Source organism: Bacillus zhangzhouensis, from assembly GCF_000715205.1.
In the GTDB taxonomy this organism is placed as follows: domain Bacteria; phylum Bacillota; class Bacilli; order Bacillales; family Bacillaceae; genus Bacillus; species Bacillus zhangzhouensis.
Genome location: NZ_JOTP01000008.1, coordinates 1 through 56709, shown reverse-complemented (window position 1 = coordinate 56709; position 56709 = coordinate 1). Strand labels below are relative to the sequence as shown.

The 56709-nt window shown below is 41.3% G+C and carries 70 protein-coding genes, 1 pseudogene, 1 riboswitch and 1 other annotated feature (1 of these 73 only partly in view); of the genes and pseudogenes, 63 read left to right on the top strand and 8 right to left on the bottom strand.

Features of this window, described 5'->3' with window-relative positions:
* On the top strand, positions 1–653 hold the 3' portion of the coding sequence (locus tag BA70_RS08850; protein ID WP_034320910.1) for a methyl-accepting chemotaxis protein. It extends 268 nt beyond the left edge of the window; 653 of the gene's 921 nt are visible here — the last part of the coding sequence; its start codon lies beyond the left edge, outside the window; the stop codon is at positions 651–653.
* 55 nt (positions 654–708) lie between these two features.
* Here the strand turns inward: BA70_RS08850 and BA70_RS08845 are convergent, their stop codons facing one another.
* Entirely contained in the window at positions 709–1488 is a 780-nt protein-coding gene (locus BA70_RS08845) for an HAD family hydrolase (RefSeq protein ID WP_034320908.1), read from the bottom strand.
* Positions 1489–1665: 177 nt separating this feature from the next.
* Between BA70_RS08845 and BA70_RS08840 the strand changes: the two genes are divergently transcribed.
* From BA70_RS08840 to BA70_RS08805, 8 genes are all read left to right on the top strand, one after another.
* Positions 1666–3423 (top strand): sensor histidine kinase, encoded by a 1758-nt coding sequence (locus tag BA70_RS08840; protein ID WP_034320905.1) that lies wholly within the window; start codon positions 1666–1668, stop codon positions 3421–3423.
* A complete protein-coding gene (locus tag BA70_RS08835; protein ID WP_034320902.1) occupies positions 3420–4157 on the top strand; it encodes a LytR/AlgR family response regulator transcription factor in 738 nt (245 codons plus the stop codon). The genes BA70_RS08840 and BA70_RS08835 overlap by 4 nt, the downstream gene beginning before the upstream one ends.
* Before the next feature lie 137 nt (positions 4158–4294).
* Complete coding sequence (gene lrgA, locus BA70_RS08830; RefSeq protein ID WP_034320899.1) at positions 4295–4738, top strand: antiholin-like murein hydrolase modulator LrgA; 444 nt, start codon at positions 4295–4297, stop codon at positions 4736–4738.
* 14 nt (positions 4739–4752) lie between these two features.
* Positions 4753–5448: an antiholin-like protein LrgB gene (lrgB, locus tag BA70_RS08825; RefSeq protein ID WP_189318028.1), complete on the top strand. Its 696-nt coding sequence runs from the start codon at positions 4753–4755 to the stop codon at positions 5446–5448.
* Between the two features lie 128 nt (positions 5449–5576).
* Positions 5577–5708, top strand: a sequence feature (ribosomal protein L20 leader region).
* 71 nt (positions 5709–5779) lie between these two features.
* Positions 5780–6295 carry a translation initiation factor IF-3 gene (gene infC / locus BA70_RS08820; protein ID WP_034320896.1) on the top strand — a complete coding sequence of 172 codons (516 nt, stop codon included), beginning with the start codon at positions 5780–5782 and terminating at the stop codon, positions 6293–6295.
* Positions 6296–6319: 24 nt separating this feature from the next.
* A complete protein-coding gene (gene rpmI, locus BA70_RS08815; RefSeq protein WP_003216324.1) occupies positions 6320–6520 on the top strand; it encodes a 50S ribosomal protein L35 in 201 nt (66 codons plus the stop codon).
* Between the two features lie 31 nt (positions 6521–6551).
* The gene (gene rplT / locus BA70_RS08810) at positions 6552–6911 is read left to right on the top strand and encodes a 50S ribosomal protein L20 (protein ID WP_003216409.1); all 360 of its coding nucleotides are present in this window, start codon (positions 6552–6554) and stop codon (positions 6909–6911) included.
* Between the two features lie 63 nt (positions 6912–6974).
* Positions 6975–7241, top strand: a complete 267-nt coding sequence (locus BA70_RS08805; RefSeq protein WP_034320893.1) for a DUF1294 domain-containing protein — start codon at positions 6975–6977, stop codon at positions 7239–7241.
* Positions 7242–7258: 17 nt separating this feature from the next.
* On the opposite strand, the gene BA70_RS08800 is transcribed toward BA70_RS08805, so the two are convergent.
* On the bottom strand, positions 7259–7663 hold the full coding sequence (locus tag BA70_RS08800; protein ID WP_034320890.1) for a hypothetical protein: 405 nt from the start codon (positions 7661–7663) through the stop codon (positions 7259–7261).
* Between the two features lie 179 nt (positions 7664–7842).
* Between BA70_RS08800 and BA70_RS08795 the strand changes: the two genes are divergently transcribed.
* Together BA70_RS08795 and cstA are read left to right on the top strand one after the other, a co-directional pair.
* Entirely contained in the window at positions 7843–8931 is a 1089-nt protein-coding gene (locus BA70_RS08795; RefSeq protein WP_034320889.1) for a M42 family metallopeptidase, read from the top strand.
* Between the two features lie 352 nt (positions 8932–9283).
* Positions 9284–11080: a carbon starvation protein CstA gene (cstA, locus tag BA70_RS08790; RefSeq protein ID WP_034320887.1), complete on the top strand. Its 1797-nt coding sequence runs from the start codon at positions 9284–9286 to the stop codon at positions 11078–11080.
* A 48-nt stretch (positions 11081–11128) separates the two neighbouring features.
* Here the strand turns inward: cstA and sspI are convergent, their stop codons facing one another.
* Complete coding sequence (sspI, locus tag BA70_RS08785; protein WP_024425725.1) at positions 11129–11350, bottom strand: small acid-soluble spore protein SspI; 222 nt, start codon at positions 11348–11350, stop codon at positions 11129–11131.
* A gap of 114 nt (positions 11351–11464) precedes the next feature.
* On the opposite strand from sspI, the gene BA70_RS08780 reads away from it, so the two are divergent.
* From BA70_RS08780 to pheT, 3 genes are all read left to right on the top strand, one after another.
* Positions 11465–12208: a TrmH family RNA methyltransferase gene (locus BA70_RS08780; protein WP_034320884.1), complete on the top strand. Its 744-nt coding sequence runs from the start codon at positions 11465–11467 to the stop codon at positions 12206–12208.
* 372 nt (positions 12209–12580) lie between these two features.
* Positions 12581–13615: a phenylalanine--tRNA ligase subunit alpha gene (gene pheS, locus BA70_RS08775; RefSeq protein ID WP_034320883.1), complete on the top strand. Its 1035-nt coding sequence runs from the start codon at positions 12581–12583 to the stop codon at positions 13613–13615.
* Between the two features lie 15 nt (positions 13616–13630).
* Positions 13631–16045, top strand: coding sequence for a phenylalanine--tRNA ligase subunit beta (gene pheT / locus BA70_RS08770; RefSeq protein WP_034320880.1), 2415 nt, complete (start codon positions 13631–13633; stop codon positions 16043–16045).
* 42 nt (positions 16046–16087) lie between these two features.
* Here pheT and rnhC read toward each other — a convergent pair whose 3' ends face one another.
* Positions 16088–17011, bottom strand: a complete 924-nt coding sequence (rnhC, locus tag BA70_RS08765; protein WP_034320879.1) for a ribonuclease HIII — start codon at positions 17009–17011, stop codon at positions 16088–16090.
* 134 nt (positions 17012–17145) lie between these two features.
* Here rnhC and zapA point away from each other — a divergent pair, with 134 nt between their 5' ends.
* The 15 genes from zapA to BA70_RS08690 all read left to right on the top strand — a co-directional run bounded on the left by zapA (position 17146) and on the right by BA70_RS08690 (position 34029).
* The gene (gene zapA, locus BA70_RS08760; RefSeq protein WP_034320877.1) at positions 17146–17403 is read left to right on the top strand and encodes a cell division protein ZapA; all 258 of its coding nucleotides are present in this window, start codon (positions 17146–17148) and stop codon (positions 17401–17403) included.
* A 7-nt stretch (positions 17404–17410) separates the two neighbouring features.
* Positions 17411–17944, top strand: coding sequence for a CvpA family protein (locus tag BA70_RS08755; protein WP_034320874.1), 534 nt, complete (start codon positions 17411–17413; stop codon positions 17942–17944).
* Positions 17945–18058: 114 nt separating this feature from the next.
* On the top strand, positions 18059–19771 hold the full coding sequence (gene polX / locus BA70_RS08750; RefSeq protein ID WP_034320872.1) for a DNA polymerase/3'-5' exonuclease PolX: 1713 nt from the start codon (positions 18059–18061) through the stop codon (positions 19769–19771).
* Positions 19772–19792: 21 nt separating this feature from the next.
* Positions 19793–22150, top strand: coding sequence for an endonuclease MutS2 (locus tag BA70_RS08745; protein WP_034321105.1), 2358 nt, complete (start codon positions 19793–19795; stop codon positions 22148–22150).
* Positions 22151–22164: 14 nt separating this feature from the next.
* Entirely contained in the window at positions 22165–22569 is a 405-nt protein-coding gene (locus BA70_RS08740) for a DUF350 domain-containing protein (RefSeq protein WP_007501637.1), read from the top strand.
* A 163-nt stretch (positions 22570–22732) separates the two neighbouring features.
* Entirely contained in the window at positions 22733–23188 is a 456-nt protein-coding gene (locus BA70_RS08735; protein ID WP_034321102.1) for an Imm63 family immunity protein, read from the top strand.
* A 101-nt stretch (positions 23189–23289) separates the two neighbouring features.
* Positions 23290–25008, top strand: a complete 1719-nt coding sequence (locus tag BA70_RS08730; protein ID WP_034320870.1) for an AMP-binding protein — start codon at positions 23290–23292, stop codon at positions 25006–25008.
* Positions 25009–25173: 165 nt separating this feature from the next.
* On the top strand, positions 25174–25758 hold the full coding sequence (locus BA70_RS08725; protein WP_034321098.1) for a TetR/AcrR family transcriptional regulator: 585 nt from the start codon (positions 25174–25176) through the stop codon (positions 25756–25758).
* 25 nt (positions 25759–25783) lie between these two features.
* Complete coding sequence (locus BA70_RS08720; protein WP_034320867.1) at positions 25784–26563, top strand: enoyl-CoA hydratase; 780 nt, start codon at positions 25784–25786, stop codon at positions 26561–26563.
* A 31-nt stretch (positions 26564–26594) separates the two neighbouring features.
* On the top strand, positions 26595–27368 hold the full coding sequence (locus tag BA70_RS08715; protein ID WP_034320864.1) for an electron transfer flavoprotein subunit beta/FixA family protein: 774 nt from the start codon (positions 26595–26597) through the stop codon (positions 27366–27368).
* 44 nt (positions 27369–27412) lie between these two features.
* Entirely contained in the window at positions 27413–28390 is a 978-nt protein-coding gene (locus BA70_RS08710) for an electron transfer flavoprotein subunit alpha/FixB family protein (protein WP_034320861.1), read from the top strand.
* A 75-nt stretch (positions 28391–28465) separates the two neighbouring features.
* Positions 28466–29944 (top strand): alpha-N-arabinofuranosidase, encoded by a 1479-nt coding sequence (locus tag BA70_RS08705; protein ID WP_034320858.1) that lies wholly within the window; start codon positions 28466–28468, stop codon positions 29942–29944.
* Between the two features lie 246 nt (positions 29945–30190).
* The gene (trxA, locus tag BA70_RS08700; protein WP_034320855.1) at positions 30191–30505 is read left to right on the top strand and encodes a thioredoxin; all 315 of its coding nucleotides are present in this window, start codon (positions 30191–30193) and stop codon (positions 30503–30505) included.
* A 139-nt stretch (positions 30506–30644) separates the two neighbouring features.
* Positions 30645–32417, top strand: coding sequence for an excinuclease ABC subunit UvrC (gene uvrC, locus BA70_RS08695; protein ID WP_034320852.1), 1773 nt, complete (start codon positions 30645–30647; stop codon positions 32415–32417).
* A 61-nt stretch (positions 32418–32478) separates the two neighbouring features.
* A riboswitch (Lysine riboswitch) is annotated at positions 32479–32656 on the top strand.
* A 137-nt stretch (positions 32657–32793) separates the two neighbouring features.
* The gene (locus tag BA70_RS08690; protein ID WP_034320851.1) at positions 32794–34029 is read left to right on the top strand and encodes an aspartate kinase; all 1236 of its coding nucleotides are present in this window, start codon (positions 32794–32796) and stop codon (positions 34027–34029) included.
* 170 nt (positions 34030–34199) lie between these two features.
* Here the strand turns inward: BA70_RS08690 and BA70_RS08685 are convergent, their stop codons facing one another.
* Complete coding sequence (locus BA70_RS08685) at positions 34200–34643, bottom strand: YslB family protein (protein ID WP_003216293.1); 444 nt, start codon at positions 34641–34643, stop codon at positions 34200–34202.
* Positions 34644–34924: 281 nt separating this feature from the next.
* Here BA70_RS08685 and BA70_RS08680 point away from each other — a divergent pair, with 281 nt between their 5' ends.
* The 5 genes from BA70_RS08680 (at position 34925) to BA70_RS08660 (ending at position 39469) form a co-directional block, all read left to right on the top strand.
* The gene (locus tag BA70_RS08680; protein ID WP_034320848.1) at positions 34925–35533 is read left to right on the top strand and encodes a succinate dehydrogenase cytochrome b558 subunit; all 609 of its coding nucleotides are present in this window, start codon (positions 34925–34927) and stop codon (positions 35531–35533) included.
* A 37-nt stretch (positions 35534–35570) separates the two neighbouring features.
* Complete coding sequence (gene sdhA, locus BA70_RS08675; RefSeq protein ID WP_034320846.1) at positions 35571–37331, top strand: succinate dehydrogenase flavoprotein subunit; 1761 nt, start codon at positions 35571–35573, stop codon at positions 37329–37331.
* A gap of 1 nt (position 37332) precedes the next feature.
* Positions 37333–38097, top strand: a complete 765-nt coding sequence (gene sdhB / locus BA70_RS08670; protein ID WP_034320843.1) for a succinate dehydrogenase iron-sulfur subunit — start codon at positions 37333–37335, stop codon at positions 38095–38097.
* Positions 38098–38216: 119 nt separating this feature from the next.
* Entirely contained in the window at positions 38217–38675 is a 459-nt protein-coding gene (locus BA70_RS08665; RefSeq protein WP_034320841.1) for an acyl-CoA thioesterase, read from the top strand.
* 74 nt (positions 38676–38749) lie between these two features.
* Entirely contained in the window at positions 38750–39469 is a 720-nt protein-coding gene (locus BA70_RS08660; RefSeq protein WP_034320839.1) for a biotin--[acetyl-CoA-carboxylase] ligase, read from the top strand.
* Positions 39470–39496: 27 nt separating this feature from the next.
* On the opposite strand, the gene BA70_RS08655 is transcribed toward BA70_RS08660, so the two are convergent.
* A complete protein-coding gene (locus tag BA70_RS08655) occupies positions 39497–40627 on the bottom strand; it encodes a 2-methylaconitate cis-trans isomerase PrpF family protein (protein WP_034320835.1) in 1131 nt (376 codons plus the stop codon).
* A gap of 136 nt (positions 40628–40763) precedes the next feature.
* On the opposite strand from BA70_RS08655, the gene BA70_RS08650 reads away from it, so the two are divergent.
* The 3 genes from BA70_RS08650 to BA70_RS19090 all read left to right on the top strand — a co-directional run bounded on the left by BA70_RS08650 (position 40764) and on the right by BA70_RS19090 (position 43553).
* Positions 40764–41624 carry a LysR family transcriptional regulator gene (locus tag BA70_RS08650; RefSeq protein ID WP_034320832.1) on the top strand — a complete coding sequence of 287 codons (861 nt, stop codon included), beginning with the start codon at positions 40764–40766 and terminating at the stop codon, positions 41622–41624.
* A gap of 153 nt (positions 41625–41777) precedes the next feature.
* Positions 41778–43094, top strand: coding sequence for a CitMHS family transporter (locus tag BA70_RS08645; RefSeq protein WP_034320829.1), 1317 nt, complete (start codon positions 41778–41780; stop codon positions 43092–43094).
* 207 nt (positions 43095–43301) lie between these two features.
* Positions 43302–43553 (top strand): helix-turn-helix domain-containing protein, encoded by a 252-nt coding sequence (locus BA70_RS19090; protein WP_051691132.1) that lies wholly within the window; start codon positions 43302–43304, stop codon positions 43551–43553.
* A 2-nt stretch (positions 43554–43555) separates the two neighbouring features.
* Here BA70_RS19090 and BA70_RS08635 read toward each other — a convergent pair whose 3' ends face one another.
* Positions 43556–43990: a helix-turn-helix domain-containing protein gene (locus BA70_RS08635; RefSeq protein WP_034320826.1), complete on the bottom strand. Its 435-nt coding sequence runs from the start codon at positions 43988–43990 to the stop codon at positions 43556–43558.
* A 277-nt stretch (positions 43991–44267) separates the two neighbouring features.
* On the opposite strand from BA70_RS08635, the gene BA70_RS08630 reads away from it, so the two are divergent.
* Together BA70_RS08630 and BA70_RS20815 are read left to right on the top strand one after the other, a co-directional pair.
* A complete protein-coding gene (locus tag BA70_RS08630; RefSeq protein ID WP_034321092.1) occupies positions 44268–45362 on the top strand; it encodes an AimR family lysis-lysogeny pheromone receptor in 1095 nt (364 codons plus the stop codon).
* A 20-nt stretch (positions 45363–45382) separates the two neighbouring features.
* Entirely contained in the window at positions 45383–45508 is a 126-nt protein-coding gene (locus BA70_RS20815; protein WP_275574580.1) for a hypothetical protein, read from the top strand.
* Positions 45509–45705: 197 nt separating this feature from the next.
* Here the strand turns inward: BA70_RS20815 and BA70_RS08625 are convergent, their stop codons facing one another.
* A complete protein-coding gene (locus tag BA70_RS08625) occupies positions 45706–46104 on the bottom strand; it encodes a helix-turn-helix domain-containing protein (RefSeq protein WP_034320823.1) in 399 nt (132 codons plus the stop codon).
* A gap of 156 nt (positions 46105–46260) precedes the next feature.
* Here BA70_RS08625 and BA70_RS08620 point away from each other — a divergent pair, with 156 nt between their 5' ends.
* The 24 genes and pseudogenes from BA70_RS08620 to BA70_RS08530 form a co-directional block, all read left to right on the top strand.
* Complete coding sequence (locus BA70_RS08620; RefSeq protein ID WP_034320821.1) at positions 46261–46464, top strand: helix-turn-helix domain-containing protein; 204 nt, start codon at positions 46261–46263, stop codon at positions 46462–46464.
* A 98-nt stretch (positions 46465–46562) separates the two neighbouring features.
* Positions 46563–46715, top strand: coding sequence for a hypothetical protein (locus BA70_RS20310; protein WP_167331431.1), 153 nt, complete (start codon positions 46563–46565; stop codon positions 46713–46715).
* A gap of 80 nt (positions 46716–46795) precedes the next feature.
* Positions 46796–47656: a phage replisome organizer N-terminal domain-containing protein gene (locus BA70_RS08615; RefSeq protein ID WP_034320819.1), complete on the top strand. Its 861-nt coding sequence runs from the start codon at positions 46796–46798 to the stop codon at positions 47654–47656.
* Entirely contained in the window at positions 47595–48461 is an 867-nt protein-coding gene (locus BA70_RS08610) for a P-loop NTPase family protein (RefSeq protein WP_239646650.1), read from the top strand. Before BA70_RS08615 ends, BA70_RS08610 begins: the two co-directional genes overlap by 62 nt.
* 108 nt (positions 48462–48569) lie before the next feature.
* A complete protein-coding gene (locus tag BA70_RS20305) occupies positions 48570–48725 on the top strand; it encodes a DUF6906 family protein (RefSeq protein ID WP_167331430.1) in 156 nt (51 codons plus the stop codon).
* Positions 48722–49249 (top strand): DUF952 domain-containing protein, encoded by a 528-nt coding sequence (locus BA70_RS08605; RefSeq protein WP_034320814.1) that lies wholly within the window; start codon positions 48722–48724, stop codon positions 49247–49249. The genes BA70_RS20305 and BA70_RS08605 overlap by 4 nt, the downstream gene beginning before the upstream one ends.
* Positions 49250–49357: 108 nt before the next feature.
* Positions 49358–49498, top strand: coding sequence for a BH0509 family protein (locus BA70_RS19945; protein ID WP_149865354.1), 141 nt, complete (start codon positions 49358–49360; stop codon positions 49496–49498).
* 15 nt (positions 49499–49513) lie between these two features.
* Positions 49514–49687: a hypothetical protein gene (locus BA70_RS20300; protein WP_167331429.1), complete on the top strand. Its 174-nt coding sequence runs from the start codon at positions 49514–49516 to the stop codon at positions 49685–49687.
* Between the two features lie 69 nt (positions 49688–49756).
* The gene (locus BA70_RS08600) at positions 49757–49966 is read left to right on the top strand and encodes an XtrA/YqaO family protein (RefSeq protein WP_034320811.1); all 210 of its coding nucleotides are present in this window, start codon (positions 49757–49759) and stop codon (positions 49964–49966) included.
* Positions 49967–50000: 34 nt separating this feature from the next.
* A complete protein-coding gene (locus BA70_RS08595) occupies positions 50001–50252 on the top strand; it encodes a hypothetical protein (protein WP_034320808.1) in 252 nt (83 codons plus the stop codon).
* The gene (locus BA70_RS08590) at positions 50249–50500 is read left to right on the top strand and encodes a hypothetical protein (RefSeq protein ID WP_034320805.1); all 252 of its coding nucleotides are present in this window, start codon (positions 50249–50251) and stop codon (positions 50498–50500) included. The genes BA70_RS08595 and BA70_RS08590 overlap by 4 nt, the downstream gene beginning before the upstream one ends.
* Before the next feature lie 14 nt (positions 50501–50514).
* A pseudogene (locus tag BA70_RS20975) lies at positions 50515–51500 on the top strand (DNA-methyltransferase).
* A gap of 29 nt (positions 51501–51529) precedes the next feature.
* Positions 51530–52270, top strand: a complete 741-nt coding sequence (locus tag BA70_RS08580) for a hypothetical protein (protein WP_034320804.1) — start codon at positions 51530–51532, stop codon at positions 52268–52270.
* Between the two features lie 10 nt (positions 52271–52280).
* On the top strand, positions 52281–52457 hold the full coding sequence (locus BA70_RS20165; RefSeq protein WP_160171272.1) for a hypothetical protein: 177 nt from the start codon (positions 52281–52283) through the stop codon (positions 52455–52457).
* A complete protein-coding gene (locus tag BA70_RS19440; RefSeq protein WP_078061681.1) occupies positions 52454–52930 on the top strand; it encodes a hypothetical protein in 477 nt (158 codons plus the stop codon). The genes BA70_RS20165 and BA70_RS19440 overlap by 4 nt, the downstream gene beginning before the upstream one ends.
* 17 nt (positions 52931–52947) lie before the next feature.
* A complete protein-coding gene (locus BA70_RS08565) occupies positions 52948–53214 on the top strand; it encodes a hypothetical protein (protein ID WP_149865353.1) in 267 nt (88 codons plus the stop codon).
* Positions 53215–53233: 19 nt separating this feature from the next.
* Positions 53234–53644: a hypothetical protein gene (locus BA70_RS08560; RefSeq protein ID WP_034320798.1), complete on the top strand. Its 411-nt coding sequence runs from the start codon at positions 53234–53236 to the stop codon at positions 53642–53644.
* Positions 53641–54006 (top strand): hypothetical protein, encoded by a 366-nt coding sequence (locus BA70_RS08555; protein WP_034320795.1) that lies wholly within the window; start codon positions 53641–53643, stop codon positions 54004–54006. The genes BA70_RS08560 and BA70_RS08555 overlap by 4 nt, the downstream gene beginning before the upstream one ends.
* Entirely contained in the window at positions 54003–54242 is a 240-nt protein-coding gene (locus BA70_RS08550; RefSeq protein WP_034320792.1) for a hypothetical protein, read from the top strand. The genes BA70_RS08555 and BA70_RS08550 overlap by 4 nt, the downstream gene beginning before the upstream one ends.
* A gap of 89 nt (positions 54243–54331) precedes the next feature.
* Entirely contained in the window at positions 54332–54454 is a 123-nt protein-coding gene (locus tag BA70_RS20810; RefSeq protein ID WP_260857579.1) for a hypothetical protein, read from the top strand.
* 14 nt (positions 54455–54468) lie between these two features.
* Positions 54469–54951, top strand: coding sequence for an ArpU family phage packaging/lysis transcriptional regulator (locus tag BA70_RS08545; protein ID WP_051691130.1), 483 nt, complete (start codon positions 54469–54471; stop codon positions 54949–54951).
* Positions 54948–55490, top strand: a complete 543-nt coding sequence (locus tag BA70_RS08540; protein ID WP_034320789.1) for a site-specific integrase — start codon at positions 54948–54950, stop codon at positions 55488–55490. The genes BA70_RS08545 and BA70_RS08540 overlap by 4 nt, the downstream gene beginning before the upstream one ends.
* 215 nt (positions 55491–55705) lie before the next feature.
* Positions 55706–56284 (top strand): DUF4145 domain-containing protein, encoded by a 579-nt coding sequence (locus BA70_RS08535; protein ID WP_051691129.1) that lies wholly within the window; start codon positions 55706–55708, stop codon positions 56282–56284.
* Between the two features lie 134 nt (positions 56285–56418).
* The coding region (locus tag BA70_RS08530) for a hypothetical protein (protein ID WP_078061686.1) at positions 56419–56709 on the top strand (291 nt) is incomplete at its 3' end.

The window sequence follows — 56709 nt, the reverse complement described above, 5'->3', positions numbered from 1 at the left end:
AAGTGCAGCGGATCACCAAGTACGGTGACAGCTTATGGCTTGAAGCGACGTATACACCTGTTCGTAATGAAGAGGGGAACGTAGTGGCTGTCGTGAAAGTGGCAACAGATATTACAGAGAGAGAAAATACAATGAAGCAGGTCGTAGAAGATTTGAAGGTGATGTCTGCAAAATTAATGGAACGAGCAGAAATTGGCATTCAGCATAGTCAAAGTGTCAATGCATCCTTTGACCATATCGCCAATGAAACAGATCAAAACATGAGCTTACTAGAGGGGTTATCAGAGCAGGTAGAGTCCATCAGCTCAATTGCTACGACCATTAACAGCATTGCCTCACAAACGCAGCTGCTCGCATTAAATGCGGCGATAGAAGCTGCACATGCGGGTTCCTATGGAAATGGTTTTAGTGTCGTAGCGACAGAAATTCGAAAGCTTGCGACAGATTCAAAACAAGCGATCGTAAAGGTGGATCAATATGTGAAGGCGATTCATGCAGAAGTAGAAAAGGTCAGCAGCGGAACGAGCCGGGCGAAGACAAGTGTGTTTTCAAACCGGGATCTTGTGAAGCAGGCAAGCGAAGAATTCATCAATGTGGGAGAAGCTGCCCGCAGCTTAGACAGGCAAGCGCAAAGCCTAGCAGCAATTGTTTAGCTGAGGATACAAAAACACCCTATCTCGAAAGGAGAAGGGTGTTTTCTCTTTGGTTCTACTTTAATATATCAAACAATTCATGTAAGTCTTTGATTTCATAATCTGGTGTCACATCTGTTTCATTTTTCTTGCCATGGCGATTAATCCAAACGGTTTGGATGCCAACGCGAGATGCCCCGAGAATATCTGTTTTAGGATTATCTCCAACCATGATGACATCGTCTTTTGTTACGTTTAATAGCTGGAGGCAGTGCTCAAAGATGCCAGGGTCAGGCTTGCCTTTCCCGTAATCTCCTGAAATCACAATCTCATGAAAATAAGGCGCAAGCTCCGGTACACCTGCAAGCTTTTCCTTTTGAAGACTAGGGTCTCCGTTTGTTAAAAGGAGTAATTCGTAGCTGCCTTTCAGGCGGTCTAAAACAGGATACGTTTCTTCATAGACATACGGGCGTTTTCTGCGTTCTGCTGCAAAAAAATCAGCCAAGTATTGTCCAAATGCCTCATCGTCAATTCCCGCTGTCTTTAAGCCGTTTGTCCAAGCGTTTTTTCGATACTCTGGTGCAAGAGCGTTCAGCTTTTGAAAGCCTTCGCTAATCGGTTCACTAAAATTTGACCACAGTCCTTCGAAAGGATTAATTCCGATCATGACAGTATAGTCATATGTTTCATAAGAAGAGTACAGCTTTCTTGCTTCTTCACGTACAATCTGTTCAAATGCTTCTGGATCAAGTCCATATTTCTTTTCTGCTTCCCGGCATGTTTCCTGAAAAGTTGTGTGAATGCTTTTTTCATCCCAAAGCAAAGTATCATCTAAATCGAAAAATACGGCTTTCATGATCTTCTCCCTTGTTATGTATGTAGTTACCTTCAATTGCATCTGACAGGCTCATGTTCATTTTACAATAGAAGGTGAAGGCAATAAAGAAAAGATTTGAGAGATCTTTGATCATTGACCGCACATGATAGAATAGAAAGACAATAGATATCACATACATCAATTGAGGTGGCCAGTTTGCTTCATTTAATTATTATGATGATCGAGCGTGTGGGGATCATCGTTATTTTAGGGTTCGTGCTTGCCCATGTGAAGGGCTTTCGCAATCTGTTGCTTTACAACCAAGGATTTCGGAAAAAGGCAACCCTTGTCTTTGTTTTTGCTTCTTTTAGTATGATCAGCAATTACACAGGGATCGAAATCCAGCAGCAGATGATCATGAATCATGAGTTTTCATATCATCTTGGCTCGTCAAGCTCTATCGCCAATACAAGAATCATGGGGATTGAAATGGGCGGCTTGATAGGGGGGCCTTTTGTTGGCATTGGTGCAGGGCTTTTAGCTGGGATCCATCGCTATTCACTAGGAGGGAGCACGGCGCTTAGCTGTGCGATTTCTTCGATTTTAGCCGGTGTGATTGCAGGCTATGTCGGCAGCAGATTTAAGCGGAAGAATCGAATGGTGACACCTCGCCAAGCAGCATTGTTTGGTGTTGCGATGGAATCATTACAGATGATCATTATTCTTTTGTTTGCCAAGCCATTTGCTGATGCTTGGGGGCTTGTGAGCATTATTGCGCTGCCGATGATCTTTGTGAATGGAATCGGAAGCTTTATCTTTTTATCTATTTTGCAGTCAGTGATTCGACAAGAAGAGCAGGCTAAGGCGATGCAGACACATCGTGTATTTTCTATCGCAGATCAAACGCTTCCTTTTTTCCGGCAAGGATTAAATGAACAGTCCTGTAAAAGTGTGGCGGAGATCATTCATCGATTAACAGAAACAGATGCCGTCTCCTTAACAGATACAGAAAAGATTTTAGCACATGTCGGAGATGGAACGGATCATCATATTCCATCTAAAAGCCTGATTACAGGGCTGTCTAAGCAAGTATTGATGAGTGGAAAGATTATGAAGGCGCATTCGAAAGACGAAATTAATTGTTCAGTCGCCCATTGCCCTCTTGAAGCGGCGATTGTGCTCCCACTCACGTCAAATGCTCAAACGATCGGAACGTTAAAAATGTATTTCAATTCGCCGGTCGGATTAAGCAGGGTGGAAGAGGAGCTTGCAGAAGGTTTAGCGATGCTGTTTTCCACACAGCTTGAGCTTGGGGAGGCAGAGACCCAGAGCCGTCTGTTAAAAGATGCAGAGATCAAAGCACTTCAAGCACAGGTAAATCCACACTTTTTATTTAACGCCATTAATACAATCTCTGTTTTATGCAGAACCAATGTGGAGATGGCAAGAAAGCTGCTATTGCAGCTGAGTATTTATTTTCGTTCAAACTTGCAAGGCGCCCGCCAGCTGCTGATCCCAATGCATAAAGAGATTCAGCATGTAGAGGCTTATTTGTCACTTGAACAAGCAAGGTTTCCAAATAAGTACCATGTGACCTTTCAAATTGAAAAAGAGCTGGAGCAGGTGATGATCCCGCCCTTTGTGCTTCAAGTCCTTGTTGAAAATGCGGTGAGACATGCTTTTCCTAAACATCAAACGAATTGTGAAGTCATCGTATCCGCTTTGATGAAAAAGGGGCATGTATATGTGAAAGTAACAGATAATGGACAGGGGATTGAGGATGACAAGATGGCTCAGCTATTAAAGGCGCCTGTAGAATCAAAAGAAGGAACGGGTACGGCACTTTATAATTTAGACCAGCGATTAAGAGGGATTTTTGGCAGACAAGCCGCTTTAACCATTCATAGTGACAAAGGCACTGACATCTCATTTCACATTCCAATGGACTATGTAAAAAAGGATGATTCTCGTTGATGAAGGTATTAATCGTAGATGATGAAGTTTTAGCAAGAGACGAATTAAAATACTTATTACGAAGAACGAAAGAGGATGTTCAAATAGAGGAAGCAGAAAATATAGAATCTGCTTTTGACCGGATGGTAGATCATAAGCCTGATTTGCTTTTTTTAGATATCGACTTATCTGGTGAGAACGGATTTGATGTAGCAAAGCGGCTCAACCGGATGTCTGATCCGCCAGCGATTGTATTTGCTACAGCCTTTGATCAATATGCGCTGAAGGCGTTTGAGGTGAGTGCGCTTGATTACTTAACAAAGCCATTTGATGAAGAGCGGCTTCAGCAAACCATCAAAAAGTTTAAAAAGTGGAAATCCGTTGAGACACAAGAGCACCAGCTATCAGAAGAGAAGCTTCCCCACCAGCAAAAATTAGCCATCTCAGTCGATGACTCCATTGTCATCCTGCAAGTCGAAGAGATTATGTATGTAGGGCTCAGTGAGGGAAAAAAAGTTGTGAAAACAAAGGATCACATGTATGAAGTAACCGAACCGCTTGTAGTGATTGAAAAGAAGCTGCCTGAAGCTTACTTTATGAGGGTCCATCGAAGCTATATTGTCAACACATCTCATATGAAAGAAGTACAGCCGTGGTTTAATTCGACGTATAATCTTCATATGACAGACGGGTCTATCATTCCTGTCAGCCGCACATATGCGAAAGAACTAAAGAAGTCGCTCCTGCTAGAGTAGGACGGCTTTTTTTGTTTGTATTTCAATACTCGTTTTTTGCATTTCAGTCATTGAATCCGGTGAGTTTCATTGTAAACGCTTCATTCATTTATTTCATGCCATATACTGTGGGCAGTCGAAGAAAGAGGTGAAAGGGCATGAGTGCCACAAAAGTATATGGATTTCTATCTCAAGCATTTATCTTTGCAACCGTAATGTTCGTTTCTAATCTCATTTCAATGTATTTACCGATTCCGATGCCCGCATCCGTTATTGGATTGGTTCTATTATTTGTTTTATTAACAACAAAAATCGTGAAACTTGAGCAGGTGGAGCAATTAGGCACATCCTTGACAGGACTCATTAGCTTTCTATTTGTTCCCTCTGGTATCTCGGTCATTCAATCACTTGGTGTCATGCAAGAAGTAGGCGTGCAAGTAGTGGGTGTAATTATCATTGCAACCATTATGTTACTTGCAACGACAGGGCTATTTTCACAGCTTCTAATGCAATTATCAGAAAGACCGCAGAAACGTAAAGAGACACAGGAGACCAAATCGACTCCTTCTCATTCAAATAAACCAGCTTCAAGTACGCATTAAAGGAGAGGTATAAGATGGGTACAAGTACTATGAGTCCGTATTTTGGAATTGTCGTCTCATTAGTCGCCTTTGGGATCGGCACATTCTTATTTAAAAAGTCTAAAGGTTTCTTCTTATTCACCCCACTTTTTGTTGCCATGGTGTTAGGCATTTTGTTTTTGAAAATTGGTGGCTTTTCCTATGAAGACTATAATGAGGGTGGCCGGATCATTAAGTTTTTCTTAGAGCCTGCGACAATTGCTTTTGCTATCCCGCTTTATAAGCAAAGAGCGCTCCTTAAGAAATATTGGTGGCAAATTTTATCCGCTATTTTTGTAGGTTCACTCTGTTCCATTACGATTGTGTATGTCGTAGCAAAAGGGATTCATCTTGATGCCGCTGTCATGAAAAGCATGCTTCCACAGGCAGCAACGACAGCGATTGCCCTTCCGATTGCCAAGGATATTGGCGGAATCGCGGATATTACAGCCTTTGCGGTCATATTTAACGCAGTGATTGTCTATGCGCTTGGTGCCTTCTTCTTGAAAATGTTTCGAATTAAAAATCCAGTGGCAAAAGGTCTTGCACTTGGCACATCAGGACATGCGCTTGGCGTTTCTGTTGGGATTGAGATGGGAGAAGTAGAAGCGGCAATGGCTAGTATCGCCGTTGTGGTCGTAGGGGTTGTGACCGTCATCGTCATCCCAATCTTTATGCAATTCATTCTTTGATGACGTGATTGTTTGAAAAAGTCTTGCCCTAATCGTTTCATCATGCTAAAATGAAAAAGTTGTTTCAAGAGTTCGGTTACTTGACGGACAAATGAAAATTGTGTAGAATAGTTAACGAATTGAATAGATATCACAAGCAGAAGCACCCGCTTCTCACCTGATTGACACATGTTTGTAGTTGACAGGTTGACCGTACATTTATTTTTTCATGCAAATGTTCGTAGTGTGGGTGTTTTATATGCCCACACTTTTTGTTTGCCTGTAAAACATACAACGAAATGGTCAAAATGAATTGTGAACTCAATTCAAAATCTCATGGAGGTGGCTCACTATTAGCAAAGATCAATTAGTTAATGAAGGTATTCGTGCGCGTGAAGTTCGTTTAATCGGACAAAATGGCGATCAGCTTGGGATTAAATCCCGACAGGAAGCTCTGGAGATAGCTGCTAAAGCCAATCTTGACCTTGTGTTAGTTGCTGCAAATGCAAAACCACCTGTTTGCCGAATCATGGACTACGGTAAGTTCCGATTCGAACAGCAGAAGAAGGATAAAGAGGCACGTAAGAATCAAAAAATCATTAGCTTAAAAGAAGTTCGGTTGAGCCCGACAATCGATGAACATGATTTTAACACGAAGCTCCGTAATGCAATCAAATTCCTTGAAAAGGGAGATAAAGTGAAAGCTTCTATCCGCTTTAAAGGCCGTGCGATTACGCATAAAGAAATCGGACAGCGCGTGTTAGACCGTTTCTCTGAAGCTTGCGCTGAAGTAGCAACAGTAGAAACAAAACCTAAGATGGACGGACGCAGCATGTTCCTTATGCTTGCACCAAAAGTCGAAAAGTAAAGTAACAGAGGGAGGAAATATCCAATGCCAAAAATGAAAACTCACCGCGGATCTGCTAAACGTTTCAAAAAAACAGGTTCTGGTAAACTTAAACGTTCTCATGCGTATACAAGTCACTTGTTCGCTAACAAATCTACTAAGCAAAAACGTAAATTGCGTAAGAGCGCAATCGTAAGTGCTGGAGATTTCAAACGTATCAAACAACAACTTGCAAACATTAAGTAATTTGGAATAGGAATCATAGGAGGGAATTACAATGCCAAGAGTAAAAGGCGGAACTGTGTCGCGTCAGCGTCGTAAAAAGGTTCTTAAATTAGCAAAAGGTTATTTCGGTTCAAAACATAGATTATACAAAGTAGCAAACCAACAGGTCATGAAATCTGGAAACTACGCTTTCCGTGACCGTCGTCAGAAAAAACGTGACTTCCGTAAACTATGGATCACTCGTATCAATGCTGCAGCTCGTATGAACGGTCTTTCTTACAGCCGTTTAATGCATGGCTTAAAGCTTTCTGGTATCGAAGTAAACCGCAAAATGCTTGCTGACCTTGCTGTGAATGACCTAAGCGCATTCAATCAGCTTGCTGATGCTGCAAAAGCACAACTAGACAAGTAAGTCATATAAAAGATCATTCCGTCGAGGGGTGATCTTTTTTTCTCATCATGTGAGGTGAAAAGAATGAACATCGGTCTGATCCTGCTGCTCATCTTAGTGAATGGCTATGGTTTTTTTCTTATGGGAGAGGATAAACGCCGGGCTAAAGCGCATAAATGGAGAATTTCAGAGGCGCATCTATGGAGTGCTGCGGTGCTTTTTGGCGCTGCTGGATCATTTCTTGGGATGCAGTATTTCCGGCATAAAACAAAACATACTGCCTTTCAAATTGGTATGCCTGCTTTAATTGTTTTACAGTTGCTCATATTAGGATATGTCCATCTCATCTAAAAAGGGAGCAGACGCCATCATGACGGCGTGCCTGCTCCTTTTTTTTGTTTGATTTTTTTGATGGGCTGATCCCAATCGATTTTTGTTTGAGGATACCGTTCGATGATGTTTTCCTCAAGCTTTTTAAAGTCTTCTAATGTAAATTCATTTAGCTTTTCAGGTGACTCCGTCCAAACGTAAATGGAGTGGACAAACAGAGGATGATCCTTAGAAGGAACATGCTTTTCTCCTTCAAACAAGACACCTTTATAGACGAAATTAAAATTTTTGCGCGCATTTTGCTGTTCGTCCATAAAATAAAAGCCTTCTTTTAATTGCGCTTGTTTCAGCTTTCTTCTCGGATTTGAGAAGAATTTTACCGCCATGTAGAAAATGTAGACAAGCAGTGCAACAAGAGCGAGTCTAATGAGGATTACAAACATGACAGGATGCACCTCCAATACCGTTATCTGATGTACTACGAATGAAAAGGCCAAAAGGTTTCAACTTTTTTTAAAAAAATATTTCGTTAAACGAAAAAATATTCATAAAAAGATCGTATTGAACGAAAGAGGTTTTGTATAATAAGAATGCACCATGAAGATAAAGGAGGATAAACGGAATGACAAAACTAGATCAAACATTAACTATGCTGAAAGACCTAACGGATGCAAAAGGGATTCCAGGTAATGAACGTGATGTCAAAAAAGTCATGCAGACATACATAGAATCATATGCAGATGAAGTCTCGACAGACCGCCTTGGCAGCTTGATCGCTAAGAAGGAAGGAAACGCAAATGGCCCTAAAATTATGCTGGCCGGTCACTTAGATGAAGTAGGATTCATGGTGACAAAAATTGATGACAAAGGCTATATTCGTTTTCAAACGGTCGGTGGCTGGTGGTCGCAGGTCATGCTGGCACAGCGTGTGACCATTGTGACGAAAAAAGGGGAAATCACAGGTGTGATAGGCTCTAAACCACCACACATCTTATCGCCAGAAGCCCGCAAAAAAACAATTGAAATCACAGATATGTTTATTGATATTGGAGCTTCAAGCAAAGAACAGGCGATGGAGTGGGGCGTGCTGCCTGGAGATCAAATTGTTCCTTACTTTGAGTTTACGGTCATGAATGATGAAAAAATGCTTCTGGCAAAAGCATGGGACAACCGTATCGGCTGTGCAGTGGCGATTGATGTCATGAAGAATTTACATGATGCTCAGCATGAAAATATCGCTTACAGTGTCGCAACTGTTCAAGAGGAAGTAGGCTTACGTGGAGCCAAAACAGCAGCTGCCACGATCCAGCCTGATATTGGATTTGCCATTGATGTCGGTGTAGCAGGAGATACGCCAGGCATCACTGAAAAAGAAGCAACAAGCAAACTTGGCAAAGGACCAACAATCGTTGTATTTGATGCTTCTATGGTTTCTCATAAAGGACTTCGCGATTTTGTTGTCCAGACAGCGGATGAATTGAACATCCCTTATCAATATGATTCAGTGCCTGGCGGGGGTACAGATGCTGGTGGTATCCATTTAACAGGTCATGGTGTTCCATCTCTATCAATCGGGATACCAAGTAGATATATTCATACCCATGCAGCGATGATTCATCGGGATGATTATGAAAATGCAGTGAAGCTTTTAACAGAAGTGATCAAAAGACTCGATCAAAAAACTGTCGAGCAGATTACGTACGGTTCTTAATAGGAAGGCCTTTCCTCAGCATTGGGGAAAGGCTTTTTTTGTTCCATGGAATTTCCCAGGAAATGAACCTCGTTGTTCAAGCAGCGTCAAAAGAACTGTTTTTGACAAATGAAGAGACATTTTTCTAGTGAATAAGGCACATGTGATCCAGCCTTTATTTTTGTAAGATGAAATCAATAAAAAGGACAGAGCCTAGAGACTGCCCTGCCAAAAGAGAGTTTATGGAAATAGGTGAAGCTAACTTAAGAATAAACATATTATTCATATTTGTCAACTTGGTTTTAAAAGAAAGAAAAATCAATCAATTTATGTTATATTTGTAACAAATTGTTTATGCGAAGGGGATGGTTAAATGAATGCGGTTACAATTGTCATAGGATCGATGTGTATTTTAGCGATTGCGTATCGTCTTTATGGCACATTTATGATGGTCAAGGTATTAAAAGTCACAGATGATCATCCTACACCGGCTCACACACTAGAGGATGGGAAAGATTATGTGCCGACAAATAAATGGGTCACATTTGGACATCATTTTGCTGCGATTGCAGCTGCTGGCCCACTAGTTGGTCCAATTTTAGCCGCACAATTTGGGTATTTACCTGGTCTCCTTTGGCTTTTAATTGGAGCGGTGATTGGCGGAGCTGTACATGATCTTGTCGTGTTATTTGCTTCGATGCGAAAAAAGGGAAAATCATTATCAGAGGTAGCGAAGGAAGAACTAGGACCTGTTGCAGGATTTTGTACTGGGCTTGCCATGCTGTTTATCATTACGATCACAATGGCAGGACTGTCTATGGTTGTGCTTCATGCTTTAGAACGAAATCCTTGGGGGACATTTGCAGTCGGAATCACCATTCCAATTGCGATGGGGGTCGGTCTTTATTATAAAAAGACAGGCAATTTAAAGCTGGCCACATCTGCGGGGTTTATGTTACTGATGATTGGTGTATTCCTTGGACCAAATATTCAAGGAACGGCACTTGGTCATTTTTTAACACTTGATACAAAAACGCTGGCTCTCGCCTTGCCGATTTATGCATTCTTTGCTGCGGCTCTGCCAGTTTGGCTGCTATTGGCACCAAGAGACTACTTAAGTAGTTTTATGAAAATTGGTGTTTTCATCGCTCTGATTGCTGGGATCTTTGTGGTGAATCCGTCCATTCAATTTCCGGCGTTTACAGAGTTTGTGAATGGAGGAGGGCCTGTTTTAGCTGGTCCTGTCTGGCCCTTTATTTCAATTACAATTGCTTGCGGTGCCATATCCGGTTTCCACGCATTTGTTGGCTCAGGAACAACGCCAAAGATGCTGGATCGCTGGAGTGATATGAAGCCTGTAGCGTTTGGTGCAATGCTAGTGGAATGCTTGGTTGGGATCATGGCGTTAATTGCCGCCACAGCTCTTCATCCAGGAGATTATTTTGCGATTAACAGTACACCAGAAGTGTTCCGAACGCTCGGTATGAGTGTCGAGAACCTTCCGCAGCTTAGTAAGGAAATTGGTCTTGATTTAGAGGGGAGAACGGGTGGAGCCGTTACATTAGCAGTGGGGATGGCGTATATCTTTACGGGGATTCCATTCTTTAGCCATTTGGCGTCTTATTTCTTTCAATTCGTCATCATGTTTGAAGCGGTCTTTATTTTAACAGCTATTGATGCTGGAACGCGTGTGGCGCGATATTTGATTCAAGACTTCTTTGGAGAAGCGTATAAACCGCTTAAACGAAATGACTGGGTACCTGGGTCTGTGTTTGCAAGTGCGCTTGCCTGTTTTATGTGGGGATACTTGCTTTACTCTGGAGACATTGGGTCCATTTGGGCGCTGTTTGGGGTTTCAAACCAATTAATGGCCTCGGTAGGCTTAATCATTGGTGCAACTGTTGTGTTAAAAATTGCAGATAAAAGGCGATATATGCTGACTTGTTTAATTCCGCTCGCTTACTTATATGTCACCGTGAATTATGCGGGCTACTGGATGGTGGTCAATGTATACCTGAATCCTGAGGCGTCTGGCTACAGTGTGCTTAATGCGGTCTTGTCGATCATTATGCTGATCTTGGGATTTGTGATTATTGTGTTTGCTATTAAAAAATGGGTCGAGATCTGGCGTGATCCAGCGCTTCGGATGGAGACACCTATCACTGGATAAACGAACAAAAGCCGGTTTGCTGTCATACATAAGCAAACCGGCTTCTTTTTATTGTTGCTGCTGAGGCTTTAAGCCCTGCTCTAATGTTTCAAGAATTTCATTTTTTTCGTTTTCTGATGCTTCTTGCCATAACACCTCGAACAACACGCCAAGGCCTGGCAGCATTTTTTCCTCGCCGCTTTGAATCGCATCTAAAATCGTATGTTCAAGCTGCTCTTGATTATGTCCAGTGATGTTTTGAATGACTGCGCCTCTTAAATTAAAATCCATTGTCCACACTCCTTTTTTTGATGGTAATAGCCCTATTCTGTCTCAAAGACAGGTTTATTATGTAGTGTGCATGAGATATAATAAATTCATGATATTTAAAGGAGTTAAAATCGCTTGAAATATATAGAATCAGCTAAAAACGCAAGTATTAAACAATGGAAAAAGCTGCATACAAAAAAAGAACGAACGAAAACGGGGCTATTTCTCGTTGAGGGGAAACATTTAGTAGAAGAAGCATTAAAGAGCGGGATTGTGAAGGAGTTAATGGTCACATCACCTGACATGCTTCCGTCTGACATCAAGCCTGACATGGGGCTCTATGAACTGAGTGAAGAGGCTTTTTCTGCAATGACAGAAACCGAAACGCCTCAGCACATCGCAGCGGTTTGTACACTTCCTGTATTTGAAGAAAAGAAGTATGAGCGAATTTTACTTTTAGATGCCGTGCAGGACCCGGGAAATTTGGGCACTCTTATTCGGACAGCAGATGCCGCTGGTCTGGATGCTGTGATTTTAGGTGAGGGGACCGTCGATGCTTTTAACGGAAAAACGCTCCGTTCAGCACAGGGCTCTCATTTCCATCTGCCCATCTTAAAGCAAACACTTCAACAGGCGATTTCAGCATTCAAGGAGCAAGGCATACCCGTATACGGAAGTGCCTTAAAGGATGCGAAAGAGTATAGAAGCGTAACGGCAGAAGGCCCGTTTGCATTGATTGTAGGAAACGAAGGAGCAGGGATTGATCCAGACATTCTGCAAATGACAGACCAGAATTTATATGTTCCAATGTATGGAAAAGCAGAATCATTAAATGTTGCTGTTGCAGCAGCGGTTCTTGTCTATCATTTGCGCGGATAGTGTTGCATCATGCGCTCATTTTCACTATAATGAAACTAATATTTTAAAAACCATGATAGAGGAAGATTGTTTCAATGAGCGGCCTTATAGGGAGAATGCATCGTAGACTGAAAGTGCATTTAAGGAATGCTGAAACAGGAATTCACCTCTGGAGTTGTCACCGGGACCGCAAGCTTTGCGTAAAGGTGAACCGGATTCGTTTGATTCCGTTATGTCAATGAAGCTTATTCGCACATGTGTGCTTAACAAGGGTGGTACCGCGACCACAACTCGTCCCTTCTTTTTTTGAGGGGCGGGTTTTTTTATTGTCTTCAAACGATCAAACAGCCGTTTATCCAGACGGTTTTGTATATCAAAAGGAGGATTACACTCATGCAAGAAACGTTAAAACAGCTTGAAACAGAGGCGATAGCGAAGGTAGAAGCAGCTAGCTCGCTCAAAGAGGTCAATGACATTCGTGTACAATATTTAGGAAAAAAAGGGCCGATTACAGAAGTCCTTCGCGGAATGGGCAAGCTCTCCGCTGAAGAAAGACCAAAAATGGGTGCGCTCGCAAACGAAGTGAGAGAGCAGATTGCTAATGCCATTGCAGAAAAAAATGAACAGCTGGAAGCAGAAGAAGTGAAGAAGAAACTGGCTTCTCAAACCATTGATGTCACATTGCCAGCAAGTCCAATTAAAATTGGGGCAAGACACCCATTAACGATTGTTGTAGAAGATATTGAAGATTTATTTATTGGAATGGGCTATACCGTTGAGGAAGGTCCTGAGGTGGAAACGGATTACTATAACTTTGAAGCGTTAAATCTTCCAAAAGAGCATCCAGCACGTGATATGCAGGATAGCTTCTATATTACCGAAGATACATTGATGAGAACACAAACGTCACCAGTTCAAGCGCGTACACTTGAGAAATATAAAGGCCAAGGCCCTGTGAAGATCATCTGCCCTGGTAAGGTATATAGACGTGACAGCGATGACGCAACCCATTCACATCAATTCATGCAGATTGAAGGACTTGTGGTAGATCACAATATTAGCATGAGTGATCTAAAAGGAACGCTAGAGACGGTCGCAAGAAAAATGTTTGGTGAAGATCGTGAAATTAGACTGCGTCCAAGCTTTTTCCCATTCACAGAACCATCAGTAGAAGTAGATGTGTCTTGCTTTAAATGCGGCGGGAAAGGCTGTTCTGTATGTAAAGGAACAGGCTGGATTGAGATTTTAGGTGCAGGAATGGTTCACCCAAATGTACTGAAAATGAGCGGATTTGATCCAGATACTTACCAAGGCTTTGCTTTTGGAATGGGCGTTGAACGTATTGCGATGCTGAAATACGGCATTGATGATATCCGCCATTTCTACACAAACGATATTAGATTCACAAAGCAATTCAAGCAGGACTAAGAGGAGGAAATCAGCATGTTTGTTTCATATAAATGGTTAGAAGACTATGTCGATTTAGAAGGCATTCAGCCAGATGAATTAGCAGAAAAAATCACAAGAAGCGGTATTGAAGTGGAAGCCGTTGAGTATAAAGGTGAAGGCATCAAAGGTGTTGTCGTTGGACATGTCATTGAGCGTGAGCAGCACCCGAATGCAGATAAATTAAACAAATGTCTTGTTGATATCGGAGAAGACGCACCTGTGCAAATTATTTGTGGGGCTCCGAATGTGGAGAAAGGACAGCATGTCGCAGTCGCAACAGTTGGAGCAGTCCTTCCAGGGAATTTTAAAATTAAAAAAGCAAAACTGCGCGGCGAAGAGTCTCATGGCATGATTTGTTCTCTGCAAGAATTAGGAGTAGAGAGTAAACTCGTACCAAAGGAATATGCAGAAGGTATCTTTGTTTTTTCGAATGATGTAAAACCAGGAGATAATGCACTTCAGGCGCTTCAGTTAGATGATGCGGTACTAGAGCTCGGCTTAACACCAAACCGTGCCGATGCCCTCAATATGTTAGGTGTGGCTTATGAAGTTGCAGCCATTTTAGGAAAAGAAGTCAAACTTCCTGATACAACACATGAATCGTCTTCGGAGAAAGCGGCAGACTACATTTCGGTCAAAATTGAGGATCAAGAAGCGAACCCTCTTTACGCAGCCAAGATCATTAAAGGTGTAAAAGTTGGGCCTGCACCGCTTTGGATGCAAACAAGATTGATGAATGCAGGCATCCGCCCAATCAATAACGTCGTGGATATTACGAATTTTGTGCTGCTTGAATACGGTCAGCCGCTTCATGCATTTGATTATGACCGCTTTGGTTCAAAGCAGGTGGTCGTACGGAAAGCGGCTGAAAACGAAATGATTCAAACACTGGATGATCAAGAGCGCACATTGTCATCAAAGCATCTGGTCATTACAAATGGTACGAAAGCACACGCTGTAGCAGGAGTTATGGGTGGTCTTGAATCAGAGGTGCGTGATGAAACGACTACAATTCTTTTAGAAGCGGCATATTTTAACGGTCAAACAGTTCGTCAAGCATCTAGAGACTTAGGGCTTCGCAGTGAATCAAGCACACGATTTGAAAAAGGACTCGATCCGCAGCGTGTGAAACCAGCAGCAGAAAGAGCAGCGCAATTGATCAGCGTCTATGCAGGCGGTGAAGTGCTAAGCGGCATTGTTGAGGAAAATCATATTGAAGCAAGTATGAATGTCATCCATGTATCAACTGAGCGTGTAAACAAAGTACTCGGAATGAGTATTTCAAAAGAAGATATGATTCATATTTTCAATAAACTAGGCTTTACAGTGGGTCAATCAAATGACGTTCTCGTCGTGACAGTTCCTTCTCGCAGAATGGATATTACGATTGAAGAAGACCTCATTGAAGAAGTAGCGAGATTATACGGCTATGATAATATTCCTTCTACACTGCCTGCGACAGCTGGTACAGTTGGCGGTCTCACGCCATACCAAGTGAAACGTAGAAAGGTGAGACGTTTCTTAGAGGGTGCAGGGCTTTCTCAAGCGATTACGTATTCATTGACGAATCAGCATAAGTCCACAGCCTTTGCATTGCATCCGGCTTATAAAACGAGACTTTCACTGCCGATGAGTGAGGAACGCAGTGTGCTAAGACAAAGTCTATTGCCAAACTTACTTGATTCTGTTGCGTATAACTTGGCAAGACAGGCTGATTCCTTTGGATTTTATGAAACGGGTTCTGTTTTCTTAGCAGAAGCTGAAGGTGCAAAGCCGGTGGAGAAAGAGCATGTGGCTGGTGCACTGACAGGCTTATGGCATAAAAACCTTTGGCAGGGCGAGAAAAAAGCCGTTGATTTTTATGTAGCGAAGGGAATTGCAGAAGGTCTGTTTGAAAAGCTTGGTGTATCAGAGCAAATCACATATGTTCAAGCAGAGCGTGAAGGTCTTCACCCAGGACGTACAGCAGATGTTCACTTAAATGGAAAGGTGATTGGCTTTGTTGCCGCACTTCATCCAGTCATTGAAAAGGAATTAGATTTAAAAGAAACATATGTATTCGAATTTGATTTAACAGATGTGATGACATCTGAAACAGAGGATATGAAATATACAGCGATTCCGAGATTCCCTGCTGTGACAAGAGATATTGCGCTTGTTGTAGATCAGCATATTTCAAGCGGACAGCTGGAGCGAGTCATCTATGAAGCAGGTGGCCGTTTATTGACAGACCTTTCCGTTTTTGACGTGTATGAGGGTGAACATATGGAAGAAGGCAAGAAATCTGTTGCGTTCTCTCTCCAATATTTAAACCCGGAACAAACGTTGACAGAGGAAGAAGTTACGGCTGTTCATACAAACGTATTGAAGGCATTAGAAGATACGTATCAAGCCGTCTTGCGCGGATAAAGAAAAGAGCTATGGCCTAAAAAGGCTATAGCTCTTTTTTGATTATAACCATTTTTTCGCTTTTTGAGTGTTGGCAAAATGCAGCTTTGTAAATTGGCGTAAAGCGTCTTCGCCGTGCAGCTTGATGAGCTTTGCGGCTGCCTTGTCAACATGAGGACCGGCTCCTTTTGGAATGTCAAAGCCAGCTGCTTTTGATAATTTATCCATCTCAATTAAAAAGGCGTACCTTGCGATAATGGAAGCCGCAGCAACTGACAAGTGGATGCCTTCCGCTTTTGTACTAAAGTACGTACGCTCTCGGATGATCTTTTTTCCTGCAAGGTGCTTGAAATAAATACCGGGTTCTGCAAATTGGTCAATGAGAATCGCTTCTGGCTGTTTCCCATCCAGTTTCTCTAACACAGAGGTGATCACTTGATTATGAAGCAGTGCCTTCATTTTCCCTTGGCTCATGCCCTTTTCCTGCATGGTATTGTACTTTTCATTACGGAGCACGAGAAGGCTGAATGGAATGGTTTTGATGAGATCTTTGGCAATGTTGATAATCTGCGGATCCTTTAGTCCTTTTGAGTCTTTAACCCCAAGCTCTTTCATCAGAGTAAGCTTGCTGGAATCAACGTAGGCCGCACAGACCGTCATCGGTCCAAAATAATCACCTGTACCCACCTCATCTGAACCGATAACCGACATGGAAGCAATGCCAGACGGCGGGCTGTATTTTGTGACAGCAGGTGCTTTTTTACTTTTTGTATCAGCTGCTTTTATATGGCTGAACTGACTTGCTTCAGCTTCTGCCTTTTGTCCTTGGAACAGCACTTTTCCAGATTGATATGCTGTAATCGTACAGCCAGGAACCTTTGCTTGAAACAGAGCGCCTGGCGGCAAAGTGTCAGTTAAATGTTGAGCATATACGCTCTTCATCTTCTTCATGTCTTCTGATGTTGCTTTTAAGACGGATTGGGGCACAGTGGATAACTCCTTTTTACCTTGATATCATTGATTTCTAAAGTGTACCATAACAGGGAAGGGCTCGTCTTTCCATTCAATGTCTAAACATGTTATGATAGAGACTAGGATTCTCGTGGAATGGAGGAGAAACGTTGTCTGACGGCGGTAAAACGAAAACAACAGTTGAAATTTATGGACAGTCCTATACGATCATCGGTCAAGAAACAAAGATGCATATGCGACATGTTGCTTCAATTGTTGATGATAAAATGAGAGAAATAAATGAAAAAAACCCATACCTTGATATAAACAGATTAGCTGTACTGACAGCAGTCAATGTCGTCCACGACTACTTGAAATTAAAAGAGCAATACGAAAAACTAGAGGTTCAACTTAAAGAAAAGGAATGAAATTACCGTGATCGATATCATCATTTTGTTTTTGCTTCTTATGGGAACGCTTGTCGGTCTAAAACGCGGGTTTATTCTTCAATTTATTAAATTGATTAGCTTTGTTGTTTCTATTTTAGTGGCTTCCATGTTTTATCAGTCACTTGCACCACAGCTTACGTGGATTCCAGCACCTAATTTCAGTGGTGGTCAAGCGCAGCTTGCTTTCTTTAGTGGGAATCTAGAAACAGCTTATTATAATACCATTGCGTTTATCATTCTGTTTATCTTGACCAAAATCCTGCTCGCCATTATTGGCGGATTGCTCACAACCATTGCAAGTATACCTGTAATTAAACAGGTCAACAAACTGCTTGGCGGTGTTTTAGGATTTCTCGAAACATATCTATTTGTGTTTATTCTATTGTTTGTCGCTGCATTACTTCCAGTGGATGCGCTGCAAACAATGCTGAGCAAATCAATGTTAGCAGAAGTGATCGTAGGCAACACCCCTTATCTGTCCAGTCTTGTCAAAGACCTATGGACGACGTATGGAGTTTAAAAACTTCTCCTTTCTTGGAGAAGTTTTTTCTCATTCCATGACAGAAAGTTGTAGGATGAAGGAAAAGTTTGTATATTTATAAAGGAAGATGCCAAAGCGGCTGGAGGATGAGAGATGAATAAAAAAGATATTATCAAACTTCTTGAAACAATTGCTGTATATATGGAGCTAAAAGGAGATAATCCTTTTAAAATATCTGCCTTTCGTAAAGCAGCAGCGGCACTTGAACAAGATGACCGCAGCCTTTCTCAAATAGATGATCTATTAGCATTACCCGGCATTGGGAAAGGGACCTTTGCTGTCATCACAGAGTATATCGAAAAAGGACAATCAGAAACACTCGAACAATTAAAAAAGGAAGTGCCTGAAGGACTTGTCCCGCTCTTGAAATTGCCAGGATTAGGCGGGAAGAAAATTGCTAAGCTTTACCAAGAACTTGGTGTAAGCGATGCACAGTCTCTAAAAGAAGCGTGTGAAGCTGAGAAAGTTCAAGCGCTCGCTGGCTTCGGCAAAAAAACAGAAGAAAAAATTCTTGCAGCCCTTGAGGAAGCGGGAAAGCAGCCTGAACGACTGCCAATTGGCTTTGCATTAGATGTCGCAGAGCGGATTGATCATGCGCTGGAACAGATGGAGGGAATCATCCGTTTTTCAAGAGCTGGCAGTTTAAGACGTGCACGTGAAACGGTCAAAGATTTAGATTATATCATTGCAACAGATCAACCAGAACAGGTCAGAGAGCAGCTCGTTGCACTTGATGATGTAAAAGACATCATTGCAAGCGGAGATACGAAGGTATCTGTGATACTTGCGCTTGATTTTGAGATCAGTGTGGACTTCCGTCTTGTCACAATAGAGCAATTTGCTACAACGCTGCATCATTTCACTGGCTCAAAAGATCATAATATTAGAATGCGGCAGCTTGCGAAGGAACGCGGGGAGCGTATTAGTGAGTATGGTGTTGAAACGATTGAAACAGGCGAAGTGAAAACGTTCAAAGACGAAAGTGCTTTTTATGCCCATTTTCAACTTCCGCTCATTCCGCCAGAAATTCGTGAAACCGGAGCAGAGATTGATACGTATAAAGAAAGTATGCAATTTGTAGAATTGAATGATATCAAAGGCGACCTTCATATGCACTCGACATGGAGTGACGGAGCATTCTCTATTCGTGAAATGGCAGAGGCATGTATCGCAAAAGGCTATGAATATATGGCCCTCACAGACCATTCTCAATACTTAAAAGTGGCAAACGGCTTAACAAAAGAACGGTTGCGTCTGCAAGCAAAAGAAATTGACAAGCTCAACCAGGAATTCGAGCATTTTCACATTTTCAAAGGGGTCGAAATGGACATTCTGCCGGATGGATCGTTAGATTATGATGATGACTTTTTAGCAGACATGGATTTTGTAATTGCCTCTATCCATTCTAGCTTCTCTCAGCCTGAGGAAGTCATCATGAAGCGGCTTGAAAACGCCTTGCAAAATCAACATGTGGATTTAATTGCACATCCAACAGGCCGTTTGATCGGGAGACGCGACGGCTATGCCTTAAATATTGATCAGCTCATAGAGCTTGCGAAGAAAACGGGGACTGCACTAGAGCTTAACAGCAACCCATCAAGACTTGATTTGAAAACAGAGCATTTAATGAAAGCAAACGAAGCGGGAGTGAACATCATCATCAACACAGATGCGCACAACATCGCCATGTTGGATCATATGGAAGTCGGTGTAACAGCTGCAAGAAAAGGCTGGACACCAAAAGCAAATGTCGTGAATACTTTTTCTCTTAACGAGATGAAAAAGTTTTTAACGCGTGACAGGTAGTCGTTAGGAGGCTGTACAATGCTGCAACAAAAAGTGTTAGCATCATTAGAATTTCATAAAGTAAAAGAAAAAGTGATGTCCTATACCGCATCCACTTTAGGAAAAGAAAGAGCGCAGGATTTAACGCCGCTCACGGATATAGAAACCATTCAGCATTTGCTGGAAGAGGTAGCAGAAGCACAAGATGTGATCCGTTTAAAGGGGTCTGCGCCGTTTGGCGGGTTAACGGATATTAGACGCGCAGTCAAACGGGCAGAAATCGGCAGTACATTAAATCCTTCTGAGCTGATGGAAATTGCAGGACTATTGTATGCTGTGAAGAATATGAAGCACTTTCTCACGTCCATGTATGAAGATGGTGTAGACATACCACGCCTTCATACATATGCAGAAACGCTTATTTTACTTCCAGAAGTCAGAAAAGAAATCGAGAGTTGTATTGGTGATAATGGAGAAGTGCTTGATCATGCAACTCCTGCACTTCGTTCGTTACGCATCCAATTACGCTCACTAGAATCAAAAGTACGTGATAAATTAGAATCGATGATTCGTTCACAATCTGCTTCAAAAATGCTTTCAGACACGATTGTGACCATTCGTAATGATCGTTTTGTGATTCCGGTGAAACAAGAGTACCGCTCGAACTATGGTGGAATTGTTCACGATCAGTCTTCTTCCGGGGCAACACTTTTTATTGAGCCTCAAGTGGTTGTTGATCTAAATAACACCTTGCAGCAAACTCGTTTAAAAGAAAAGCAAGAAGTCGAAAAGATCCTGCAAATGCTGACAGAGAGCGTGTCAGAGCATATTCACGAACTGATTCATAATGTAAAGGAACTTCAGACGTTAGACTTTATCTTTGCCAAAGCCAAATATGCAAAGACAGAAAAAGCAACAAAGCCTTCTGTAAACGATCAAGGAGAAATTTATTTAAAACGAGCAAGGCATCCCCTGTTGCCTCGGGATCAGGTCGTGGCAAATGACATTGAGCTTGGTAAGGATTTTTCAACGATCGTGATCACTGGACCAAATACAGGTGGTAAGACAGTCACCTTAAAAACACTAGGGCTGCTGACACTCATGACGCAAGCGGGTCTTCATATTCCAGTTGAAGAAGGATCGGAAGTGGCTGTATTCGACCAAGTGTTTGCTGATATTGGAGACGAACAGTCCATTGAACAAAGCTTGAGTACGTTCTCATCACATATGGTCAATATTGTGGATATTTTAAAGAATTTAACCTCGAATTCACTTGTGTTATTTGATGAATTAGGGGCAGGCACAGACCCTGCTGAAGGTGCAGCACTTGCGATGAGTATCTTAGATGAAGTTCATCAAACAAATGCGCGCGTCATCGCAACGACTCACTATCCTGAGCTCAAGGCATACGGGTATAACCGAGAAGGTGTCACAAATGCGAGCGTAGAGTTTGATATTGAAACCTTATCCCCAACGTATCGTTTGCTCATCGGTGTACCTGGACGAAGTAATGCGTTTGAAATTTCCAAACGTCTTGGTTTGCCTGACCATCTGATTGACCGGGCAAAAGCGGATATGCATGCAGAGCATAATGAAGTAGACCAAATGATTGCTTCATTAGAAGACAGTAAGAAACACGCAGAAGAAGAACTGCATGAGACAGAAGCCTATAGAAAAGAAGCTGAGAAGCTTCATAAGGAACTACAAAGACAAATTCTGGAATGGAATGAGCGAAAAGACAAGCTATTTGAAGAGGCCGAACAAAAAGCGAAAGAAAAAATCGAACAAGCAGCCAAAGAAGCAGAAGACATCATTCAAGAGCTGCGGTCCATTAAAAGTGAGCATCGCTCGTTCAAAGAACATGAACTCATCGATGCGAAAAAGCGTCTTGAAGAAGCTGTTCCTGAGTTTGACCGGAAGAAAAAACCAGAGCCAGCGAAAAAAGCAGAAAGACAACTAAAACCAGGCGATGAAGTCAAAGTGCTCACATTCGGACAAAAAGGAACACTGCTCGAACAAACGGGTGACAAAGAATGGGGTGTCCAAATGGGCATTCTGAAAATGAAAGTAAATGAAAAAGACATGGAATTTATCAAATCAGCACCCGAATTTAAGCAAGAGAAAGCCATTACGGCGGTCAAAGGGAAAGATTATCATGTATCGCTTGAGCTTGATTTAAGAGGAGAGCGTTATGAGAATGCTTTAAGCAGGGTCGAGAAATATTTAGATGATGCTGTATTAGCTGGCTATCCGCGCGTGTCGATTATCCATGGGAAAGGAACTGGTGCCCTAAGAAAAGGGGTCCAGGAATTATTAAAACAGCACAGAAGTGTGAAAAATGCTCGTTTTGGAGAACAGGGCGAGGGAGGATCAGGTGTCACCATCGTCGAATTAAAGTAAAAAGGAGAAAACGCATGAAAGCCTTTTGGGAAAATGAACTTGTGGAAATCGCCGCTTATTACAGCGTGGCCGTCCTATGTCTTGTCTTATTTCTAACCATTTTTGAACTCGTGACCTCCTATAAAAACTGGGAAGAGATCCAGCGGGGGAACTTAGCGGTTGCCATGGCAACCGGCGGGAAGATCTTTGGGATTGCGAATGTGTTTCAGCATTCCATCGCACAGCACAACTCCCTTCTTCAAATGGTTGGATGGGGCGTATATGGCTTTGTGATGCTGCTTGTCAGCTATTTTATTTTTGAATTTTTAACACCAAGATTTAAAGTAGACAAAGAGATTGAGAATGATAATAGAGCGGTCGGGTTTATTTCACTCATTATTTCAGTTGGGCTGTCTTACGTAGTAGCAGCCGGCATTTAAGGAGACGACATGGAAAAGCTAGCAAAAGTATTAATCGTAGTTGCCTGCACTTTTGCGGTCATTGGCGCCGTTTACATGTTCCTGTGAAATGAAGAATACAATATTAGAAAGCTGTCAGGGAACCCCTTGACAGCTTTTATCTCATCAAAGGCGGCGAATCATGATGAAGCAAATTCAGCAAAAAGACGAACTGATGAAGCGAATTGGTACTTTTCTCCAAAAGACATCACTTCCTCGAGACATATATGAACCGTATATCGCACGTCCATTTCAAACGACTGGGTTTTTTGATGATTTGAGTCCTTATATCGAGATCGTTCAAAATGGCTATATCCTCATTCAATATGAACGAGGAGTGCAAGTGCTTCATAAAAGAACAACAGAGGCGGATGAAGTTATTTACTGGATTTTAGAAGATACCATCTTTCTCACTGTTTACCTAGACATGATGAAAAAGTATCAAGTCGACAACATTCATACACATTTACCTAGTGACCCTAGTATCCATAAACAGATCGTAGACAGAGTCAATGAGTCGTTCCGTGCGATCGGAGGATTATATGAAAAGTGGCATCACGAAGGAAAAAGAGCAACTATAGAAACACAGGCGAAAAAATGAAGGTGTGTAATTGAACCAAGCTCTATTTGAAAAAAGCAAACTGCCTTAAGGAAAAGTTTGTTATAATACAATAGTACGAAAGTTCAGGAAGGAGGGTTTTTATGCAGTCAGATAAACGATGGCTTCTGCATTACCCGAATCAAATTCCCCACGAACTCACCATCCCAAATGAAACGTTACAATCTTACTTATTCAGCTCCGCAGAGGCAGCACCTGAGCATACAGCCATTCATTTTTTAGGAAAAAATATCACCTATGAACAGTTACAAGAAGACGCACTTAAACTAGCCAATCATCTGATGAAAATTGGCGTAAAAAAAGGCGACCGAGTAGCTATTATGCTACCAAACTGTCCTCAATCGGTCATTTCTTATTATGCTGTTTTGATCGCAGGCGGCATTGTTGTTCAAACGAACCCGCTTTATACAGAGAAAGAACTCGAGTATCAAATGGAGGACAGCGGCTCCAAAGTGCTAATCACACTCGATCTATTGTATCCAAAGGCCTATAAAATGAAAGCGCTGACAAGTATGGAGCACTTGATCATCACCAAACTACAAGATTATTTGCCATTCCCGAAAAACATTCTGTTCCCCATTGTCCAAAGAAGAAAAAACAAAATGGTCATCCAAGTCGAGAAAAGTGATACCATTCATCACTTCTCGCAGGTGATGAAAGAATCGTCAGGAGAACAGATTCCACAGCGAGCCTTTCAACCGAAAGAGGATGTCGCTGTTTTGCAGTATACAGGCGGAACGACCGGTTTACCAAAAGGGGTCATGCTCACACATGAAAATATATTAGCCAATACAGAAATGTGTGCATCCTGGATGTATAAAACGAACCGCGGAAAAGAACGGATTCTAGGCATCATTCCGTTTTTTCATGTGTACGGAATGACCACCGTATTGAACCTTGCAGTCAAAGAAGGTCATCAAATGATTCTTCTTCCTCGTTTTGATGTGGCTGATACCCTCAAAACCATTGAAAAACAGAAGCCGACGTTGTTTCCAGGAGCACCAACGATGTATATCGCCTTGCTGCATCACCCGAATATTGAAACGTATGACCTGTCGTCCATTAAGGCTTGTTTAAGCGGCTCTGCCGCTCTTCCTGTTGAAGTCAAACAAAGCTTTGAAAAATTAACAGGAGGACGGTTAGTGGAGGGATATGGTCTTTCAGAAACCTCACCAGTTACCCATGCCAACTTCTTATGGGGAGCGAATAAAACTGGCAGTATTGGCTGTCCTTGGCCCAATACAGATGCTGGCATTTATTGCGAGGAAACTGGGGGACTCAAAGAGCCATATGAGCATGGAGAAATTATTGTCAAAGGGCCGCAAATCATGAAAGGGTACTGGAATCAGCCAGAGGAGACAGCGGCTGTGTTACGAGATGACTGGTTTTTCACCGGAGATATTGGGTATATGGATGAAGACGGTTTCTTCTATATAGTAGACCGGAAAAAAGATGTCATCATCGCGAGCGGCTATAATATTTATCCAAGAGAGGTCGAAGAAGCCCTTTATGAGCATGAGCTTGTACAAGAAGTCGTCGTGGCAGGTATTCCAGATCCGTACAGGGGAGAAACAGTGAAAGCATTTGTTGTCCCGAAAAAGGATGCCTATTTAACAGAGGATGAGCTCGATCGTTTTGTCAGAACGAGAATTGCCTCATTTAAAGTGCCGCGTGTCTATGAATTTAAAGAGTCACTGCCTAAAACGGCCGTAGGGAAAATCTTGCGCAGAGTGTTAATTGAAGAAGAAAAAAGAAAGCAATCATCTTCTTCTGAAGCGCCTGTTGACCAATCTAAAAAATAACCTGTATCATCCGGTCTATTGGCCGGATGATTTGAATTGTGACTGTCTGCTCTGGTATGCTAAAGGTTGAAAAGAAAGTAGAAGGGCACTTGACAAATCACTCGTTTCTTTTTAACATGAAGATATGAATGAATGCTCATTCAATTCAGAAAGGGACGAAGCACATTGAAGCAGAAAAGACCGAAGTACATGCAAATTATTGATGCAGCAGTTGTGGTGATTGCAGAGAACGGCTATCATCAATCACAAGTTTCAAAGATTGCCAAACAAGCAGGGGTAGCAGACGGAACGATTTATCTCTATTTTAAAAACAAAGAGGATATTCTGATCTCATTATTCAAAGAAAAAATGGGACAATTCATCGAACGGATGGAAACAGATATTCAAAAGAAACCGTCTGCCAAAGAAAAACTTCTTCTACTGATTCAGGAACACTTTCGCCTGCTTTCGCAAGATCATCATTTGGCCCTTGTGACGCAGCTTGAACTCAGACAGTCAAACCTTGAACTGCGGCAAAAAATCAATGAGGTGCTGAAAGGGTATTTAAATATGCTTGACTCGATTTTAACAGAGGGAAAGCAAACGGGAGAATTCAGACAAGATCTAGATGTCCGCTTAGCGAGACAAATGGTATTTGGGACGATTGATGAAACCGCTACAACATGGGTCATGAATGATCAAAAGTATGATCTGACTGCACTTGCAGAAAACGTACATGATCTTCTCTTAAACGGAATACATCAATCTTAAAGACAATTGAAAAAGGATGATTGACATGGAAAAGATACTCAGCTTACACCAAGAAGAACAAATAGCGCTCATCACGATTCAACATCCACCTGCAAACGCCTTATCTTCTCAACTGCTCACTGAGCTCAATGACATGTTTGACCAGCTCGAACAAAACGAAGAAGTGAGAGCCATTGTGATCCATGGAGAAGGCAGATTTTTTTCAGCAGGTGCCGATATTAAAGAATTTACGACCTTGCAGAAAGAGTCTGATTATGCGAGTCTTGCAGACCGAGGACAGCAAGTGTTTGAACGAATTGAACAATGTCCAAAACCAGTCATTGCCTCCATTCACGGAGCAGCATTAGGCGGCGGTCTTGAGCTGGCGATGTCCTGTGATATTCGAATCGCAACAAAAGATGCGAAGCTTGGGCTGCCGGAACTAAACCTTGGCATCATTCCAGGATTCGGCGGAACGCAGCGCCTGCCTCGGTATGTTGGGTCTGCTAAAGCACTTGAAATGATGGGAACAGCTGAGCCGATTACAGGTGAAGAAGCACTTGCCTGCGGGCTTGTTTCAAAGCTGGCAGAAACAGAGGAAGAAGCGCTGAATGCAGCCAAAACACTAGCGGCGAAATTTGCAGCGAAAAGCCCTAAAACGCTCGAGTATGTGCTTGAGTTATTGAATGCGTCAAAAGTGTACTCATATGATGGTGGAATGAAGCTGGAAGCCAAAAAGTTTGGTGAGGTATTCCAATCAAATGACGCCAAAGAAGGCATCCAAGCCTTTATCGAAAAGCGCAAACCGAATTTTAAAGGGGAATAAGGGATTAGTACGACACAAGGGGGAGAAATGAATGAATATATTTGTTTTGATGAAGCGTACGTTTGACACGGAAGAGAAGATTTCCATTCAGTCTGGTGCAATTCAAGAAGATGGGGCAGAGTTCATTATTAATCCTTATGACGAGTACGCAATAGAAGAAGCGATTCAGCTTCGGGATGAGCACGGGGGAGAAGTGACTGTCGTGACAGTTGGCAGTGAGGATGCGGAGAAACAGCTAAGAACAGCACTTGCTATGGGCTGCGACCAAGCTGTTTTATTAAATGTTGAAGATGACTTGGAGGAGTGGGATCAATATTCCGCTTCTACCATTCTATATCACTATTTCAAGGATAAAGAGGCTTCCTTGATCTTAGCAGGAAATGTGGCGATTGACGGCGGGTCTGGACAAGTTGCCCCGCGCCTTGCTGAATTACTTGGATTTTCATATGTCACAACGATTACAAGCATTCAAATTGATGGCGATTCTGCTTCAATTGAACGGGATGCAGAGGGTGACGTGGAAGTGATTTCCGCCGAGCTCCCGCTGGTCGTCACAGCGCAGCAAGGTCTTAATGAGCCTCGTTATCCATCATTACCAGGCATTATGAAGGCAAAGAAAAAGCCTTTAGAAGAATTAGAACTAGATGATTTAGATCTCGATGAAGACGATGTGCCATATAAAATCAAAACGATTGAACGTTTCTTACCGGAGAAAAAAGAGGGTGGCAAGGTGCTGAGCGGTGAGCTTCAGGATCAAGTCAAAGAACTGACAGATCTACTAAGAAATGAAGCAAAAGTCATCTAAACATCCACTTTACGATATCACGAGAACAAGGGGGAGCTTAAAAGATGAGTAAAAAAGTTGTTGTACTTGGAGAAAGTCGTGACGGTAAATTAAGAAATGTGACATTTGAAGCAATTGCTGCCGCTCATCAAGTGGCTGATGGCGGTGAGGTCATTGGCGTGTTAATAGGGGATCACGTCAAAGAAAAAGCAGATGAACTGCTTTACTATGGAGCGGATCATGTCATGATTGTGGAGCATCCGCACCTTTCATATTATACATCTGATGGTTTTGCGCAGGCGCTTCAAGCCATATTAGATCAGGTCAATCCGGATGCAGTGCTCTTTGGCCATACGTCTATTGGAAAAGACTTGTCACCAAAAATAGCAGCACGCCTGCAGACAGGATTGATTTCAGACGCGATCGATGTAAGCGTTACCGGAGAACATCTCGTTTTCACTAGACCGATTTACTCTGGAAAAGCCTTCGAAAAAGTCATCTCGACGGATCGTCTACTTTTGGCCACCATTCGACCAAACAACGTGGCACCGCTTGAGCGGGATGCGTCACGAGGCGGAGAAGTCACTCCAATTTCTGTCGATATTCAGAACCTGCGAACGATCGTGAAGGAAGTCATTAAAAAAACGTCAGAAGGTGTAGACTTATCCGAAGCAAAAATCATTGTCGCTGGAGGGCGAGGGGTCAAGAGCAAAGAAGGCTTTGAACCGCTGAAAGAACTCGCCCAAACGCTGGGCGCAGCAGTCGGTGCCTCGCGTGGAGCTTGCGATGCAGATTACTGTGATTATGCCCTGCAAATTGGTCAAACTGGTAAGGTCGTCACACCTGATCTTTATATTGCCTGCGGGATTTCAGGCGCGATTCAGCATTTAGCCGGAATGTCTAACAGTAAAGTCATTGTTGCGATTAACAAAGATCCAGAAGCTGAGATCTTCAAAATCGCCGATTACGGAATCGTTGGTGACTTGTTCGAAGTGGTCCCGCTTTTGAATGAAGAGTTAAAAAAGATGAATATCCACTCGTAACGCTCATACACTCAGAATGCCTAGGTATTCTGGGTTTTTTTGTATGTCATTATGAAACAAAGGAGCGGTTGACAAGTGAAGGGGACAGTAAAAGTCAATGACGTGATCGGACGCATTTCAAAACACATCTATGGACACTTTCAAGAGCACTTAGGAAGAGGGATTTATGACGGGATTTGGGTAGGAGAAGACTCATCAATTGAACATATTGAAGGGATTCGAACCGATGTGCTAAAGGCGCTTCAAGCATTACATATCCCGGTGCTTAGGTGGCCGGGCGGCTGTTTTGCAGACGAGTATCATTGGGCAAATGGCGTTGGTGATCTGAGTGAACGAAAGCCCATGGTGAACACTCATTGGGGAGGTACCGTTGAATCAAATGCGTTTGGTACACATGAATTTATGCGATTGTGTGAGTTACTTGAATGTGAGCCTTATATTTGCGGCAATGTTGGAAGCGGGACTGTTCAAGAATTAGCGGAATGGGTAGAATACATTACATTTCCTAAGGGGACTCCTATGTCCGATTGGCGTATTCAAAATGGAAAAAAAGAGCCTTGGAAGCTGACTTATGTTGGCGTAGGCAATGAAAGCTGGGGATGCGGCGGGAATATGACGCCTGAATACTATGCAGACCTATATAAACGCTACCAAACGTATGTGAGAGAGTTTGCTGGTAACCGTATTTACAAAATCGCTTGCGGCGCGAACTCAAATGACGTGAATTGGACAAAAGTATTAATGGAACGGGCTGCACCATGGATGGATGGGCTCAGTTTGCATTACTATACCGTTCCTGGTACATGGGAGAAGAAAGGGTCTGCGACTGATTTTAATGAGGATGAATGGTTTACAACGTTGAAAAAGGCCTATGAGATGGAGCGTCTTGTCATGGATCATGGGATGGTCATGGATCGCTATGATCCAGACAAGCGAATTGGGATGATTATTGATGAATGGGGGACATGGTATGACCCAGAGCCAGGGACAAATCCAGGGTTTTTATATCAGCAAAACACACTGAGAGACGCCCTTGTCTGTGCCCTGCATTTTCATATATTTCACCGTCATTGCCAGCGGATTCACATGGCGAATATTGCCCAAACGGTCAATGTCCTGCAAGCGATGGTGTTAACGAAGGACGAAAAGATGATTCTGACCCCTACCTATCATGTATTTCACATGTTTCAAGTGCATCAAGAGGAAGAAGCACTTGAAGTGGAGTTTAATTCACCACCGTATGAACACCGAGGTGAAAGAATTCCTCAGGTCAGTGTGTCAGCCTCGCGTTCATCTGACAAGATGCATATTAGTTTTTGTCATCTGAATCCATATGAAAAAGCAGAGGTATCCCTTGCAATAGAGGGGATTGATCCACAAACCACTGCCACTGGCCGCGTGCTGACAGCTGATCGGATGAATGCGCACAATACATTTGATGATCCTCATTCCGTTCAGCCTGCGGATTTCCATCAATTCACGGCAAAATCCGGCGAATTAACCATAGATCTCCCGCCTATGTCGGTTGTGATGATGACTGTCGATCTGACTTGATCGCATATTTCGATGTTTGATGAGAAGAATGTTGGGGCATCATACATTGTAAATGAAGCGGAAAGGGAGTTATGTCATATGCTTAGAACCATTCTGATGATCATCGGTGCGATTGTTGTTATTGGTGCGATTATACGGTTTGTTTTTTAATTCATTTCATAAAAAAAGATTCGTAAGCATTTCATTCGCAAGTCACATTGGTAGATGCTATACTAAAAATCATAATTTACATTGGAGGAATGAATAATGGCAATCGTAAAAGCTACTGACGCAACATTTTCACAAGAAACTGCAGAAGGTGTTGTTCTTGCAGACTTTTGGGCACCATGGTGCGGACCTTGTAAAATGATTGCTCCAGTTCTTGAAGAACTTGATCAAGAAATGGGCGATAAAATGAAAATTGTAAAAGTTGATGTAGACGATAACCAAGAAACTGCTGGTAAATACGGCGTGATGAGTATCCCAACACTTCTTGTTTTAAAAGACGGTGAAGTCGTAGAAACGTCTGTTGGTTTCAAACCAAAAGAAGCACTAGCTGAGCTTGTCAACAAACATCTATAAATCCATCTATGCCAATGAGGCATGACCACTGAAGCGGTTCTCGTATAGACGAGAGCCGCTTTTCTTTCAACATGGTATAAAACAAATGTTCGTGATACACTAGAAGGAGTGAAAGAGGAAAACAAGGACGGATGAAAATATGAACAAACTGATCAAAGAAAAGCTGTCAGTCCTGCCTGATCGACCAGGCTGTTACTTAATGAAAGATAGACAAAATACGGTCATCTACGTGGGGAAGGCAAAGGTTTTAAAAAATAGAGTACGCTCTTATTTCACTGGATCTCATGATGCCAAAACGCAGCGGCTTGTCAGTGAAATTGAGGACTTTGAATACATTGTGACCTCATCTAATATTGAGGCACTGATTTTAGAGCTGAATTTAATTAAAAAGTATGACCCAAAATACAATGTCATGCTCAAGGATGACAAGACGTATCCCTTTATTAAAATTACGAATGAACGGCACCCTAAGCTGATCGTTACCCGCAATGTGAAAAAGGATAAAGGGAGATACTTCGGTCCATATCCGAACGTACAAGCAGCAAGAGAAACCAAAAAGCTGCTTGACCGCTTATATCCACTAAGAAAATGTGCGACACTCCCTGATCGTGTCTGTCTTTATTATCATCTTGGTCAATGTCTCGCGCCATGTGTGTATGACATTTCTGAAGAAACGAATAAACAGCTCGTGGATGAAATCACCAGGTTTCTAAATGGAGGGCACCAGCAAATCAAAAAAGAACTAACCGAAAAGATGCAGGAAGCGGCCGAACAATTAGAGTTTGAGCGGGCAAAAGAACTGAGAGATCAAATCGCTTACATCGACTCAACGATGGAAAAGCAGAAAATGACAATGAGTGATTTATCAGATCGAGATGTATTTGCGTATGCCTATGATAAGGGCTGGATGTGTGTCCAAGTCTTTTTCATCAGACAGGGGAAATTGATTGAACGTGATGTCAGCCTGTTTCCTATGTATCAAGACCCTGAGGAAGAATTCCTCACATTTTTAGGGCAATTTTATGAAAAGAACAACCACTTCCTGCCGAAGGAAATTTTAGTGCCAGACAGTGTAGATCAAGAGATGATCGAGCAATTGCTTGAGACGAACGTTCACCAGCCGAAAAAAGGAAAGAAAAAGGATTTGCTTTTACTTGCACACCAAAACGCCAAAATCGCTCTGAAAGAAAAATTCTCGCTCATTGAGCGCGATGAAGAAAGGACGATTGGAGCGGTGAAGCAGCTAGGGGATGCACTTAATATTTATATGCCATACCGGATCGAGGCATTTGATAACTCAAATATTCAAGGAGCGGACCCTGTTTCCGCCATGGTTGTCTTTCAGGATGGGAAGCCATATAAAAAGGAATACCGGAAATACAAAATCAAAACTGTCGCAGGGCCAGATGATTATGCATCCATGCGCGAAGTCATCAGAAGACGATATACACGCGTGTTAAAGGATGAGCTGCCGCTGCCAGATTTAATTTTAATTGACGGAGGAAAAGGCCAAATCAACGCAGCCATAGACGTGCTTGAAAATGAATTGAATCTGTCTGTTCCAGTGGCAGGTCTTGTGAAAGATGAAAAACACCGGACATCGAATCTCATGATGGGTGATACACTTGAAATTGTTGCGCTGGAGCGTAACAGTCAAGCCTTTTATTTATTGCAGCGTATTCAAGATGAAGTGCACCGGTTTGCCATTAGCTTTCACCGGCAGCTACGCGGAAAAAATGCATTCCAGTCTATTTTAGATGATGTACCAGGCATTGGAGAAAAGCGTAAAAAACAGCTCCTCAAACATTTTGGCTCTGTGAAAAAGATGAAAGAAGCCTCTGTCCAAGATTTTCAGGAGGCTGGCATTCCGAAACAAACGGCCGAACTTTTAATGGAGGCATTAAAAAAATAGATTGTACTTTTTCCAAAAGTCTGTTAAGATGTGACTAATTTAATAAATGAACGTGTTGTTTGTTGAGGATAGAGGTGCGAACTTCAAGAGTAGGCCTTCAGAGATCGATGGGATCTAGGAAGAGGGCTGAAAGGGGAGCGTCGCCGAAGTGAATAAAATCCACTCATTTTATTCGCTGGCTGTACATTGAAGAAATGTAGGGCTGTCAAGAATTTATTTCTTGGAGGGCTATCTCATTGTTTGCATCTTTTGATGATTTCAAAGCAATGGGAGATTTGTTCTCTCATTGCTTTTTTTATTTGCAGTGAGTGGGCAGTCTCCAAAGCCGCTTCTTGCTCTTCTCTCACACGTGATCTTTTGAAAAAGGGTGGTAGACATGGGACTAATCGTACAAAAATTTGGCGGAACATCCGTTGGATCGACAGAAAAAATTCGCAAAGCCGCAGAGAGAGTCATCACTGAACGTAAGGCAGGTCATGATGTGGTCGTGGTTGTGTCGGCGATGGGCAAATCAACTGATGTTTTAGTAGACCTTGCCAAAGAACTCACAGATGATCCAAGCAATAGAGAAATGGATATGCTGCTAACAACTGGGGAGCAAGTGACCATTTCATTATTAGCGATGGCGCTGCAAGCAAAAGGCTATGATGCCATTTCCTTTACAGGCTGGCAGGCTGGTATGAAAACAGAGCAGGTGCACGGAAATGCAAGAATCGTGGAAATCGATGAATCAAGAATCAAAGAGGAACTAAGTGCGGGAAAAGTCGTTGTGGTAGCAGGCTTCCAAGGAATTGCAGATGACCTACATATCACAACACTTGGACGCGGTGGATCAGATACGACGGCTGTAGCACTTGCTGCTGCATTAAAAGCCGACAAATGTGATATATACACAGATGTACCAGGTGTGTTTACGACAGATCCGCGTTATGTACCGTCCGCGCGAAAACTTGCAGGAATTTCATACGATGAGATGCTCGAGCTGGCCAATTTAGGGGCAGGCGTTTTGCATCCGAGAGCCGTCGAGTTTGCGAAAAATTATCAAGTCCCACTAGAAGTCCGTTCTAGTATTATAAATGAATCGGGTACGTTAATTGAGGAGGAATCATCCATGGAACAAAATTTAGTCGTAAGAGGAATTGCATTTGAAGATCAGATGACACGCGTGACGGTGTGCGGCCTTTCAAGCGGTTTAACAACATTGTCGACCATTTTTACGACGCTTGCTAAGCAAAATATCAATGTTGATATCATCATTCAGTCCGTCACAAGCACAAATCAGACTTCCATCTCTTTCTCTGTGAAAACGGATGATTTGTCCAAAACAGTTGAAGTGCTAGAAGAATATAAAGGGGCGCTCGGCTATGAGCAGATTGAGACAGAAAGCAAATTAGCCAAAGTATCCATCGTTGGCTCTGGTATGGTTTCAAACCCAGGCGTCGCTGCTGAAATGTTCGCCGTTTTAGCTCAAAAAGACATTCAAGTAAAAATGGTTAGTACGTCTGAGATCAAAGTCTCAACAGTGGTTAGCCGTGATGATATGGTCAAAGCGGTGGAAGCCCTGCATGATGCATTTGATTTATCGAAAGTGAGCGCAGCTGCTCATTCTTAAAAAATAAAAAGAGGTGTATCTCATGAAAGAGTGCATCTCTTTTTTATATTTGTACCGGGTACATATCAAGAATGGAACATGTGCATAAACCTATTCACTAAGTATGCTATGATAGAAGGAGACATATAAAAAAAGGCGTGACCGGTAGTCCTCGCCTTTCAGAAGCAGTGTTAGCTAGGGTCTCTTAAATCCCATTTAACGGTTAAAATGACTTTATCAGCACGCTTTTTCACTTGCTCATAGGATTCAGCAACATGCTCATTGAGAAGCTGAATCTGTTCAGCAATAAAACCTGCCTCCATTTGAAAGCATGGCTCTTTTTGATAGGTGAGTCGATTCGATACAAGAGGACCTTCGAGCTCAAACTCAATTTCCTGTTTTTTAGAATGGACCATCGTAAGAGTCCCCCATCCGGCATCATGGAAAAATTCGGGGATTTTCTCCCATGACTCTTGAGGGAATTTACGAGCAAGCAGCTTACCCGCAAAATACATCATAGATGAATGATCCTGACCAAGAATGTCAGGCAGCAGAACTTCGCGTATCAGCTCGTAGGCAAATCCATTGACTTCAATTTCTTTTAGCTGTTCTAAGTTAGATTCAAATTTATTCATTGTACGGCTCCCCTCTTTCAACAATTTATTATAGCTTATGTGGGCATATGATGACAGAGTTTTCCCTGAAGTCTAAGAAATTCTTATTGTAATAAAACGAATTTTGATTTAAAACTTTTAAATTTCGGAAAATTTTAATTTATGTACGCGGTTTCTTGACGCTTATTTGACATAGGAGTAAAATGAAATTGTCAATAAATTTGAATAAAGTGCTTACATTTGAAAGAAGCGGGGGTAAGACAAATTTCAAGCAATTGCACTTTTTACTAGGGGGTAAAGTAATGTCGGGGAACAAAGAATTTTTTTATCGGAGATTGCATTCTTTGCTTGGCGTCATTCCGGTCGGTCTATTTTTAGTACAGCACTTAGTGATTAACCACTTTGCGACGAATGGACCAGAGGCGTTTAACAAAGCTGCACACTTTATGGAACAGCTTCCATTCAGGTATGCACTTGAGCTGTTCGTGATTTTCTTACCACTGATCTATCATGCTGTTTATGGGGTGTACATAGCCTTTACGGCACAAAACAACACGTCTCGCTTCAGTTACTTAAGAAACTGGTTGTTCAGACTGCAAAGGGTTACTGGTATCATCACATTGATTTTTATCACTTGGCACGTATGGGAAACACGAATTCAAGCGCAGCTTGGAGCGGAAGTAAACTATGACATGATGGCGAATATTTTAAGCTCTCCATTTATGCTAGGTTTCTATATTGTCGGCGTTTTATCTACTATTTTCCACTTTGCTAATGGCTTGTGGTCATTTGCTGTCAGCTGGGGAATTACCGTTTCACCACGCTCACAAAGAATCTCCACATATGTGACATTAGGTATATTTATAGCGCTTTCATATGTAGGGCTAAGAGCAATTTTCGCTTTTGTTTAAGAGGAAATAGATTAGTAGAAGAGGGAGAGGGGCTACAATGAGTAATTCTAGCATCATCGTTGTCGGAGGCGGCTTAGCTGGTCTCATGGCAACTATAAAAGCAGCAGAAGCGGGAACAGCTGTTAAACTATTTTCAATCGTACCTGTAAAACGTTCGCATTCAGTATGTGCACAGGGCGGAATCAACGGAGCGGTGAATACAAAAGGTGAAGGGGATTCACCTTATGAGCATTTTGATGACACGGTATATGGCGGAGATTTCTTAGCCAACCAGCCGCCAGTAAAGGCAATGTGTGAAGCAGCGCCGTCCATTATCCACTTACTTGATCGTATGGGTGTTATGTTTAACAGAACACCAGAGGGATTACTGGACTTCCGCCGCTTCGGGGGAACACAGCACCACCGTACAGCATTTGCTGGTGCCACAACGGGTCAGCAGCTATTATACGCACTGGATGAGCAGGTTCGCCGCTATGAAGTAGCAGGGCTTGTCACGAAATATGAAGGCTGGGAATTCCTTGGCGCTGTTTTAGATGACGAGGAAGTATGCCGAGGCATTGTGGCGCAGAACTTGACGACAATGGAAATTGAATCCTTCCGTTCAGATGCAGTGATCATGGCAACAGGCGGTCCTGGAATCGTGTTCGGTAAATCAACGAACTCCATGATCAATACTGGATCAGCTGCATCAATCGTTTATCAGCAAGGTGCTCATTATGCAAATGGAGAATTCATTCAAATTCACCCAACAGCGATCCCAGGAGATGACAAGCTTCGTCTCATGAGTGAATCGGCTCGTGGTGAAGGCGGACGTGTTTGGACATATAAAGACGGGAAGCCTTGGTACTTCCTTGAAGAAAAATACCCAGCATACGGGAACCTTGTACCGCGTGACATTGCAACGCGTGAAATCTTCGACGTATGTGTTGAGCAAAAGCTTGGCATCAACGGAGAGAACATGGTATACCTTGATCTTTCTCACAAAGATCCAAAAGAGCTTGATATTAAGCTTGGTGGAATCATTGAAATCTATGAAAAATTCATGGGGGATGACCCGCGTAAGCTTCCGATGAAAATTTTCCCTGCTGTTCATTACTCAATGGGCGGACTATGGGTCGATTATGATCAAATGACAAATATTAAAGGCTTGTTCGCTGCCGGAGAATGTGATTACTCTATGCATGGCGGAAACAGACTTGGAGCGAACTCATTGCTTTCTGCAATTTACGGCGGAATGGTCGCAGGACCAAATGCTGTGAAATACATTAACGGTCTTGAAAAGTCAGCAGAAGACCTTTCTTCTGCAACATTTGACAGCGCCGTGAAGAAAGAGCAGGAGAAATGGGACAACATCCTTAGCATGGATGGAACAGAAAATGCGTACGTGCTTCATAAAGAGCTTGGAGAATGGATGACGGATAACGTGACAGTGGTTCGTTACAATGACAAACTCTTAAAAACAGATCAGAAGATTGAAGAACTGATGGAGCGCTATAAGCATATCAACATCAACGATACAGCATCATGGAGCAACCAAGGCGCTGCCTTCACGCGTCAGCTTGACAACATGCTTCAGCTGGCAAGAGTCATTACGATCGGGGCATACAACCGGAATGAAAGCCGAGGCGCACACTATAAACCGGAATTCCCAGAAAGACACGATGAAGAATTCCTGAAAACAACGATGGCTACGTTCAAAGGGAAAAATCAGAAGCCTGCATTCCACTATGAGGACGTCGATGTATCGTTAATTGCACCTCGTAAACGAGATTACTCGAAGAAAAAGGTGGAGAAATAAGATGAGTGAAAAAAACACGATTCAATTCATTATCACACGTCAAGATACAGCAGATGGAAAGTCTTATGATGAGGAATTCGAAATCCCTTACCGTCCGAATATGAACGTCATTTCCGCACTCATGGAAATTAGACGTAACCCAGTCAATAAACAAGGTGAAAAAACAACGGCCATCAACTGGGATATGAACTGTCTTGAAGAGGTGTGTGGAGCTTGTTCCATGGTCATTAATGGAACACCGCGCCAGTCGTGTACAGCCTTGATTGACAAGTTAGAGCAGCCGATCCGTCTCCAGCCGATGAAGACATTCCCGGTTGTGAGAGACTTGCAGGTTGATAGAAGCCGCATGTTTAATTCCTTGAAAAAAGTCAAAGCATGGGTGCCGATCGATGGCACATATGACCTTGGGCCTGGACCAAGAATGCCTGAGAAGAAGCGTCAATGGGCGTATGAGCTGTCTAAATGTATGACATGTGGTGTCTGCCTTGAAGCTTGTCCAAACGTGAACGATAAGTCTTCCTTTATGGGCCCTGCACCGCTTTCACAAGTTCGTTTATTTAACGCACATCCGACAGGTGCGATGAATAAGTCTGACCGTCTAGAAGAAATTATGGGTGATGGCGGTCTAGCGAACTGCGGGAACTCCCAAAACTGTGTGCAGGCTTGTCCGAAAGGAATCCCGCTGACAACGTCAATTGCAGCACTAAACCGAGATACAACCTTACAAGCTTTCCGTAACTTCTTCGGAAGCGATCACGCAGAATAACATCACATTCAGTCCTCTTTGCCAATCATGATGAGTGTTTAAAGAGGCTGGATGCAACACATAACAAACGCCTCTTCCATACGGGAGAGGCGTTTGTTTGCGAATAAGGAGTAGATCAAATGAGACTGCCGTCATATATTGAAGAACCCTTTGAACAATGGAGAGCATCCTTTCGATTTTATGTAGAAACGACTGTCCGTTTTTCAGAAACAGATATGTTTGGCCACATGAACAATGTCACCCCTTTTGTGTATTTCGAAGAGGCGCGGATTGCCTTTTTTCAAAAAACAGGGCTTGTTGATAAACGAATGAAACGCGCGCGAGAGACCATCACGGTCGTTGCAAACCTGCAATGTGATTACATCAAACAAGTGGAGATCGGTGAGAGGCTTCGTGTGTATGTAAAGCCTGAAAAAGTTGGATCAAGCTCCCTCATCCTTCATTACCTAGGAGAAAATGAACAGCAGGAACCATGCTTTACAGGCTCTGTGACCATGGTGCAAATTAGTAAAGACACAGGCGCATCTGTCCCATTTACAGAAGAAGAAAAAGAGACATTTCAGGCTCAGCGAAATTAACGGTTGATCAAACGTGTATGCTTCGTTTTGTTATAATAAAAAAATCATATCAAGAAGAAACAAAAGGAGAACACATGAAGATTTTTCAATATGACACCATTGATAGTACAAATAATGAAGCGAAAAGGCTTATTCAACAAGGAGAAGTCCCTTCATTTGCCGTCTATGCCCGGCAGCAGACAGCAGGAAGAGGGAGGCTCGGCAGACCGTGGGAAACGCCTACAGGGAATGTTGCGGTGACCATGACGGTCATGCCACCAGAAAATCTCTCCACCCAATCAACGATTGCCCCGGTGACGGCACTAGCGATCTATGATGTACTCAAACCACTCATGAGAGCTGAGGATCAGCTGGCGATCAAATGGCCAAATGATATTCTCATTAATGAAGCAAAAGTATCCGGCACATTGATTGAAGCGGACCGCAGCGCCATCTATATCGGTGTTGGCATCAATGTAGAGACAAAGCCGGAACATGTCCCGTACAAAACCATTTGCTTATCAGAGCTTGCAGAGGTGAAAGCAGATCAGCTTGTGAAAGAACTGGCAGTGGCTTTTGAAAAATACTATACACGCTGGCAGAATGAAGGATTTGAAGCACTCACTGCCCTTTACAACAAACGGTTATTTCGTCTGAATCAACCGCTTCGTATCTCGTTAGATCGTGAAAAACAAACATGGCAGGAAGGTATTTGCTGCGGGGTCAACCGCCATGGTCATCTGCAACTAAAAGATGAGCAAGGGCATATAAAAGCCCATTCTGCCGGAGATATTGATGCACCGCCCCAGCATTAAAAAAAGCAGACGATGTTCTCGTCTGCTTTAGGCTTCTCTTTTAATGTGTGGCTGAACCATATAGTCTTGTTTCGTAAAGACGACCCCGTCCAGAATTTCTCTTGCGGTTCGAATGACCTTGACTCTGTTTTGAGACATGTCAATTTCAGTTTGCATAATACCAGCAGGATGCCCAATTCGAAGCGTTTCATTTTGACCGTGATAAATCTGTGCAGGAAGCGTTTGTTCCATAAAGCAGCTGGCTGACACGCAGACAGACCCGGTAATGGCAAGTGCTTGGTGCGGTCTTTGCATCGATAGCATACGAACGATGATGTCCATATCTGCTGCTCTTCTCAAGATTCCATTTGTGTCTACATAATCAGCTGGCTCACTAATAATCGCAAGCTTTGGAACAGCTGGAGACTGTAATGTCGCCATTTCCTTTGGAGCGAAGTGACACATTTCAGCAGCAATGGAACGAATCTCCTCCATATCATTCAGTAATGCTTCAGTAAACTCCTCAGGCAATTCTGTTCCTTTTAAATGAATATCCTTCGCGCGGATAAAGGCAATCGGGTTTGCGATGTCAACGATCGAGATGGGAATCTCTCCGAACTTTGTCTGAATCATATCAATGCGGTTCCCAGTCGGAAAGGTTTTACCTGTGACAGCGCCCTCAGGCTTCTCAAAGGATAAATAAATGGGAGAACCTGTCCCTTTTACTCCTGGAATTTCTGCATGTCCTTCAAATTTAACCTCACCATTTTCAACTTCTACCTCTGCCACAATGATTTTATTCGTGTTGGTATTGAGAATACGTACAGTCGTGATAGGCTCAATCGCTTGAACAAACCCTTTAATGATGGCATATGGGCCTACAGCTGATGAGATATTCCCGCAGTTTCCTTTAAAGTCGACATATCTTTCATTAATGCTGACTTGTGCAAATGTATAGTTTACATCAGCATCTGGACGAGTGGCTTTGTCAATAATCGCCACCTTGCTTGTTAAAGAATTACCTCCGCCGATTCCATCAACCTGCAGCCGGTCAGGACTGCCCATAATGTCTAAAAGAAATGCCTCGAGCTCATCGTGTTCATAGGGTGCATCTTTTGCTTGAATGAATACCCCTTTGCTTGTACCGCCTCGCATGATTGTGATTGGAACTTTTCTCATTGCTCTCACCCTCAATTTTTTAATTAACTGTTTATCTAACCAAAATGGTAAAGTATAATAAGAAATAAGTTAAATACATTATTTTAAAAGGAATCGATAAAAAAATTTTATAATTAGTAAAAAAGGAGGGCAAACAATGGATGAAAAGGATTGGCGGTTTCTAAAGGTACTTTATGAAGAAAAGAACATCACAAAGGCGGCAGAAAAATTATTTGTCTCGCAGCCTGCCTTAAGCTATCGATTGAAACAGCTTGAAGAGGAGTTTGATATGAAGCTTTTCTTCAAAAGAAAACGAGGGATTGAATTTACGTCAGAGGGCGAGTACTTGGCTGAATACGCAAATGACATGCTCAAACAGCTCCAGCAAACGAAAGATGGCATGCTCAATATGCAAGAAAAGGTCAAAGGAACGATCCGGTTAGGGGTCTCAAGTAATTTTGCCCAGTATAAACTGCCAGAAATTTTAAGAGAATTTTCTAAGCAGTATCCACATGTTCAATTTATGGTGAACACGGGCTGGAGCACAAAAGTTATGGATTTGTTAGGAACATCCAGTGTGCACTTAGGGATTTTAAGAGGTGATTACGACTGGAATGGAGAGCGGTTTTTGCTCGATAAAGAGCGGCTTTGTATCATTTCAAAATCAGAAATACAGCTAAAGGATCTCCCGAAGCTGCCGCTCATTGATTATCATACGGACAGTTCATTAAAACGATTGATTAACAGATGGTGGCAGGAAACGTTCTCAATGCCGCCGCTTGTGACAATGGAGACAGACCGTCAGGATACATCGAAAGAGATGGTGAAGCATGGACTGGGCTATGCCATTGTCCCGGAAATTTGTCTCAGACCAAGTGATGAGTTATTTGTAAAAGGGCTTTCGTATAAAGATGGACAGCCTGTTTTAAGAGATACATGGCTTATGTACCAGCCAGACTCCCTTCATTTATCTGTTGTGAAAGCATTCATTGAGTTTTTAAGAAGCCAGCAAGGCTGATTATAAAAAAAAATTATTGAATAAACGAAAAAATCAATATTTTCATTATAAAAAAAGCTATTATATCCTTGAAATAGAAAGCGCTAACATTCAGATCACAAGTGCAAAGGGGCGCTTGTTGATCGTGTAAAGAAGAGGATGGAGGGATATAAAGTGCTAGCTATTTTAGGGATCTTGATGGTCTTAACATTTACATTTCTCATTATGACAAAACGTATGCATCCGGTGGTAGCTCTAACCGTTGTACCTATCATATTTGCATTGATCGGGGGCTTTAACAGCGGATTAGGGGACATGATGCTTGATGGACTCAAAACGGTTGCACCATCAGCTGCTTTATTGTTATTTGCGATTTTGTTCTTCGGTGTCATGCTGGATGCGGGATTATTTGATCCTCTGATTAAACTCATTCTACGTATTGTGAAAGGTGATCCTGTCAAAATTGCTTTTGGGGTAGCGATTTTGTCTATGCTTGTTGCATTAGATGGTGATGGGACCACAACGTACATGATTACAGTATCAGCTATGTTGCCACTTTTCTTAAGAATTGGGATGAACCCCCTGATTTTAGGAACGATCTCATTATTATCATTAGGAATTATGAGCGGTATGACGCCTTGGGGTGGTCCAGCTACTCGTGCAATCGCTGCGCTTGGATTAGATGCCGCTGAATTTTTTATTCCATTACTCCCGACGATGTTAGGGGGCGCTCTTTTTATACTTTTTACTGCATATGTACTTGGGAAAAAAGAACGGAAGCGAATTGGTATTGCTGAGATTCAGCACAAAGAAGAGGTATCCATCTCTCCTGAATTAGCTGCGTCAATTGAGGATGGCGTTGAGGATATGAAGAGACCAAATCTGATTTGGGTCAACTTTTTCCTGACGATTGCTGTCATGGCCACGCTTGTCTTAGATATCGTACCGATTCCTGTCCTCTTTTTAATTGGATTCGTCATCGCTCTCATGATCAACTATCCAAAGGTTGAAGACCAGCGCGAGAGAATTTTATCGCATGCTGGGAATGCATTAACGGTTATTACGCTTGTATTTGCAGCAGGGATTTTCACAGGAATCTTTTCGGGAACAAAAATGGTGGAGGCGATTGCCAATTTAGTGATTTACTTAATTCCGGATTCCTACAGCTCATTTTTCCCGCTAATTGTCGCTTTGACGAGTATGCCATTTACATTTGTTCTTTCAAATGATGCTTATTATTTCGGGGTGCTGCCAATCTTGGCTGAAGCCGGCGCAGCTTATGGGATTGATCCGGTGGAGATTGCGCGCGCCTCTATTATCGGACAGCCTGTCCATTTACTAAGTCCTCTTGTGGCCTCAACCTTACTTCTTGTCAGTATGCTGAACAAAGATATTGGTGATTTGCAAAAATACGCACTGTTATGGACGGTGTTAACCGCCCTGTTTACAACACTCATTGCGCTTTTAACAGGAGCCATTTCTATATTTTAAATGCTTGTTTAACAAAGGACGATGTCTCAGGTAGTAGACTCGTCCTTAGTTGTGCGGTTTGAAGGGGAGGAAATTGGACGCTGATCTGTGGGAATTCTTGATTTTAACGTCACCTACCTCTCGTACGCGGCATATGATATCTCGACTATACAGAATCCCATTCTATAGAGACTAGAGCTCTCACCTTAGCAAGGAGGGTTACAATACTTGAAGGAGAAAGAGTTTCAATCCAAGCCGCTATTAACCAAAAGAGAAAGAGAAGTATTTGAATTGCTCGTCCAAGATAAAACAACAAAAGAAATTGCAAGCGAGCTATTTATTAGCGAAAAGACTGTTCGAAATCATATTTCGAATGCTAAGCATACCTTTTGCAAACGAACAATAATTCCTCGAATAAGTGTAGAAACAAAGTGCTTAGAGGAAGGGGAAAGAAATAGGAGTGGAAAAAAAGAAGCTTAAAATCAATCGTCATTCGATGAAATATTGCTTGTGAAGAATTTGACCTTAGAGGCTCTATACTTTTTTAATGCATCAAGCATGAAATTTCGTTCATCATCTGTTAATGGGTTTCCATCATCATCTATAATGTTAATATTTTTGATTGTATCAAGAGTCAGTTCATTCACATAAACTTGATTCGTCTCTACATCTTTGCCTTTGTTATCAATATATCTAGGATCGGTAATAAAAAAGCTGAGATCCACATTGAAAAAATCGGAAAGTTTCATCATGGCTTCCAAAGACGGACCTTTAATCTTACCGGTTTCAAGCTTTGATAAATACCCATTACTCAAACCAACTTCTTCAGCGAGACGTCTTATTGATAGTTTAGGTTTTTGCTTGTTTCTTAGTCTGTTTAAGTTTATTCCGATTATTTCGTTTTTTTTATAATCCATTAGATAAAGACACCTCAATTTAATAACACTTAATCAATAACAATAATTATATCATGTTGGAAATTACTTGCTAATAATCCTACTCATATTTACAAATAAAGCTCGCAGCATATAACTCCTCCAAAAGTTATATGTTAATATAAACCTTAAAAGGATTATAATTGAATTAACAGAAAAGGATTGTTTTTAATTTTAGATTAAAAATTCATACTTATTCGACATTTTGTGACAGCATTTTCGACTTTAGAGTGCTAAATTGATTTTGAAAGGTGAGCATATGCACAGTACAGTTAAAAATGATGATATAAGAGACGTTCTGAAAAAACACCTGGATAAAATGGAGAAATCCCAAAATAGTATCGCCAAAGCGATCGGGATTACAAAAGGTTATATGAGTAAATTTTTTTCGGGAAAAGAAATAGCTTTTTGGATGGTCATAGAAACAGTAAGGGAAATTTCACCTAGTGAAGAAAAACAATTGATGAAAGAATACTCTAAAAGTGGCTTCGATAAGAAATACATTTATAGCGCTTTGGAATATTATTACACCAATCAGATGTTTAATGAAATAAGATATATTATTGATAATTATTCTTCTGTAGCACCAGACGCTTGTAATGCTTACCGCTTTGCTTTGAACTTTAGAGAATCATTTAAACCGCTTGAACACCAAAGAGCATTAAACAATCTTAAAGCAAAAACTATAGAAGGTAAAACATTACTTGAAATATTTGAATCATATGTCTATTACAATATCGGGAAGTACGATTTAAGTTTGTATTCAATTGATAGAGCCAAGGAATTTTTAAAAGGAATTAATGATCCATTTCTAAAGAAGAGCTTTAAAGCGAGAATTGATGAAATTCTTGCAAACACGTACCTGAAACAAGAAAATAATATTGAAAAAGCAAGAGATTCTGCAATGTCTTTAATGAAAACAGGTATTAGCAAAAGCCATGTCATGACCGCAACATATTTACTTGGCCTATCCTATTTTTTTGAGTCGTATAAGAAATCACTAAATTACTACAAGCAACTTTTGAAATTATATGAAGAGTTTCCAGAGAGAGAAGAAGAAGTTATCCAAAATAAAGAAGAGATTGCTATTCTTCAATATTACTGGTGTAAAAAAATTGATGAAGATTATAATGTTACACATTTCACACAGCTTCTAAGTGAAGGCAGTTCACTTAATCTGTATTACTTAGATAAATCCTTACGCCCCTATGCATATTTATTTGATGGAATTAGAGAGGTAAGGACAGATAAAATTTTATTATGTTTACACTTTTTCTCTGAACAGCGTGATTACTTTAGAGCTAATATCCCGAAAATCCAGTTGAAAAAAATGGATTTAGATCTTACACTTTAAAGGTCAAGGGAGGTGAAAGTATGAAAGTATTAACTAGCTTATTTATAATAACAATTTTTCTATTACCAGCCGGAGTGAAGGGCGCTGATATGACGAGTGAAAAAGAAATGATTTTTCAAACAAAAGAAGTAAGAGTAGGGATGTAAAAAAAGACGTTACCAGAAATGGTATCGTCTTTCGTGTTTTAAAGAGGTGTTTCCTGTTTTGGGAAAACAACAAAACAGGAAACACTAGTTAAATTAGGGGGAAAGTATATTGTCTAGTTACGAACAACTTATTGAAAAAATAGAGAGAGAAATATCTAAAATAAAGAAACTTGAAGAAGAAAGCAAAAAAAAATAAATTATTCTTTTCCTTTTAAATAATTTTCTCTTAATTCTCTTAGTTCCTTTAGGCGATCAATTACATAATTAATTTCTTCTTTTGTGATTTTAGAGCCGTTATCATGAACAATGTTTAATTTTTCAAGGTCATTTATATTAATATGTTTGCTTGAGATTAATTCGTTCTCTTTTTCAGTAAAGCTATTTATGCTTTCTTCATCAAAAAATAAATATGAACTATGTACATCAAAATAATCTGCTATTTTATTTATAACTTTAACGGAGGGAATTTGTGAGTTATTCTCAATTCTAGATAAATAGCTTTGAGATATACCAATTTCCTTAGCTGCATCTTCTACAGTTTTCTTCTTTTTTAAACGTAGACGCTTTACAGCAAAACCGATTTTTCTATTCTCCATTTTAAAACCACCTTTGATCGTAACAGTTTAACCAAAATTACATAATAATTATAGCATACTGACTTTCCAGACGGGAATATTTCTTTTGGAAAAGACTTGCCATTAATATTCCTGTGTGGTATATTCATTCCTGACAGGAATATCAGGAGGTGCTGTGTGATTGATCTTAATGAACTAGCTAAAATGTTGAAAATGAAAAGAAAAGAGAGTGGTCTTTCTCAAGAAGAATTCGCAGAAGAGATGGGGTTTACGGGTTCTTATATATCGAGACTAGAAAACGGAAAAATTTCTCCTACTTTTAAAAGCTTAGAGAGAATTTCAGAACAAGTTGGCATAAAAGCCAAGCTTTTTTTTGGATAATTTAATACCTGTCAGGAATGATGGTTGGAGTTTTAATATTCAAATTTGATGGGTAGTCCTACTGTCCACATTGCATAATATGTTTCGAGGTGATCTTTATGGCTAAGAAAAAGAAAAAGAGAAAAAGCAATTTGTTTCTTGGAGAAGTATTCTTTGGCACAGAAGACAGGGAAAAACTTTTTACCGAGGCTGTGGCGCCTTATTACACACCAGTAAAAAAAGAAAAGAACAAAAAAACTAAAGAGGCTTGAAACTTTTGTTTCACCTTTTTTTAGAGGACAAGCTTTAATAAGAAAAACTATTCATGAAAAACGTTAGGAGGCTTTTAAAGATGGGGGAAGTCAAATGGGTGAAACTAAGCACCCAGATGTTCGATGATGAAAAAATCAAACTCATTGAACAAATGCCTGAATCTGACACTCTGTTGATTATATGGGTTAAGTTACTTGCTCAAGCAGGAAAAACTAACGCATCTGGTTTTATTTATCTAAGCGAAAACGTGCCTTACACAGACGAAATGCTAGCGCATATCTTTGGAAGACCATTAGGAGTTGTTCGTATGGCTTTAGACACATTCAGGAAATTCGGCATGATAGAAATCAATGAACAGAATTATATCAGTATATGTAATTGGGAGAAGCATCAGAATTTGGATGCTCTCGAAAAGATCAGGGAGCAGAACCGATTGAGAAAGCAAAAGCAACGCAAAAAACAGAGCCTTCCACAACCTGAAAATGACATGTCACGTGACGTCACGATCAACGTCACACCAAGTCACGCAACAGATATAGATAAAGAATTAGATAAAGATAAAGAATTAAAAGATATATTGTCGGGCAACCCGACTGTTAATCCTGAAACTCAAGAATCTGAAATTCCATTCAAACTGATTGTTGATCTTTTGAACAAAGTAACAGGGAAATCTTTCAGACATTCGTCTACTGCTACACAAAGATTAATAAAAGCACGCTGGAATGACGGATTCAGATTTGAAGACTTTAAAACTGTGATCCTGACAAAAGCTAATCAATGGCTTAAAGACGAAAAAATGAATAAATACCTGCAGCCAACTACATTGTTTGGAACCAAGTTTGAAGGATATCTGAATGAAGGTGCGGGGGTGATAAAACGTGCAGAGCATCAAATCAGTGGCAGCGGGACCCTTAAACGCAAGAATGACCTTCCATTCTGATTTTTGTGAGAAACACACATACACCAGAGGTAACAAGGATGTCGTAAAGCCTGTTCGTATGATGATCCTAAATGGCAATGTGGTCTGTCCACGGTGTGAACTGGAGGCAGATGAAAAAAAGCTTCAAAGAGACTTAGAGAGTCAGATAGAGTTCAGTCAGCGAACAAAGAATTTCAACACGCTTGAAAAGAGAAGCATCTTCCGAGACAGAACCATTGCACAAGCGACGTTTGATAATTACAAAGTGGCCGAGCCTGAGGAAACGGCAAATAAGCGCCGCATGATGGAAATGGTTGGTTATTTAAAACAAGGCGAAGTATTCAACATTTTTCTTCAAGGTCATCCAGGTGTAGGGAAAAGTCATCTAGCTTATGCAGCACTTAAAGCACTCAATGTACCGCCTGACCCTGACAACCCCGAAGATATGGGGAAATCATGCTTATTTGTAAACCTTGCTGATGCTGCCTTTGCCATTCAAGACTCTTTCCACAACAAAGAAAGTAAATTCACCCAAGGTTATGTAACAGGTCTTATAGGTGATGTGGATTATCTTGTGGTTGATGACATAGGGGCTGAAACGGGATCTGAACACTCAAAGAGTGAGGCCACCAACTTTATACACAAGATACTTTATGCAGTCACATCAGCTAGACAGGATAAAGCAACGATTTACACATCCAATTTAACTGGAGACAAATTAAAACAAATGTACGACACAAAACTTGTATCACGAATGACAAAAAGGTCTAAATACATTTTGTTTAAAGAAACCTTTGATAAGCGTGACGAAGAATTGCCCTTTTAGGAGGGAAACCATGACCGTCAGTAACCCAACAGCATCCGAACTTGCTAGTTTAATAGCCCAATTGGATGCAAATTTAAAAAACTATGAAAAACACAAGGAGGAACGATCATGAAAAAAGGTGGTAGAAAGACTAACAGAGCAGAAAGGAATATTCTGGTGATAAATGGGTTGAACCCACGTTATTGGCTCGTAGAAAGGAATCTGACAACTTCTATGCATATTGTGCATAAAGAGGTCGGTCGCAGAAAGGAAATTGCAAAGTGAGTGCTACTAGAATCATTTTAGAAGATTTCAATTTTGAATGGACGATCGTAGGTCTTAAACGGTTTTTGGATTACTGGTACGAAGGCAGGTCTTTGAGTGAAATGGCCGAGCTGTTTCGCAGGCCAGAAGAAGAAGTGTTAATGCTGATGATTGATTTTTCAAAAAGAGGAAAGATCAAGGAGCGACCGAACGGTGTCGGCGCAAACGAGCCTATGTATATCAAAAAAAGCGCAATGAGCTACAAAAAAAGAGATCTACGCAAGCTGTTTGAACAACAACCGGTTTACTACGCTTGTCCGCACAGTGATTTCATATGGGATGAGAAAGACATCATTTTATTTAGACAAATGTGGCAGGACCAGGAACCGATCAGACACATCGCAAATCGTTTGGCCCGCAATGTCGATGACATCCTGTTGCTTATAATTGACCAAGCAGAATTAGGCAAAATCGAACCACGTAAAGGCGGCGCGCTAGGAAAGGAGTACAAGCATGAAAAGAAAAAGCATCCTGTTGCCATTTGAAAAAGCGACAGTACGCCAGCTGGAAGTCATCGCGCGATATGAAGATTGTCCAAAACGGATCAAGACAGCAGCCGTGCGCCACCTCAAACAGAGGGGAGGCATTAAGTGATGACAGTTGCAGAGAGAGAATTTTTGATCGAGTGGTTGAATCTTACAAACGGGGCTTATGGGCGGGAATATTGCGAGAAACTGACTGACGACGAGCTAGAAAGAATCTATAATCTCAACGTTCCTCAAAGGGATGAATAAAAGGAGGTGAACACATTGGAAACAGTAGCGAATCCATACAAAGCAGGTCCAGTACGTGCATGGGTTATGTCAGAGGATGAACTAGCAGCTTATAGGCAGCAGCACCCACCAAAACCATATAAAAAGAGACTCAAACGTAAAGACTGGCGTTGGAAGCGCACAGATAAATCCGTCGAGTCTCAGTGGTAAGAATTCACATCAGTTCAATGTGAGTAATTAAACTTAGGAACCTTAATTATATCACATGGAGTGATCAAAGTGAACGAACCGCAGACGATTTCATTAGCAAAAAATGAACTATTTACAACCTCAGTCGAACAAGGAAAAGTCCAAGTGGTCGTGCTGGACGGCATCAACAATATAGCCTATTGCATCAATGCGCCAGAGCATGGTCACACGATTATCGAAACGATTAAAGGAAGTTTTGACCGAGTTAGATTTGATTACAGCCATAAAATTAAAAAATAGCAGGGGTTCGTCCCCTGCGGGGGGAGGAATTGCGATGTTATCAAAAGATCAAGTAAACGTTGAGGACCTTTTGCATGAGGTCGAACGTTTGAAAAGAGAAATAGATAAAAAGAATCAGCAGATCAACGGATTCTCAAAGCTTTTCTTAAACGAACTGAATTGGGAGCAGCGACATTTCGAAAGAACTAAAGATGAGTTTCACAGAGGCGGGGTAGCAGCCATGAAAAACATCGAGAAGCAATATGAATTTGCTTTTATGAAGCGATTGGACGGTGGAAAAATATGAGCCTACCAAAACATGTCGAGCTTTCACAGGCAGTCAAAGCTTGCAAACATCAAGCCATCACGATTCAGGATGCTGCTGTCCATCTTAAAGTGCCAGAAAATGTTGTGCCGATGCTGGTCCGCAAAAACGATGATCTGATCATAGAGGGTAACGTGGTCATGGCGAAGCGCGAGTCAAACGGGCCTGTCATCTTCACCTTGATTGGTTTCATGGCGATTATAACGATCGCTGGATTACTAGGAAATTAAATAGGGGGTGCCGTATGGACCTTAACCAGATACTTCAAGGTGATTGCATAAACGTTGTTCAGTCGCTGCCACCGGATACAATTCAAACCGTGATCACAAGCCCGCCTTATTGGGGGTTAAGAGACTACGGAATGACTGAGCAAATCGGTTTAGAAGAAACCGTTCAAGAATACATTCAAAAAATCGTTTCTTTATTCAGAGAGATTAAGAGAGTTTTAAAGGATGATGGCACTGTCTGGCTGAATCTAGGCGACGCTTATGCTGGAAGCGGCCGCGGAAGAATTGCAAACGGCCGTACTCATCCAGGTACTGAACATAAACAATCTATTGGTCAAAGAAGCGGCGTTATAAATTTTTCGAACAAAATAGCGGGATTAAAACCAAAAGATTTAATAGGCTTGCCATGGCGTGTGGCTTTCGCTCTCCAAGAAGACGGTTGGTACTTGCGGAAAGATATTGTTTGGAACAAACCCAATGCCATGCGGAGAGTGTGAGGGATAGGCCGACAAGCTCACATGAATATATTTTTCTTCTCTCAAAATCACAAAAGTATTATTACGATCATGAAGCAATTAAAGAAGAAGCTGCTTATAAACCGTTTCCGGATCCACCAAGAGGATCAAAAGGCGCATTCGGAATGGAACAACTAGGGAGAAGAGAAGACAAGCCCCGTGGTTCATTCAAAGGGAAGTATGGTGACTTAGCATTCAGAGCTATCAGAAATAAGCGGAATAAGCGTTCTGTTTGGACTGTTGCAACCAAGCCAACCAAAGACGCTCACTTTGCAACGTATCCAGTGGAGCTGATAGAGCCGTGTGTATTAGCTGGCTGCCCTGTTGATGGCATTGTATTGGATCCATTCATGGGATCAGGAACAACGGGCATAGCGGCACTCAAGCATAGTAGAAATTTCATCGGAATTGAATTGAACCCTGAATATATAAAGATCGCAAACAAACGCTTAAACGGCGTGCAAATTGAACTGTTGCATCACCTATAAACAGCCTAGCGGCTTAGGAGGAAAAAATAATGAACCTTGAAAAAAATATTAAAGATGTTATTGCACAACAATTAGAAAATGGAATCGTTGAAAATCTGATCGCAGAGCAATTGAAACAAGGCGTTTCAAAAGCGCTTGAAGACCTGTTTGCTTCATATGGTGGAGAAGCAAGAAAAGTCATTGAAAACAAGTTGAAAAGTGTCATTGTGCCATACCTTGAAACTTACGATTACTCAGAATACATCACCAAACTAGATCATGTGCTAGTCGAAACGATAAAAGAAGCTTCATTTGATAACCGCAAACTGCTTGATAACTTCAAGAATTTAATGATCGAAGAAAAAGAAAAAACAATGAAGCTATCCGATCTTTTTGAGAAATGGAAGGAGTATGTAGCGAAGAAAGTAGAAACTGACGGCCTTGAAATTGAATTTGATGATGGACCAGAGTATGAGGCGGTTGAAGTTAGTGTTCAAGTTGAACGTAATGAGGACAGATCATGGAGTAGTTTTGAATACGCCACAATATTTTTTGAATGTGAGCGTGACGAAGATTTGAATTATGAGATACCAATTTCTCTCTATAAAAGAGATAAGGAATGGGATATTAACTATCGAACAAGTAATGAATTGAAATCTCTTAAATATCTAAACGAATTTGAAATCTTGCTAATGAGATTAAGTCAAAACGGTGTGAAGCTCGACCTTGATATTGAGTGGGAAGAGGATGAAGTGACACCAGATGAAGAGCCGGAAGCGACTTTCAGTTAGGAGAAAATATATGAAGCTCAATAAAAAGCAACAGCGGCAAATAATTGATCGAATGAACGACTTTGGAGAAAGAGGCGTGAAATCGGATGGAGCGGATAAAGAAGCAGTTGCCGGCATGGCTACTCTTCTTTGGATGCTACAAGTCTTAAACGTTGATATGGAATCACTAAAGGAGGAAGCACGATGAACGAAAGCAACCCGATTATCTATTCAGTAATAGAGAAATTGCATATGCAGCAGGAAAAGGGCCTGAAAAAGTACGGGGTTGAGGTTGACACCTCTTCCCACGACTTAAAAGGATGGTTGCGACATGCGCAGGAAGAAGCAATTGATTTTGCGACATACCTTGAAACGGCCATTCAGTTGCTGGAAGAACAGGTTAAAAGCAAAAAAGAAGAAATGAAGTTTTATGAGACGCACGAGCCTTATTATGCATTAATCAAAGCGCGCAATATCGAACGTGCAATGGAGATTTACAATAATGACGTTGCAGATGACGGAGACGAATTGAAAATTTCCGAAGTCACTCAAACCTATGCAGCAATCAGACACAGTCGAACAGTTGGTGAGGATGGAAAATTGTTATCGGTTAAAGAAGTGCTTGAGGATATGACTAGCGATAATGAAATGGTTTTGGGAAGAGACGGTAACTTGATATGAGAAAGGAAAATGACAATATGAAATACGCCATTCCTTATGATCATCTTGAGGAAGAGCTTGTGACAGAAGGTACGATGTACACACTTGAACTTAGTAAGTTACTCTTTCATTTTAAAAAAGTTAAAGAAAGTGCGAATAAGTATAGATTGGAATTGTCGGATGAAGACTTTAAACGCTTTTTTAGACTCCATGTATCTGGAGTAGATATAGATTGGATAATGCATATAATATCCACTTATGAAAAATCGTTCACAGACACACTGGTTCAATACATTACTGGATGACTTAGGAAGGGGAATGAAGATGAAAAAACTACTAATCACACTCACTATTATTATTGCGGCGGTGCTTTATGCGCCGTCTGCTGCGGCAGTAACGAGCGGATATAAAACAATCGGAGGGCATACAATCAGCGTATCAACGGATGCCAATTCCTATACGCCGAAAGCCAAAAGTATTGATGTCACAGCTCGAAAAACGGGAAATGAAACGGTCTATTATCGTTTCACCCTTCAAAAGAAGGTGAGCGGCAAATGGAAAGATCAGCGGTTTAGTCTAGTTGGGTCATTTAAGAACGCCACACCAGCAAAGGAATTTTACACAGTCAATCACACTGCTGGCACGCACCGAATTAAGATGACAATCTATAAATATAAAAATTGGACAGGCGTCAAAGGCCATATCTATACGCCGTCATTCGAGGTGCGGAAATGACAATCAAATTATCAAACCTATCTGACGGTGTGAAAGTGATTCATGAGGATGGTTTTCCGACACATACAGTTGGTGAAATGAAGGAGAATATCAAAGATTATGGGCTTCAATATCATGATGACACATATTTCTTATTACCGGATAATAACAATCCAGACGACATGTTTGGTGATGAAATTGATATTGATGTTTTCCCAGACCACTTTGAAGGTTTTATAGCGTTTAGCAGATCAGAACTAGCGACCATTAAGGATAACATTCTCTTTGCAGAAATGAACGGGCATGATTTAAATAAAATCGAAAAAAGGGTCTTAGCAAAGGTTGAAGCTGCTATGTATCCACAAACGGAGGTAGCGGAATGAAAAAAGAAAAATACAGCCACTTAAAGAGTATAGGAGACCATTACTTGAGCGACAGCATTATTGATGCGCCGTACATGCCATCAAAAATGAATTACGAGGTTCACCCTATCACAAAATCCATTGAGATTATTGTGAGAATGGATGATGAGGATGGCGCTTTTGCTTTTATTGCTGGTAAAGATCATATTCCTTTCTTAGAACAAATGTTGATTGATCTCAAAGAGGTAACTAAATAAGTCCAAGACGGAGAGCCTGCGGACACTGATCAACACCTTTTACGGGTGCTGGTTGGTGTCCGTTTTTTATTTGTCGGAAAGGAGCGGACATGAAGAAGGAAAAGCCCAAAAAGAACACGCAGAAGCTCACTGACAGAGATTTAAGAGAGTTGATGGGGCAAAACATGCAGCGTTTAAAAAGAGCCAAAGGCGGGGCAATGCGAAGAAAATAAAAGGAGTGATTGGGATGACTAATAAAAATGATAAGAATCCAAACGAACAAACAGATCAAATGAATTTAGATATCCCTCAAATCGACGAGGAAAAAACAAGATTCAAAATGGAAAGAATGATGGATAAATATAAATTGCTTAGGCTGCAAACGCCAGAAGACTTCCTCCCAAAAATCACAACAACATATACCATTACACCGCCGAGTTTTTCCAATCAGTTTCATTCATCGACCGAGGATGCAGCACTTAAAAAAATGGATTGGGAGATTGAACGGGAAAAATATATGAAGCGAATCGAAAGGGGCATTAATCGTCTTACGCAAAAAGAGCGGCGCATATTAGTTATGCTCTATATGCAGGATGAAGAAATGTTTGATTACGAAATTTACGCGGAAATGGGTCTCAGCCAGCGGAACTATTACCGATTCAAAAATAAAGCCTTTTACCGTTTAGCCTTCGCACTTAGAGAAGAAGTGTACAAGGGGGGCAAGTCATGAATTTTGTTCAGCCGATAAGGGACCTTGATCAGATCCATTATATAAAGAAATATCTTGGAGAGCGGAACAAAAGGAACTTGCTGCTTTTTGTGGCCGGAATCAATCTAGGCTTGCGTATATCCGATCTGCTGGAATTGAGAGTGAAGGATGTAAGAAAGCAATATGTGTCGCTGAGAGAACAAAAAACAGGTAAAGAAAAAAGAATCAAAATAAACAAGACGCTTCGAAAAGCTATAGATCAATATATCAAAGACAAAGATGATCAAGAGTATCTTTTTAAGAGTAGAGAAGGACTCAACAAACCAATCAGCCGCAGCAGTGCATATATCATTATGAGAGAGGCAGCGGACTATGTCGGGCTTGATAGTATCGGTACTCATACGCTCAGAAAAACATTTGGCTACTGGAACTATAAAAAACATAAAGACGTTGCCTTGTTACAAGAAATATTTAACCATTCAAGTCCTGACATTACATTGAGATACATTGGAATTACACAAGACGCTATGGACAAAGCAATGGACGATTTCGGCTTATAGACTCATCTGTTGAAATGGCAGGTGGGTCTTTTTTTTGTTCTTTTTCGTCAACTAACCATAATGAGAAAATGTCCAACTCATTTTAAGGAAATGGCTGAAAAGCAAGAGGGGCAAAGGATACAGAGGTTTATCCAGTTGGACAGACTAATAGATATGGTGAATTGGTGGATTGTGTGGATAATAGTATATATAACATAAGAGAAGGAAGGATTATTATGAATGACATGGAGTATGGTTATTGGGAAGGTGTTAGAAATATCGAAAATGAGAAATATGAATGTGGCTACTGTAATGCCTTAGTGGCCCCTAGAGAAGCATATTTATCAAAAGAATTTTTACTGACTCAAGGGGGATTGGGCGCCTTTATATTAATATGTCCTGGTTGTCAAAGTCCTACTTATATCAGCAGAAACCAAATACAATACCCTGTAAAAAATATTATGAAAGATATAAAGCATCTTCCAGATGATGTGCAAGATTTGTATAAGGAAGTCTGTGATTCATTTTCAGTCCATGCATATACAGGCGCAAGTATTTTGGCTAGAAAAATGATTATGAATATAGCGATGGAAAAACAAGCTGAAAAAAACAAAAAGTTTGTAGAGTATGTGGAGTTTTTAGTGAAAGAGGCTGTTGTACCAAAAAGTACAAAAAAATGGCTGGATTTGATTAGAAAGAATGGGAACGAAGCTGCTCACGAAACGCAAAAATCATCAGCTGAAGAAACTGAGAAAATAATTAACTTCTTAGAAATATTGTTGAGATCAGTTTATGAATTTGAGGGTGAGATATAAATATTTCTTAATGGCACACTTTTGGCAGGATCTTGGCAAAGCATTTTGTCTGAGAGCGGTTATGATGGTATTAGGTGATAAATTGAGAGCGGCTTCCATTGCGGAGGTCGCTTTTTTATATGGAGGTGTTATCTGTGGTAGAACTCTTAATCTTAAATGGCTGTTCAAAACGACGTACAAGGACTTTCATCGTAGGAGTAAATACAAGGCATGCAAGAGCGCTATGGCAAGATTTGAAAAAGAAATTCCCACAATATAAATACCCGCGCTATGTTTCTAGGGATGCTGCAATGCTAGATGGGGTGAATCCTAGCGAAACAATTTTAATTTTGTTGCCGGGCTATTCTCGAAATCCAATAATCAACTGCTATGAATTTCAGTGGTTGAAGGAAAATGCAATTGAAGTAATTCATATCAATGAGGAG

Bases quoted from the DNA above. Each gene is read 5' to 3' on its own strand.
- BA70_RS08845 (WP_034320908.1), bottom strand. From the start codon at position 1,488: ATGAAAGCCGTATTTTTCGATTTAGATGATACTTTGCTTTGGGATGAA.
- lrgA (WP_034320899.1), top strand. From the start codon at position 4,295: ATGAGTGCCACAAAAGTATATGGATTTCTATCTCAAGCATTTATCTTT.
- lrgB (WP_189318028.1), top strand. From the start codon at position 4,753: ATGGGTACAAGTACTATGAGTCCGTATTTTGGAATTGTCGTCTCATTA.
- rpmI (WP_003216324.1), top strand. From the start codon at position 6,320: ATGCCAAAAATGAAAACTCACCGCGGATCTGCTAAACGTTTCAAAAAA.
- rplT (WP_003216409.1), top strand. From the start codon at position 6,552: ATGCCAAGAGTAAAAGGCGGAACTGTGTCGCGTCAGCGTCGTAAAAAG.
- BA70_RS08805 (WP_034320893.1), top strand. From the start codon at position 6,975: ATGAACATCGGTCTGATCCTGCTGCTCATCTTAGTGAATGGCTATGGT.
- BA70_RS08800 (WP_034320890.1), bottom strand. From the start codon at position 7,663: ATGTTTGTAATCCTCATTAGACTCGCTCTTGTTGCACTGCTTGTCTAC.
- BA70_RS08795 (WP_034320889.1), top strand. From the start codon at position 7,843: ATGACAAAACTAGATCAAACATTAACTATGCTGAAAGACCTAACGGAT.
- cstA (WP_034320887.1), top strand. From the start codon at position 9,284: ATGAATGCGGTTACAATTGTCATAGGATCGATGTGTATTTTAGCGATT.
- sspI (WP_024425725.1), bottom strand. From the start codon at position 11,350: ATGGATTTTAATTTAAGAGGCGCAGTCATTCAAAACATCACTGGACAT.
- pheS (WP_034320883.1), top strand. From the start codon at position 12,581: ATGCAAGAAACGTTAAAACAGCTTGAAACAGAGGCGATAGCGAAGGTA.
- pheT (WP_034320880.1), top strand. From the start codon at position 13,631: ATGTTTGTTTCATATAAATGGTTAGAAGACTATGTCGATTTAGAAGGC.
- polX (WP_034320872.1), top strand. From the start codon at position 18,059: ATGAATAAAAAAGATATTATCAAACTTCTTGAAACAATTGCTGTATAT.
- BA70_RS08740 (WP_007501637.1), top strand. From the start codon at position 22,165: ATGAAAGCCTTTTGGGAAAATGAACTTGTGGAAATCGCCGCTTATTAC.
- BA70_RS08735 (WP_034321102.1), top strand. From the start codon at position 22,733: ATGAAGCAAATTCAGCAAAAAGACGAACTGATGAAGCGAATTGGTACT.
- BA70_RS08730 (WP_034320870.1), top strand. From the start codon at position 23,290: ATGCAGTCAGATAAACGATGGCTTCTGCATTACCCGAATCAAATTCCC.
- BA70_RS08720 (WP_034320867.1), top strand. From the start codon at position 25,784: ATGGAAAAGATACTCAGCTTACACCAAGAAGAACAAATAGCGCTCATC.
- BA70_RS08715 (WP_034320864.1), top strand. From the start codon at position 26,595: ATGAATATATTTGTTTTGATGAAGCGTACGTTTGACACGGAAGAGAAG.
- BA70_RS08710 (WP_034320861.1), top strand. From the start codon at position 27,413: ATGAGTAAAAAAGTTGTTGTACTTGGAGAAAGTCGTGACGGTAAATTA.
- trxA (WP_034320855.1), top strand. From the start codon at position 30,191: ATGGCAATCGTAAAAGCTACTGACGCAACATTTTCACAAGAAACTGCA.
- uvrC (WP_034320852.1), top strand. From the start codon at position 30,645: ATGAACAAACTGATCAAAGAAAAGCTGTCAGTCCTGCCTGATCGACCA.
- BA70_RS08690 (WP_034320851.1), top strand. From the start codon at position 32,794: ATGGGACTAATCGTACAAAAATTTGGCGGAACATCCGTTGGATCGACA.
- BA70_RS08685 (WP_003216293.1), bottom strand. From the start codon at position 34,643: ATGAATAAATTTGAATCTAACTTAGAACAGCTAAAAGAAATTGAAGTC.
- BA70_RS08680 (WP_034320848.1), top strand. From the start codon at position 34,925: ATGTCGGGGAACAAAGAATTTTTTTATCGGAGATTGCATTCTTTGCTT.
- sdhA (WP_034320846.1), top strand. From the start codon at position 35,571: ATGAGTAATTCTAGCATCATCGTTGTCGGAGGCGGCTTAGCTGGTCTC.
- sdhB (WP_034320843.1), top strand. From the start codon at position 37,333: ATGAGTGAAAAAAACACGATTCAATTCATTATCACACGTCAAGATACA.
- BA70_RS08665 (WP_034320841.1), top strand. From the start codon at position 38,217: ATGAGACTGCCGTCATATATTGAAGAACCCTTTGAACAATGGAGAGCA.
- BA70_RS08660 (WP_034320839.1), top strand. From the start codon at position 38,750: ATGAAGATTTTTCAATATGACACCATTGATAGTACAAATAATGAAGCG.
- BA70_RS08655 (WP_034320835.1), bottom strand. From the start codon at position 40,627: ATGAGAAAAGTTCCAATCACAATCATGCGAGGCGGTACAAGCAAAGGG.
- BA70_RS08650 (WP_034320832.1), top strand. From the start codon at position 40,764: ATGGATGAAAAGGATTGGCGGTTTCTAAAGGTACTTTATGAAGAAAAG.
- BA70_RS08635 (WP_034320826.1), bottom strand. From the start codon at position 43,990: ATGGATTATAAAAAAAACGAAATAATCGGAATAAACTTAAACAGACTA.
- BA70_RS08630 (WP_034321092.1), top strand. From the start codon at position 44,268: ATGCACAGTACAGTTAAAAATGATGATATAAGAGACGTTCTGAAAAAA.
- BA70_RS20815 (WP_275574580.1), top strand. From the start codon at position 45,383: ATGAAAGTATTAACTAGCTTATTTATAATAACAATTTTTCTATTACCA.
- BA70_RS08625 (WP_034320823.1), bottom strand. From the start codon at position 46,104: ATGGAGAATAGAAAAATCGGTTTTGCTGTAAAGCGTCTACGTTTAAAA.
- BA70_RS20310 (WP_167331431.1), top strand. From the start codon at position 46,563: ATGGCTAAGAAAAAGAAAAAGAGAAAAAGCAATTTGTTTCTTGGAGAA.
- BA70_RS08615 (WP_034320819.1), top strand. From the start codon at position 46,796: ATGGGGGAAGTCAAATGGGTGAAACTAAGCACCCAGATGTTCGATGAT.
- BA70_RS20305 (WP_167331430.1), top strand. From the start codon at position 48,570: ATGAAAAAAGGTGGTAGAAAGACTAACAGAGCAGAAAGGAATATTCTG.
- BA70_RS19945 (WP_149865354.1), top strand. From the start codon at position 49,358: ATGACAGTTGCAGAGAGAGAATTTTTGATCGAGTGGTTGAATCTTACA.
- BA70_RS08595 (WP_034320808.1), top strand. From the start codon at position 50,001: ATGTTATCAAAAGATCAAGTAAACGTTGAGGACCTTTTGCATGAGGTC.
- BA70_RS08590 (WP_034320805.1), top strand. From the start codon at position 50,249: ATGAGCCTACCAAAACATGTCGAGCTTTCACAGGCAGTCAAAGCTTGC.
- BA70_RS08580 (WP_034320804.1), top strand. From the start codon at position 51,530: ATGAACCTTGAAAAAAATATTAAAGATGTTATTGCACAACAATTAGAA.
- BA70_RS20165 (WP_160171272.1), top strand. From the start codon at position 52,281: ATGAAGCTCAATAAAAAGCAACAGCGGCAAATAATTGATCGAATGAAC.
- BA70_RS19440 (WP_078061681.1), top strand. From the start codon at position 52,454: ATGAACGAAAGCAACCCGATTATCTATTCAGTAATAGAGAAATTGCAT.
- BA70_RS08565 (WP_149865353.1), top strand. From the start codon at position 52,948: ATGAAATACGCCATTCCTTATGATCATCTTGAGGAAGAGCTTGTGACA.
- BA70_RS08560 (WP_034320798.1), top strand. From the start codon at position 53,234: ATGAAAAAACTACTAATCACACTCACTATTATTATTGCGGCGGTGCTT.
- BA70_RS08555 (WP_034320795.1), top strand. From the start codon at position 53,641: ATGACAATCAAATTATCAAACCTATCTGACGGTGTGAAAGTGATTCAT.
- BA70_RS08550 (WP_034320792.1), top strand. From the start codon at position 54,003: ATGAAAAAAGAAAAATACAGCCACTTAAAGAGTATAGGAGACCATTAC.
- BA70_RS20810 (WP_260857579.1), top strand. From the start codon at position 54,332: ATGAAGAAGGAAAAGCCCAAAAAGAACACGCAGAAGCTCACTGACAGA.
- BA70_RS08545 (WP_051691130.1), top strand. From the start codon at position 54,469: ATGACTAATAAAAATGATAAGAATCCAAACGAACAAACAGATCAAATG.
- BA70_RS08540 (WP_034320789.1), top strand. From the start codon at position 54,948: ATGAATTTTGTTCAGCCGATAAGGGACCTTGATCAGATCCATTATATA.
- BA70_RS08535 (WP_051691129.1), top strand. From the start codon at position 55,706: ATGAATGACATGGAGTATGGTTATTGGGAAGGTGTTAGAAATATCGAA.